General features: G+C 75.1%; 55 protein-coding genes and 1 riboswitch (2 of these 56 only partly in view). Of the genes, 31 read left to right on the top strand and 24 right to left on the bottom strand.

All coding sequences use genetic code 11. The features are described 5' to 3' along the window. On the bottom strand, window positions 1-139 hold the beginning of the coding sequence (locus tag ABZW14_RS10160) for an AMP-binding protein (RefSeq protein WP_355342862.1). It extends 1,433 nt beyond the left edge of the window; only the first 139 of its 1,572 coding nucleotides appear in the window; the start codon lies at window positions 137-139; its stop codon lies off the left edge, out of view. 296 nt (window positions 140-435) lie between these two features. Between ABZW14_RS10160 and ABZW14_RS10155 the strand changes: the two genes are divergently transcribed. From ABZW14_RS10155 to ABZW14_RS10125, 7 genes are all read left to right on the top strand, one after another. Continuing rightward, entirely contained in the window at window positions 436-1,716 is a 1,281-nt protein-coding gene (locus ABZW14_RS10155) for an SGNH/GDSL hydrolase family protein (protein ID WP_355343157.1), read from the top strand. Window positions 1,717-1,776: 60 nt separating this feature from the next. After that, window positions 1,777-3,000 (top strand): cytochrome P450, encoded by a 1,224-nt coding sequence (locus ABZW14_RS10150; protein ID WP_355342859.1) that lies wholly within the window; start codon window positions 1,777-1,779, stop codon window positions 2,998-3,000. After that, complete coding sequence (locus ABZW14_RS10145; protein ID WP_355342856.1) at window positions 2,997-3,980, top strand: alpha/beta hydrolase; 984 nt, start codon at window positions 2,997-2,999, stop codon at window positions 3,978-3,980. Before ABZW14_RS10150 ends, ABZW14_RS10145 begins: the two co-directional genes overlap by 4 nt. Beyond that, window positions 3,973-5,181 (top strand): alpha-hydroxy acid oxidase, encoded by a 1,209-nt coding sequence (locus tag ABZW14_RS10140; protein WP_355342853.1) that lies wholly within the window; start codon window positions 3,973-3,975, stop codon window positions 5,179-5,181. Before ABZW14_RS10145 ends, ABZW14_RS10140 begins: the two co-directional genes overlap by 8 nt. Window position 5,182: 1 nt before the next feature. Beyond that, complete coding sequence (locus ABZW14_RS10135; RefSeq protein ID WP_355342850.1) at window positions 5,183-6,496, top strand: PLP-dependent aminotransferase family protein; 1,314 nt, start codon at window positions 5,183-5,185, stop codon at window positions 6,494-6,496. A 69-nt stretch (window positions 6,497-6,565) separates the two neighbouring features. Continuing rightward, entirely contained in the window at window positions 6,566-6,817 is a 252-nt protein-coding gene (locus ABZW14_RS10130; protein WP_355342847.1) for a hypothetical protein, read from the top strand. A gap of 41 nt (window positions 6,818-6,858) precedes the next feature. Then, complete coding sequence (locus tag ABZW14_RS10125; protein WP_355342844.1) at window positions 6,859-8,514, top strand: ribulokinase; 1,656 nt, start codon at window positions 6,859-6,861, stop codon at window positions 8,512-8,514. A 591-nt stretch (window positions 8,515-9,105) separates the two neighbouring features. Here the strand turns inward: ABZW14_RS10125 and ABZW14_RS10120 are convergent. Further along, the gene (locus ABZW14_RS10120) at window positions 9,106-10,542 is read right to left on the bottom strand and encodes a glycine hydroxymethyltransferase (protein WP_355342841.1); all 1,437 of its coding nucleotides are present in this window, start codon (window positions 10,540-10,542) and stop codon (window positions 9,106-9,108) included. Between the two features lie 18 nt (window positions 10,543-10,560). Beyond that, window positions 10,561-10,650: riboswitch (ZMP/ZTP riboswitch) on the bottom strand. A 136-nt stretch (window positions 10,651-10,786) separates the two neighbouring features. Between ABZW14_RS10120 and ABZW14_RS10115 the strand changes: the two genes are divergently transcribed. Then, window positions 10,787-11,593: an SDR family NAD(P)-dependent oxidoreductase gene (locus tag ABZW14_RS10115; protein WP_355342838.1), complete on the top strand. Its 807-nt coding sequence runs from the start codon at window positions 10,787-10,789 to the stop codon at window positions 11,591-11,593. Window positions 11,594-11,654: 61 nt separating this feature from the next. Here the strand turns inward: ABZW14_RS10115 and ABZW14_RS10110 are convergent, their stop codons facing one another. The 4 genes from ABZW14_RS10110 to ABZW14_RS10095 form a co-directional block, all read right to left on the bottom strand. Then, window positions 11,655-12,155, bottom strand: a complete 501-nt coding sequence (locus ABZW14_RS10110) for a hemerythrin domain-containing protein (protein WP_355342835.1) — start codon at window positions 12,153-12,155, stop codon at window positions 11,655-11,657. 107 nt (window positions 12,156-12,262) lie between these two features. Beyond that, window positions 12,263-13,750 (bottom strand): S8 family serine peptidase, encoded by a 1,488-nt coding sequence (locus ABZW14_RS10105; RefSeq protein WP_355342832.1) that lies wholly within the window; start codon window positions 13,748-13,750, stop codon window positions 12,263-12,265. Window positions 13,751-13,898: 148 nt separating this feature from the next. After that, complete coding sequence (locus ABZW14_RS10100) at window positions 13,899-14,762, bottom strand: NAD(P)H-hydrate dehydratase (protein ID WP_355342829.1); 864 nt, start codon at window positions 14,760-14,762, stop codon at window positions 13,899-13,901. Further along, window positions 14,746-15,477: a histidine phosphatase family protein gene (locus tag ABZW14_RS10095; protein ID WP_355342826.1), complete on the bottom strand. Its 732-nt coding sequence runs from the start codon at window positions 15,475-15,477 to the stop codon at window positions 14,746-14,748. The genes ABZW14_RS10100 and ABZW14_RS10095 overlap by 17 nt, the downstream gene beginning before the upstream one ends. Before the next feature lie 136 nt (window positions 15,478-15,613). Between ABZW14_RS10095 and ABZW14_RS10090 the strand changes: the two genes are divergently transcribed. From ABZW14_RS10090 to ABZW14_RS10080, 3 genes are all read left to right on the top strand, one after another. Beyond that, window positions 15,614-15,844: a hypothetical protein gene (locus ABZW14_RS10090; protein WP_355343154.1), complete on the top strand. Its 231-nt coding sequence runs from the start codon at window positions 15,614-15,616 to the stop codon at window positions 15,842-15,844. A 139-nt stretch (window positions 15,845-15,983) separates the two neighbouring features. Continuing rightward, the gene (locus tag ABZW14_RS10085; RefSeq protein ID WP_355342823.1) at window positions 15,984-16,313 is read left to right on the top strand and encodes a hypothetical protein; all 330 of its coding nucleotides are present in this window, start codon (window positions 15,984-15,986) and stop codon (window positions 16,311-16,313) included. A gap of 44 nt (window positions 16,314-16,357) precedes the next feature. Further along, window positions 16,358-17,332: a DNA primase small subunit domain-containing protein gene (locus ABZW14_RS10080; protein ID WP_355342820.1), complete on the top strand. Its 975-nt coding sequence runs from the start codon at window positions 16,358-16,360 to the stop codon at window positions 17,330-17,332. A gap of 4 nt (window positions 17,333-17,336) precedes the next feature. Here ABZW14_RS10080 and ABZW14_RS10075 read toward each other — a convergent pair whose 3' ends face one another. Further along, the gene (locus ABZW14_RS10075; protein ID WP_355328111.1) at window positions 17,337-17,843 is read right to left on the bottom strand and encodes an Lrp/AsnC family transcriptional regulator; all 507 of its coding nucleotides are present in this window, start codon (window positions 17,841-17,843) and stop codon (window positions 17,337-17,339) included. A 72-nt stretch (window positions 17,844-17,915) separates the two neighbouring features. Between ABZW14_RS10075 and pdhA the strand changes: the two genes are divergently transcribed. The 5 genes from pdhA to ABZW14_RS10050 all read left to right on the top strand — a co-directional run bounded on the left by pdhA (window position 17,916) and on the right by ABZW14_RS10050 (window position 24,759). Next, window positions 17,916-19,121: a pyruvate dehydrogenase (acetyl-transferring) E1 component subunit alpha gene (gene pdhA / locus ABZW14_RS10070; protein ID WP_355343151.1), complete on the top strand. Its 1,206-nt coding sequence runs from the start codon at window positions 17,916-17,918 to the stop codon at window positions 19,119-19,121. Continuing rightward, on the top strand, window positions 19,121-20,125 hold the full coding sequence (locus ABZW14_RS10065) for an alpha-ketoacid dehydrogenase subunit beta (RefSeq protein ID WP_355342817.1): 1,005 nt from the start codon (window positions 19,121-19,123) through the stop codon (window positions 20,123-20,125). Before pdhA ends, ABZW14_RS10065 begins: the two co-directional genes overlap by 1 nt. After that, window positions 20,110-21,507 carry a dihydrolipoamide acetyltransferase family protein gene (locus tag ABZW14_RS10060; RefSeq protein ID WP_355342814.1) on the top strand — a complete coding sequence of 466 codons (1,398 nt, stop codon included), beginning with the start codon at window positions 20,110-20,112 and terminating at the stop codon, window positions 21,505-21,507. Before ABZW14_RS10065 ends, ABZW14_RS10060 begins: the two co-directional genes overlap by 16 nt. Before the next feature lie 97 nt (window positions 21,508-21,604). Further along, the gene (locus ABZW14_RS10055) at window positions 21,605-23,284 is read left to right on the top strand and encodes a right-handed parallel beta-helix repeat-containing protein (protein ID WP_355342811.1); all 1,680 of its coding nucleotides are present in this window, start codon (window positions 21,605-21,607) and stop codon (window positions 23,282-23,284) included. A gap of 197 nt (window positions 23,285-23,481) precedes the next feature. Continuing rightward, window positions 23,482-24,759, top strand: coding sequence for an Ig-like domain-containing protein (locus tag ABZW14_RS10050; protein WP_355342808.1), 1,278 nt, complete (start codon window positions 23,482-23,484; stop codon window positions 24,757-24,759). 185 nt (window positions 24,760-24,944) lie between these two features. Here the strand turns inward: ABZW14_RS10050 and ABZW14_RS10045 are convergent, their stop codons facing one another. After that, window positions 24,945-25,964, bottom strand: a complete 1,020-nt coding sequence (locus ABZW14_RS10045; protein ID WP_355342805.1) for an SMP-30/gluconolactonase/LRE family protein — start codon at window positions 25,962-25,964, stop codon at window positions 24,945-24,947. 176 nt (window positions 25,965-26,140) lie between these two features. Between ABZW14_RS10045 and ABZW14_RS10040 the strand changes: the two genes are divergently transcribed. After that, window positions 26,141-26,506 carry an STAS domain-containing protein gene (locus ABZW14_RS10040; RefSeq protein ID WP_355342802.1) on the top strand — a complete coding sequence of 122 codons (366 nt, stop codon included), beginning with the start codon at window positions 26,141-26,143 and terminating at the stop codon, window positions 26,504-26,506. A gap of 69 nt (window positions 26,507-26,575) precedes the next feature. Here the strand turns inward: ABZW14_RS10040 and ABZW14_RS10035 are convergent, their stop codons facing one another. Both ABZW14_RS10035 and ABZW14_RS10030 read right to left on the bottom strand, forming a co-directional pair. Continuing rightward, on the bottom strand, window positions 26,576-26,944 hold the full coding sequence (locus ABZW14_RS10035) for an FKBP-type peptidyl-prolyl cis-trans isomerase (protein WP_355342799.1): 369 nt from the start codon (window positions 26,942-26,944) through the stop codon (window positions 26,576-26,578). Between the two features lie 175 nt (window positions 26,945-27,119). Next, window positions 27,120-27,695 carry a hypothetical protein gene (locus ABZW14_RS10030; RefSeq protein WP_355342796.1) on the bottom strand — a complete coding sequence of 192 codons (576 nt, stop codon included), beginning with the start codon at window positions 27,693-27,695 and terminating at the stop codon, window positions 27,120-27,122. 218 nt (window positions 27,696-27,913) lie between these two features. On the opposite strand from ABZW14_RS10030, the gene ABZW14_RS10025 reads away from it, so the two are divergent. After that, entirely contained in the window at window positions 27,914-28,612 is a 699-nt protein-coding gene (locus ABZW14_RS10025) for a CBS domain-containing protein (protein ID WP_355342793.1), read from the top strand. 12 nt (window positions 28,613-28,624) lie between these two features. Here ABZW14_RS10025 and ABZW14_RS10020 read toward each other — a convergent pair whose 3' ends face one another. The 7 genes from ABZW14_RS10020 to ABZW14_RS09990 all read right to left on the bottom strand — a co-directional run bounded on the left by ABZW14_RS10020 (window position 28,625) and on the right by ABZW14_RS09990 (window position 32,847). Beyond that, window positions 28,625-29,341 (bottom strand): helical backbone metal receptor, encoded by a 717-nt coding sequence (locus ABZW14_RS10020; protein ID WP_355342790.1) that lies wholly within the window; start codon window positions 29,339-29,341, stop codon window positions 28,625-28,627. A 61-nt stretch (window positions 29,342-29,402) separates the two neighbouring features. Next, the gene (locus tag ABZW14_RS10015) at window positions 29,403-29,957 is read right to left on the bottom strand and encodes a hypothetical protein (protein ID WP_355342787.1); all 555 of its coding nucleotides are present in this window, start codon (window positions 29,955-29,957) and stop codon (window positions 29,403-29,405) included. Continuing rightward, complete coding sequence (locus ABZW14_RS10010; RefSeq protein ID WP_355342784.1) at window positions 29,954-30,472, bottom strand: hypothetical protein; 519 nt, start codon at window positions 30,470-30,472, stop codon at window positions 29,954-29,956. The genes ABZW14_RS10015 and ABZW14_RS10010 overlap by 4 nt, the downstream gene beginning before the upstream one ends. A 28-nt stretch (window positions 30,473-30,500) precedes the next feature. Beyond that, the gene (locus tag ABZW14_RS10005) at window positions 30,501-30,869 is read right to left on the bottom strand and encodes an Asp23/Gls24 family envelope stress response protein (RefSeq protein ID WP_355342781.1); all 369 of its coding nucleotides are present in this window, start codon (window positions 30,867-30,869) and stop codon (window positions 30,501-30,503) included. A gap of 10 nt (window positions 30,870-30,879) precedes the next feature. Then, a complete protein-coding gene (locus ABZW14_RS10000) occupies window positions 30,880-31,068 on the bottom strand; it encodes a hypothetical protein (protein WP_355342778.1) in 189 nt (62 codons plus the stop codon). 71 nt (window positions 31,069-31,139) lie between these two features. After that, on the bottom strand, window positions 31,140-32,225 hold the full coding sequence (locus tag ABZW14_RS09995) for a DICT sensory domain-containing protein (RefSeq protein WP_355342775.1): 1,086 nt from the start codon (window positions 32,223-32,225) through the stop codon (window positions 31,140-31,142). A gap of 10 nt (window positions 32,226-32,235) precedes the next feature. After that, the gene (locus ABZW14_RS09990) at window positions 32,236-32,847 is read right to left on the bottom strand and encodes a GNAT family N-acetyltransferase (protein ID WP_355342772.1); all 612 of its coding nucleotides are present in this window, start codon (window positions 32,845-32,847) and stop codon (window positions 32,236-32,238) included. 122 nt (window positions 32,848-32,969) lie between these two features. Here ABZW14_RS09990 and ABZW14_RS09985 point away from each other — a divergent pair, with 122 nt between their 5' ends. Together ABZW14_RS09985 and ABZW14_RS09980 are read left to right on the top strand one after the other, a co-directional pair. Further along, a complete protein-coding gene (locus tag ABZW14_RS09985) occupies window positions 32,970-33,836 on the top strand; it encodes a hypothetical protein (RefSeq protein ID WP_355342769.1) in 867 nt (288 codons plus the stop codon). 267 nt (window positions 33,837-34,103) lie between these two features. Continuing rightward, window positions 34,104-35,432, top strand: a complete 1,329-nt coding sequence (locus ABZW14_RS09980; protein ID WP_355342766.1) for a hypothetical protein — start codon at window positions 34,104-34,106, stop codon at window positions 35,430-35,432. A 114-nt stretch (window positions 35,433-35,546) separates the two neighbouring features. On the opposite strand, the gene ABZW14_RS09975 is transcribed toward ABZW14_RS09980, so the two are convergent. Beyond that, window positions 35,547-36,389 (bottom strand): hypothetical protein, encoded by an 843-nt coding sequence (locus ABZW14_RS09975; RefSeq protein ID WP_355342763.1) that lies wholly within the window; start codon window positions 36,387-36,389, stop codon window positions 35,547-35,549. A 182-nt stretch (window positions 36,390-36,571) separates the two neighbouring features. Next, window positions 36,572-36,919: an Lsr2 family protein gene (locus ABZW14_RS09970; protein ID WP_355342760.1), complete on the bottom strand. Its 348-nt coding sequence runs from the start codon at window positions 36,917-36,919 to the stop codon at window positions 36,572-36,574. A 245-nt stretch (window positions 36,920-37,164) separates the two neighbouring features. Here ABZW14_RS09970 and lon point away from each other — a divergent pair, with 245 nt between their 5' ends. Then, the gene (gene lon, locus ABZW14_RS09965; protein WP_355342758.1) at window positions 37,165-39,501 is read left to right on the top strand and encodes an endopeptidase La; all 2,337 of its coding nucleotides are present in this window, start codon (window positions 37,165-37,167) and stop codon (window positions 39,499-39,501) included. A 54-nt stretch (window positions 39,502-39,555) separates the two neighbouring features. Here the strand turns inward: lon and ABZW14_RS09960 are convergent, their stop codons facing one another. Both ABZW14_RS09960 and ABZW14_RS09955 read right to left on the bottom strand, forming a co-directional pair. Further along, window positions 39,556-41,355, bottom strand: a complete 1,800-nt coding sequence (locus tag ABZW14_RS09960; protein WP_355342755.1) for a DEAD/DEAH box helicase — start codon at window positions 41,353-41,355, stop codon at window positions 39,556-39,558. Between the two features lie 92 nt (window positions 41,356-41,447). Then, window positions 41,448-42,275, bottom strand: coding sequence for a hypothetical protein (locus tag ABZW14_RS09955; RefSeq protein WP_355342752.1), 828 nt, complete (start codon window positions 42,273-42,275; stop codon window positions 41,448-41,450). Window positions 42,276-42,408: 133 nt separating this feature from the next. On the opposite strand from ABZW14_RS09955, the gene ABZW14_RS09950 reads away from it, so the two are divergent. Both ABZW14_RS09950 and ABZW14_RS09945 read left to right on the top strand, forming a co-directional pair. Next, window positions 42,409-43,551: a histidine kinase gene (locus tag ABZW14_RS09950; protein ID WP_355342749.1), complete on the top strand. Its 1,143-nt coding sequence runs from the start codon at window positions 42,409-42,411 to the stop codon at window positions 43,549-43,551. Beyond that, window positions 43,548-44,153, top strand: coding sequence for a response regulator transcription factor (locus tag ABZW14_RS09945; RefSeq protein ID WP_355342746.1), 606 nt, complete (start codon window positions 43,548-43,550; stop codon window positions 44,151-44,153). Before ABZW14_RS09950 ends, ABZW14_RS09945 begins: the two co-directional genes overlap by 4 nt. 85 nt (window positions 44,154-44,238) lie before the next feature. Here ABZW14_RS09945 and ABZW14_RS09940 read toward each other — a convergent pair whose 3' ends face one another. Then, window positions 44,239-44,979 (bottom strand): helix-turn-helix domain-containing protein, encoded by a 741-nt coding sequence (locus tag ABZW14_RS09940; protein ID WP_355342743.1) that lies wholly within the window; start codon window positions 44,977-44,979, stop codon window positions 44,239-44,241. 129 nt (window positions 44,980-45,108) lie between these two features. Here ABZW14_RS09940 and ABZW14_RS09935 point away from each other — a divergent pair, with 129 nt between their 5' ends. Next, the gene (locus ABZW14_RS09935) at window positions 45,109-47,328 is read left to right on the top strand and encodes a family 43 glycosylhydrolase (RefSeq protein WP_355342740.1); all 2,220 of its coding nucleotides are present in this window, start codon (window positions 45,109-45,111) and stop codon (window positions 47,326-47,328) included. Window positions 47,329-47,403: 75 nt separating this feature from the next. Here the strand turns inward: ABZW14_RS09935 and ABZW14_RS09930 are convergent, their stop codons facing one another. Next, the gene (locus ABZW14_RS09930; protein ID WP_355342737.1) at window positions 47,404-47,937 is read right to left on the bottom strand and encodes a 2'-5' RNA ligase family protein; all 534 of its coding nucleotides are present in this window, start codon (window positions 47,935-47,937) and stop codon (window positions 47,404-47,406) included. A gap of 136 nt (window positions 47,938-48,073) precedes the next feature. Here ABZW14_RS09930 and ABZW14_RS09925 point away from each other — a divergent pair, with 136 nt between their 5' ends. The 7 genes from ABZW14_RS09925 (at window position 48,074) to ABZW14_RS09895 (ending at window position 55,312) form a co-directional block, all read left to right on the top strand. After that, the gene (locus tag ABZW14_RS09925; RefSeq protein WP_355342734.1) at window positions 48,074-49,231 is read left to right on the top strand and encodes a cytochrome P450; all 1,158 of its coding nucleotides are present in this window, start codon (window positions 48,074-48,076) and stop codon (window positions 49,229-49,231) included. Continuing rightward, window positions 49,228-50,013, top strand: coding sequence for an isocitrate lyase/phosphoenolpyruvate mutase family protein (locus tag ABZW14_RS09920; RefSeq protein ID WP_355342731.1), 786 nt, complete (start codon window positions 49,228-49,230; stop codon window positions 50,011-50,013). The genes ABZW14_RS09925 and ABZW14_RS09920 overlap by 4 nt, the downstream gene beginning before the upstream one ends. A gap of 106 nt (window positions 50,014-50,119) precedes the next feature. Continuing rightward, entirely contained in the window at window positions 50,120-51,085 is a 966-nt protein-coding gene (locus ABZW14_RS09915) for a hypothetical protein (protein WP_355342728.1), read from the top strand. Window positions 51,086-51,089: 4 nt separating this feature from the next. Continuing rightward, window positions 51,090-52,694 (top strand): asparagine synthase-related protein, encoded by a 1,605-nt coding sequence (locus tag ABZW14_RS09910; protein WP_355342725.1) that lies wholly within the window; start codon window positions 51,090-51,092, stop codon window positions 52,692-52,694. Window positions 52,695-52,824: 130 nt separating this feature from the next. Next, entirely contained in the window at window positions 52,825-53,298 is a 474-nt protein-coding gene (locus ABZW14_RS09905) for a DUF1203 domain-containing protein (protein WP_355342722.1), read from the top strand. A 39-nt stretch (window positions 53,299-53,337) separates the two neighbouring features. Next, window positions 53,338-54,273, top strand: coding sequence for a PfkB family carbohydrate kinase (locus ABZW14_RS09900; RefSeq protein ID WP_355342719.1), 936 nt, complete (start codon window positions 53,338-53,340; stop codon window positions 54,271-54,273). A gap of 46 nt (window positions 54,274-54,319) precedes the next feature. After that, complete coding sequence (locus tag ABZW14_RS09895) at window positions 54,320-55,312, top strand: linear amide C-N hydrolase (RefSeq protein ID WP_355342717.1); 993 nt, start codon at window positions 54,320-54,322, stop codon at window positions 55,310-55,312. A 42-nt stretch (window positions 55,313-55,354) separates the two neighbouring features. Here the strand turns inward: ABZW14_RS09895 and ABZW14_RS09890 are convergent, their stop codons facing one another. After that, window positions 55,355-55,683: the 3' end of a hypothetical protein gene (locus tag ABZW14_RS09890; protein WP_355342714.1), read on the bottom strand. Its footprint extends 1,123 nt past the window's final position; 329 of the gene's 1,452 nt are visible here — the last part of the coding sequence; the start codon falls outside the window, past its right edge; the stop codon is at window positions 55,355-55,357.

Here is a 55,683-nt window from a genome sequence, read left to right as displayed (position 1 = left end):
GCGCGCCGGCCAGGCCGCGCACCTCGGCGGCGACCTCGGGGTAGGTGAGCCGGCGGCCCCCGCCGACGAGCGCCTCCCGGTCGCCGAACCCGGCGAACAGGTCCAGCGCCTCGTGCACGTAGTTCGGCCGGTCGGTCATCGGGCAGCCCCCATCGTCTGGGCAGGTCGGAGCCGGGACGCGACGGCAGGTGCCAGGGTCGGCGACCGCACCGCCGCCACTGCCGAGCCTAGGCGGGCCGGGTCCACGGAGGACAGCGCCCGAACGGCGTTCCCCGGCACCCCGAAGACATTTGATCATGTCGATCAGGTTGATTGACGCTCGTCACCGCCGACGGTTAGTTTCCGGTCCATCGCCCGGCGGCGGCGCCGATCGCGCCGCGTTCCGAGGCTGCCAACGATGGAGGATCAATGCCGACCCCGAAGAGATGGCACGTCATAGCTTCCGCCGCAACCCTGCTGATCGCCGGCACTCCCGCGGTCACCGCGAGCGCCGGTCCTGCCGACACCGACAGCGCCGCACACGGGCGCGCGGAGTGGGCCGGGACCTGGGCCGCCGCGGTGACCCGCGGGAACACCGTCGGCCTGACCAACACCGGCCTGAACAACCAGAGCATCCGGATGACCGTGCAGACCACTGTCGGCGGCGACCGGCTGCGGGTGCGGCTCACCAACCTCTACGGCGAGCAGGCCGTCAAGGTCGGCCACGCCACCGTCGCCCGGCCGAACACCGCCACCGAGGACCGGTCCGACATCGACCCGGCCACCGTCCGGGACCTGACCTTCCAGGGCGCCTCCTCGGCCACCATGAACAAGGGTGCCGAACTGCTCAGCGACCCGCTCTCCTACCCGGTGGAGGAGCAGGAGGACCTGGTGGTCACCCTGTACTTCCCGGTCCTGACCGGCCCGGTCACCTTCCACGGGCAGTCCCGCGTCACCAACTTCATCGGCGCGACCGACCTCACCACCGCGGAGACCAGTCCCGAGTTCACCCGCAAGATCGACTGCTGCTGGATGTTCCTCTCCGGCATCGACGTGGAACGCCGGCTCAGTCCCGGCTCCGTGGTGGTCCTCGGCGACTCCATCGGCGACGGCAACGGCAGCACGGTCAACGCCGACCGGCGCTGGCCGGACCTGCTGGCCGAGCGGCTCATCGACGCCCGCCCCGAGGTGCGCACGCCGGGCGTGCTCAACCTGAGTCTCTCCGGCAACCGGCTCAACCACGAGGGCACCGAGCCGGGCGCGGGCGGCTTCCCCGGCTACTACGAGCTGGGCCCGAACGCCCTGGCCCGGCTCAACGAGGACGTCTTCCCGCAGACCGGGGTGCGGACGGTCATCACCCACCTGGGCATCAACGACATCTGGATGAACGGCGACAGCGCGGACGCCATCATCGCCTCGCTGCGCCAGGTCAACCAGCAGGTCCAGGGGCGCGGGCTGACCAGCCTGGTCGGCACCATCACCCCGTACGAGGGCAACGGCGGGCCGGGGGTGTGGACCGAGGAGAAGGAGGCCACCCGGCAGGCGGTCAACACCTGGCTGCGCGGCGCCGGCGGCGCCGAGTTCGACGGGGTGCTCGACTTCGACGCCGTGCTGCGCGACCCGACGCACCCGAGCCGGCTGCTGCCGGCGTACGACGCCGGGGACCACATCCACCCGAACGACGCCGGCGCGCAGGCGATGGCCGACGCCGTGCCCTTGCGACTGCTCGGTTTGTGACACCGGTCGGGGGCGGCGTCGGCACACGCCGCCCCCCACCGTCTTTCCTGGGGAGGAACTGTGGACGTCGACGAGATCCTGACCGGCCTGTACAGCGAGCAGGGCCGGCAGAACCCGTACCCGTGGTACGCCGCCCTGCACGAGCACGGGCCGATCAACACGGTCCCGAAGCGGGCCGAGCACAGCACCATCACCGCCGTGGCCGGCGGCTACGACCTGGTCGACCAGGTGCTGCGTGACCCGGGCTGGTACAAGGGCGCCCCGCCCGGCTGGCAGGACCAGGAGATCCTGCGCACCTTCCTGACCTCGATGATGTTCATCAACCCGCCGGACCACACCCGGATGCGGGCGGTCTTCGCCAAGACGTTCACCCCGCGCCGGCTGGGCGCGCTGGAACCGGTGATCGTGCGTATCGTCGAGGACCGCCTGGACCGGATGGCCGAGGCCGGCGCGGACGGCGCCGAGGTCGACTTCGTGGCCGACTTCGCGTACCCGGTCCCGGCGCTGGTGATGGCCGAGTTCATCGGCCTGCCCGAGGCGGACCTGGCCTGGTACCGCCAGCGGGTCGACTGGATCGACGAGTACATGGACGTGGCCGGCAAGACGCCGGAGCGGCTGGCCCGGGCCAACCAGGCCGCCGACGAGCTGCGCGGCTACTACCGCGAGCTGCTGGCCCACCGGCGGAAGCAGCCGGGCGACGACCTGATCAGCGGGCTGGTCGAGGTGCTGGACGCGGGCGGCGTCGAGCTCACCGAAGAGGAGCTGATCAGCAACCTCATCGTGCTGTTCAACGCCAGCTTCGTCACCACCGTCTACATGTTCAGCAACGGCCTGCCGCTCCTGCTGGCCCACCCGGACGTGGTCGCCGGGCTGCCCGGCGACGACGCGCTGGCCTGTGGCTGCGTGGACGAGGTGCTGCGGATGGAGAGCCCGGTGCACTTCCTGGCCCGCGCCGCGCCGCACGACACCGAGGTGGGTGGCGTGCCGGTCGGGCGGGACGAGAACGTGCTGCTGCTGATCGCCGCGGCCAACCGCGATCCGGCCCGCTTCCCCGACCCGGACCGCTTCGACCCGCACCGCGCGGGCCCGCCGTCGCTCGCCTTCGGGGTCGGCCTGCACTTCTGCCTCGGCTCGGCGGTGTCCAAGCTGGAGGGGCGGCTCGCCCTGCCTCGGCTCTTCGCCCGCTTCCCCGGGCTGGCGGTCACCCAGCCCTACTCCTACAGCGGCAGCCTCTTCCTGCGCGGCATCGACAAGCTCTTCGTGACCACGGGGGAGGCCCGATGACGCTCGACCCGCAGGTGGTCGCGTGGCGGGCCGCGCGCGCGGCCGCCGGCACCGCGCCCCTCTACACCCAGACCCTGGCCCAGGCCCGCGCCGCCGACCTCGCCGCGATCCGCGCCGGCGCCGGCGCGGTCGAGCCCGTGCACGAGGTACGCGACACGCAGGTCCCCGGCCCGGGCGGGCCGCTGCCGGTGCGGATCCACCGGCCGGCCGGCGACGGCCCGCTGCCCACGCTCGTCTACTTCTTCGGCGGCGGCTGGACCCTGGGCAGCGTGGACACGGCCGACGGCATCTGCCGCCGGCTGGTCAACCTCGCCGGCTGCCAGACGATCACCGTCGGGTACCGGCTGGCCCCCGAGCACCGCTTCCCGGCCGCCGTGGACGACTGCTACGCGGCGGTGCGGCGGCTGGCCGGGCACGCCGGGGAGTTCCGGATCGACCCGGACCGGCTGGCGGTGGGCGGGGACAGCGCGGGCGGCAACCTGACCGCCGCGGTCACCCTGCTGGCCCGCGCCGACGGCGACCCCAGGCTCGCCGCCCAGGTGCTGGTCTACCCGAACACCGACCAGCGGCCCGGCCGCGCGCCGGCCGGCGAGCAGGACCCGCTGCTGTTCAACCGGCACTCCGTCGAGTGGTACCGGCAGCACTACCTGGCCGACCCCGGCGACGCGGCCCACCCGCTCGCCTCGCCGCTGCTCGCCGAGGATCTCGCCGGCCTGCCCCCGGCGCTGGTCATCACGGCCGAGCACGACCCGCTGCGCGACGAGGGCGAGCGCTACGCCGAACGGCTGGCCGAGGCCGGCGTGCCCACCGAGGCGACCCGGTACGACGGCATGGTCCACGGCTTCTTCGCGATGCCCGGGGTGTTCGACGCCGGGAAGCGGGCGCAGGAACAGGTGGCCGTCTTCCTGCGGGCACGGTTCGGGCTCACCCCGGCCGGCGCGGCAACCGGCCCGGCGGCGGTGGGGCCGGACCATGGCTGACCTCCGGACGACCGCCACGGCGGCGCCGGTGTCCCACCCGGCGGACGTCGCGACGTCGGCCCCGACCTCGGACGGGTCCGCCGTCGAACCGGCGGCGCCGCGGCCCGGCGATCCCGCGTTCGTGCCGCCGGCCAGCCTGGCCGACTTCGCCGGGCTGGCCCGGGCCGCGCTCGCCCCCGAGGTGTGGGACTTCGTGGCGGGCGGCAGCGGCACCGAGACCACGCTCGTCGCGAACCGGACCGCCCTGGACCGGGTGGCCGTGCTACCCCGGATGCTGGCCGGGGTGGAGGTCCCGGCCACCGGGGCGCCGCTGCCCGGCGGCCGGTTCGCCCTGCCGGTGGCGGTCGCGCCGATGGCTTACCAGAAACTGCTGCACCCCGACGGCGAGGTGGGCCTCGCCGCGGCGGCCCGGGCGGCCGGCGTGCCCTACGTGGCCAGCACGCTGGCCAGCACGCCCATCGAGGAGGTCGCCGCGGTCGGCGGCACCGTCTGGTTCCAGCTCTACTGGCTCCGCGACCGCGGCATGGTGGCCGACCTGGTGGACCGGGCGCTGGCGGCCGGCTGCGCCGGGCTCATGGTGACCGTCGACGTGCCGGTGCTCGGCCGGCGGCTGCGCGACGTGCGCAACGGCTTCGCGCTGCCGCCGCACGTCACCGCCGCGAACCTGCCCGGCGGCCGGGACGACCTGGCCCACCAGGGCACGCCGGGGGTGTCCGCGGTGGCCGTGCACACCGGCGCCGTCTTCGCCCCCGCGCTGAGCTGGGCGGACCTGGCCTGGCTGCGGGAGCGTACCCCGGTGCCGTTGCTCGTGAAGGGCATCCTGGACCCGCGCGACGCGGTCCGTGCGGCGGAGCTCGGCGTGGACGCGGTGGTGGTCTCCAACCACGGCGGCCGGCAGCTCGACGGCGCGCCGGCCAGCGCAGCCGTGCTGCCCGAGGTGGTCGCCGCGGTGGGGGAGCGCTGCGCGGTGCTGCTCGACAGCGGCGTGCGCGGCGGCACCGACGTGCTGCGCGCGCTCGCCCTCGGCGCGGCCGGCGTGCTGGTCGGCCGGCCGCTGCTCTGGGCCCTGGCGGCCGGCGGGCGGGCCGGCGCGGAGGCGGCCCTGGCGCTGCTCGCCGCCGAGCTGCGCGACGCGTTGATCCTCAGCGGTTGCGCCGACCCGGCCGCCGCCCGCCAGCTGCGCACCCTGATCGGAGGCTGACGTGGAGCCGGTCGACCTGGCCGTGACGGCCCTGCACCCGAGCGTGGACGACCCCGCGCTGAACTCGATGAACTTCCTCAACGAGGTCGCGCAGCACTACCCCGACGCGGTGTCGCTCGCGGCCGGCCGGCCGTACGAGGAGTTCTTCGACTCGGCCGTGCTGCACCGGCACCTGGACACCTTCCGCCGGCACCTCGCCGACGACCTGGGCCTGAGCCGCGAGCAGGTCGACCGGACGCTGCTCCAGTACGGCCGGACCAAGGGCATCGTGCACGACCTGATCGCCCGCCACCTCGCCGTCGACGAGCAGCTCACCGTCGACCCGGAGGCGATCGTGGTGACCGTCGGTTGCCAGGAGGCCATGTTCCTGGTGCTGCGCGCGCTGCGGGCCGGGCCGCGGGACGTGCTGCTCGCGGTCGCCCCCACGTACGTCGGGTTGACCGGCGCGGCCCGCCTCGTGGACCTGCCGGTGCACCCGGTCACCGGCGGTCCCGACGGCATCGACCTGGCCGACCTGCGCGACCAGGTGCACCGTGCCCGGGCCGAAGGGCTGCGCCCGCGCGCCTGCTACGTGATGCCCGACTTCGCGAACCCCTCGGGCGTCAGCATGGACCTGGCGCACCGGCGGCGGCTGCTCGACCTGGCCGCCGAGGAGGACCTGCTGCTCCTCGAGGACAACCCGTACGGCCTGTTCCCGGCCGCCGGCGCCGAGCGGCTACCCACCCTCAAGGCCCTCGACACCCGCCGCCGGGTGGTCTACCTGGGCTCGTTCGCCAAGACCGTCCTGCCCGGCGCCCGGGTCGGCTACGTGGTCGCCGACCAGCGGGTGGCCGGCTCCGACGGCACGGTCGGCCCGCTCGCCGACCAGCTCGCCAAGATCAAGAGCATGGTCACCGTGAACACCTCGCCGATCAGCCAGGCGGTGATCGGCGGCGCGCTGCTGGCCCACGACTGCTCGCTGGTGGCGGCCAACACCCGGGAGCGGGCCGCGTACGCCCGCAACCAGCGGCACCTGGCCGACGGTCTGGCCCGGCTGTTCCCGGCCGGCGGGCCGGTGCGCTGGAACGTCCCGGCCGGCGGCTTCTTCGTGGTGGTCACCGTGCCGTTCCGCGTGGACGACGCGCTGCTGCACCGGTCGGCCCGCGAATACGGCGTGCTCTGGACCCCGATGGCGCACTTCTACGACGCCGGCACCCCGGTCAACGCGCTGCGGCTGTCGGTCAGCGCGGTCACCCCGCACCAGATCGACCTGGGCCTGGACCGGCTCGCCGCGCTGATCACCGACGAGCTGGCCACGGTGGGCGCCCCGGCCTGACACCGCACTGTCGTCGTTCCGCCACCACCCGTGTTCCCGGCCTGAGCGGCCACCGTTGATAATGGACGGATGGTTGCCTGGGAGTACGCGTTGCTGGTCCGCCGCTATCAGGGACAGGGCCGCAATTTCCACGTCACGTTCGTCTGGTACGGCCCGGACGGGTCGCGCAACGACGTGACCCCCTACGGCGACACCGCGATCGCGCACCTCAACCGGGTGGGCCGGGAGGGCTGGGAGCTGGTCTCCGCCGCCGAGGACGTGAACAACGTGCAGGGCAGCACTGAGGTCCACCGCTACCACCTCAAGCGCCCCCTGCGCTGACCGGTTAGCGTGATCCTCCCAGTTCGGGGGAGGAGCAGCGGGTGGGCCGGTACGTCGTCGGGGTGGACTTCGGCACGCTATCCGGCCGCGCCGTGGTGGTCGACGTGGCCGACGGCGCCGAGCGGGGCAGCGCCGTGCACGCGTACCGGCACGGGGTGATCACCGAGCGGCTGCCCGGCGGGCCGGCGCTGCCGCCCGGCTGGGCGCTCCAGGACCCGGCCGACCATGTGCAGGTGCTGCGCACCGCCGTGCCCGCCGCCGTCCGCGCCGCCGGGATCGACCCGGCCGAGGTGGTCGGCGTCGGCCTCGACGCCACCTCCTGCACGGTTCTGCCCACCCGCGCCGACGGCACCCCGCTCGCCGATCTGCCGGAGTTCCGGGACCGTCCGCACGCCTGGCCGAAGCTCTGGAAGCACCACTCGGCGCAGCGGCAGGCCGAGCGGATCAACACCCTCGCCGCCGCCCGCGGCGAGCCCTGGCTGGCCCGCTACGGCGGCCGGGTCTCCGCCGAGTGGCAGCTCGCCAAGGCTCTCGAACTGCTGGAGGAGGACCCGGAGGTCTTCCACCACGCCGAGCGCTGGGTCGAGACCGCCGACTGGCTGGTCCGGCGGCTCTGCGGGCGGGAGACCCGCAACGCCTCCGCCGCAGGCTTCAAGGGGCTGCGCCAGGACGGCCACTATCCGGCCCCCGACTTCCTCGCCGCGCTGCACCCGGAGCTGCCGGACCTGCTCGCGAAGACCGGCGACGGGCCCCTGCTGCCACCGGCCGCGCGGGCCGGCGCGCTGACCGCCGAGGCCGCCGGCTGGACCGGCCTGACCGCCGGCATCGCGGTGGCCGCCGGGGCGATCGACGCCCACGTCACCACGGCGGCGGCCCGCTCCGTCGCGCCCGGCCGGATGCTCGCCGTCCTCGGCACCTCCACCTGCCTGGTCATGAACGCCGAAGACTGCCACGAGGTGCCCGGCGTCTGCGGCGTCGTCGAGGACGGCGTCACGGCCGGCCGTTGGGGCTACGAGGCCGGGCAGAGCGGGGTCGGCGACATCTTCGCCTGGTACGTCGACCGTGCCCTGCCCGCCTCCTATGCACAGGAGGCCGCCCGGCGCGGAGTGTCCGTGCACGAACTGCTGGACGCGCTCGCCGCCGACCAGCCCGTCGGTGGCCACGGGCTGCTCGCGCTCGACTGGCACAGCGGCAACCGGTCGGTGCTCATGGACCACGAGCTGAGCGGCGTGCTGGTCGGGCTCACCCTGGCCACCCGGCCCGAGGAGATCTGGCGGGCCCTGCTGGAGGCGACCGCGTTCGGCGCCCGCATCGTGGTCGAGGCGTTCGAGGCCGCCGGCGTACCCGTCGACGAACTCACCGCCGCCGGTGGGCTCACCGCCAACCGGCTGCTGCTGCGCATCTACGCCGACGTGCTGCGCCGCCCGCTGCACGTGCTGGACGCCCGGCACCCGGCGGCGCTGGGCGCGGCGATCCACGCGGCGGTGGCCGCCGGGGCGTACCCGGATGTGGAGAGCGCGTCGGCGGCGATGGGCGCGCCGCGCCGCGAGACCTGGCACCCGGACCCGGCCCGCGCCGACGCCTACGACGAGCTGTACGCCGAGTACCGCGCCCTGCACGACCACTTCGGCCGCGGCGGCACCGACGTCCTCCACCGCCTGAACGCCCTCCGCCACCGCACCCACCGAACGCCCTGACCCCCCTCCTGGGAGGATCAAGGCGGGTCGTGACGCGATCCGTTGTGGAAGGTGAGCAGGCCAGGGTTCGTTGACGTGCGTGCGTGGGCTTGGAGTTGGTGACCGTGCTGCGGCGCCTCGACGCGTACGTCGACTTCACCCGTGCGGTCAAGGAGATTCACGCGGTGGCGACCCAGATGCTCCGCGACCACCGTCCCGGGTCCCGCCGGCCGCCACTGCCCCGGGCCGGCGAGGGGCGTGACCAGTTCTATCGCGCCGCCCGCGGCAGTGGGCGTCCGTGGGGGCTCGGTGGACCAGGCCCGGCAGCCGCTACCGAGACCGGGCCGAGCGGAGCCGTCGAAACTGGCGAACCGGCGCCGGCTCATCGAAAGCCGCAGGCCGACACCACCCGCCTGACCGCCGCCCGGCACGTACCCGCCCCCACCGCGTTGATCAAGAAGTTTGCGTCTGGAACGCGCTTACCCAAGACGCAAACCTCTTGATCAACACGTCCGGGCCGAGGCGGCCGCGCCGCGAGGGTGCGTAGGGGCGGGGACGGTGACGCCCCGCTCGGCCGGGGCCGGGCGGGGCGTCGGGGAGTGGGCGGGCCGGTCAGCCCAGGTCCACCGCCGGGTAGAGCGGGAAGCCGGTCAGCAGGTCGCTGGCCTGCTTGCTGATCGTCTCGGCCAGGGCCGGGTCGAGGACGTACTTGGCCTTGGACGGCGTGCCGTCCGCGTTCGCGCCCGCGGTGGTCTGGCTGAGCACGGTGTGGATCAGCTCGGCGGTGGTGTCCATCTCGGTGGCGCCGAGCCCGCGGGTGGTCAGCGCCGGGGTGCCGATCCGGATGCCCGAGGTGTACCAGGCGCCGTTCGGGTCCTGCGGGACGGCGTTGCGGTTGGTCACGATGCCCGAGTCGAGCAGCGCCTGCTCGGCCTGCCGGCCGGTGAGGCCGTAGCCGGAGACGTCGATGAGCACCAGGTGGTTGTCGGTGCCGCCGGTGACCAGCGTCGCGCCCCGGCGCAGCAGCCCCTCGGCGAGCGCCTGGGCGTTGTCGACGATGCGCTGGGCGTAGTCGGCGAAGTCGGGGCGGCGCGCCTCGGCCAGGGCGACGGCCTTGGCGGCCATCACGTGCGGCAGCGGGCCGCCGAGCACCATGGGGCAGCCCCGGTCGACCTGGTCGGCCAGCTCCGGGCCGCAGAGCACCATGCCGCCGCGCGGACCGCGCAGCGACTTGTGGGTGGTGGTGGTGACGATGTGCGCGTGCGGCACCGGATCGAAGTCGCCGGTGAAGACCTTGCCGGCGACCAGGCCCGCGAAGTGCGCCATGTCGACCATGAAGGTCGCGCCGACGGAGTCGGCGATCTCCCGCATGATCCGGAAGTTGACCTTCCGGGGGTACGCCGAGTAGCCGGCGACCAGGATCAGCGGCTTGAACTCGCGGGCCGCCTCGGCGACCCGGTCGTAGTCGATCAGGCCGGTGGCCGGGTCGGTGCCGTAGCTGCGCTGGTCGAACATCTTGCCGGAGATGTTCGGCCGGAAGCCGTGGGTGAGGTGGCCGCCGGCGTCCAGCGACATGCCGAGCATCCGCTGGTTGCCCAGCTCGCGGCGCAGCGCGAACCAGTCCGCCTCGGTCAGGTCGTTGACCTGGCGCACCTGGGCCTTCTTCAGCGCCGGGGACTCGACCCGGTCGGCCAGGATCGCCCAGAAGGCGACCAGGTTGGCGTCGATGCCGGAGTGCGGCTGCACGTACGCGTGGGCGGCCCCGAACAGCTCCTTCGCGTGCTCCGCGGCGAGCGCCTCGACGGTGTCGACGTTCTGGCAGCCGGCGTAGAAGCGGCGGCCGATGGTGCCTTCCGCGTACTTGTCGCTGAACCAGTTGCCCATGGCCAGCAGGGTGGCCGGGGAGGCGTAGTTCTCGCTGGCGATGAGCTTGAGCGACTCGCGCTGGTCGGCCAGTTCGGCTCCGATGGCGTCCGCCACCCGCGGCTCGACGGCGCGGATCACCTCCAGCGCGCTGCGGAAGGCGGTGGACTCGGCGTTCAGCGACATGCGACCTCCTGGTGACGTGCGGAAGGCCCAGGCGCTCGGCATGCGTCCTCATGACGGGACCGCTTCCCGATGGTTCTCCATCCCCACGCGCCAGTCACGGCCCGCGCCGATCCTACCGGGTGCGCCGGGGCCGGGCGGGCGCACCTCCGCCGCGTGCCGGTGCGGTTGGGCGGCCCGGGGCTGGGCAAACCCCAGGGCGAGGGGCCGGGCCGGGCGGTCCGCGTCCGGGAGAGGAGACACGAGGATGAGCACACCGACCACCGACCGTCCGCTCGCCGTGGTGACCGGCGCGTCCAGCGGCATCGGCTACGAGTTGGCCGCCCAGTTCACCGAGCACGGGTACGACGTCGTGGTGGCCGCCGAGGACCCGGGGATCGCCACGGCGGCACGGAACCTGCGCCGCGACAACGGCCCGGAGGCGTACCCCGTGCGGGTGGACCTCGCCACGCCCGACGGGGTGGAGCAGCTGGCGCGGGCCGTGACGGAGCTGGGCCGCCCGGTCGACGCCCTGGCGCTGAACGCCGGCCGGGGCGCCGGCGGGTACTTCGTGGGCGGGACCGACCTGGACGACGAGCTGAACATCGTCGACCTGAACGTGCGGTCGACCGTGCACCTGGCCAAACGCCTGGTGCCGGGCATGGTCGAGCGGGGCCGGGGGCGGGTGCTGCTCACCTCGTCGATCGCCTCGACCATGCCGGGGCCGTTCCAGGCGGTCTACAACGCCTCGAAGTCGTTCGTGCAGTCGTTCGCCGAGGGGCTGCGCAACGAGCTGAAGGACAGCGGGGTCACCGTGACGTCCCTGATGCCCGGGCCGACCGACACCGGGTTCTTCGAGCGGGCCCACATGGAGGACACCCGGGTCGGCCAGGGGAAGAAGGACGACCCGCGTGCGGTGGCCGAGGACGCCTTCGAGGCTCTCATGAAGGGGGAGCAGAAGGTCGCCGCCGGCTCGCTGCTCAACAAGGTGCAGACCGCCGCCGGCAAGATCGTCCCGGACCGGCTGAAGGCGGAGCAGCACCGGAAGATGGCCGAGCCGGGGTCGGGAAGCTGATCCGCGCGGACGAACGGCGGGACCCGGCCGAGGCCGGGTCCCGCCGTCACGTGGTGCCGGGTCAGGCGACGACGGCGTCCAGGGACTTCTTCAGCGCCTTGGGGGCGGTCGGGGTCTTCGGCGCCTTCGGGCGCAGGTCGATCATGCGCTGGCCGATCTCCTGGAGCTGGTTACGCCCGAGCGCCTCGCGGACCTTGGGGAACCACTCCTGCTCCTCCTCCTCGACGTGGTGCAGCACGTTCTCGATGAGCACCGTCGTCTTGGCGTTGAAGCGCTCGTCCTCGGCGTCCATGCCGAACAGTTCGAAGCAGAGCACGTCGGCGACGTGGTGCTCCTCGTACGACTCCAGGATGTCGTCCTCGACGTCCGGCACGAGCTTGCGGACCTCGGGGTACATCACCTCGTTCTCGAGGTAGGTGTGCACCGTCAACGCCTCGAGGATCTGCTTCACCAGCTTCTGCCGCTCGCTCGCCGGGCCTTCCTCGGCGTCCTGGAAGGCCTTGAACAGGCGGCGCATCTCCTTGTGGTCCTCCTTGAGCAAAACGATCGCGTCGGTGGACACCGGTACCTCCTAGAGTCGGTTGATGTGGCCCCCCTACCCCCGTCGCGACCAGGACAAACGAGTGGGGCCCGGCGACACGTCGCCGGGCCCCACCGTCGGTGCTACCCCTACTTGACCACGTTGTACGCGTCGACCATGCCGGCGCCGTAGAACGAGTTACGCGCCCCGCCGGAGCAGGTGGCGTCGTACAGGTTCGGGTTGGTCGCCGAGATCAGCGGCACCGGGTTGTAGACGCCCTCCGGGCAGGACTTCGCGACCGACGTGCGCTCCAGGAACGACGCCAGCTGGCCCGGGGTCATCCCCGGGTGCGCCGACAGCGCCAGCGCCGCGACGCCGGTGACGTGCGGGCCGGACATCGACGTGCCCTGCTTGTACCCCCACCCGTTGGTCCGGGTGGCGGTGTTGAAGGTGGTCGACAGGATGCCGTCGGTCGAGGTCGACCGCGCACCCTGGGTCCGGTACCGGGTGTCGCCACCCGGCGCCGTCACGTCCACCACGCCCTGGCCGTACGACGAGTAGTAGCTCTTCTCGCCGGTCGGACCGACCGCGGAGACGGTCACCACGCCCGGCGCCTCGGCCGGCAGGTCGAGGCAGGCGTTGGTGAGGTTCTCACGGTTCTCCGGCGTCCCGTTGTTCGGGCTGCCGGTGTCCGTGATCTTGTGGGCCAGGTCGTAGTTGGAGTTGCCCGCGGACGCCACGTTGAGCACGCCCTTGGACTGCGAGTAGCGGATCGCTCGCTGCACGGCCTGCCACACCGGACGCTGGCGGGCGTCGTTCTTGCAGTTCAGCTCCCACGGGTCGATGTAGTAGCTGTTGTTGGTCAGCTGCATCCCGTGCTCGGCGGCCCACACGAACCCGCAGACCGCAGCCTCCGGGAAGATGTAGCCGTCGTCGTTGACCACCTTGACCGCGGCGACCTTGACGCCCGGCGCGATGCCGGTCACGCCGACGCCGTTGACGGCGGCGGCGATGGTGCCGGCCACGTGGGTGCCGTGGTCGCTGTTGGTCGGGTTCCACGCCGACTCGGTGGTGTTGGTGACACCGCCGATGCAGGACGTGCTCTTGTCCTTGGCGATCTGGGTCGCCAGGTCCGGGTGGGTGCTGGAGATACCGCTGTCCAGCACGCCGACGACGACGTTCGCGTTGCCGCTGTTCACCGCGTGGGCCTGCGGCACGTGGATCATGTTCATGTCCCACTGCTGGCCGTAGAGCGGTTCCTTGGTCGGGTCGCCGGTGGCGGCGGCGACGTCGGCCGCGGAGACCTCCACGGTCTCGCCCTCGTCGAGGGCGGTGCCCAGGCCGGCGGTGGACGCGACCGACTCGACGCCCGCCCCCGCCACCTGGGTGGCGAAGTCCGGGTTGGTCGAGCGGACGACGAGCACGCCGATCTGGTCGTAGGAGGCCACGACGGTGCCCTTGGCGGCCGCCACGCGGGCGGCGGCCTTGCTGGTGTTGGCGCCCTGCGGGGCGAGGACCAGGTACGAGGTGTCCGGTCCGGCGGCCGCCGCCGGTGCCAGCCCGCCGGTGAGGGCGAGGCCGACGCCGAGCGTCGCCGCGGACGCGGCGGCCAGTGTCTTGCGACGGAGGTTCTTCACACAGACTCCCAGGGGGCCGATCCCGGCCGGAACCCACTCCCTGGCGGGGAGGGGACCGGCGGAAAACGAGCAGGGTGCTCGCCTTCGAGGGATCAGCGTAGGCAGCCGGTGTGGTGTTACACACACCTGAACGGTCAGACAACAACCGTCAGACGGTGGCCACCGTGTAGGGAATCTCGTCCAGCAGCTCGCGGGCCAGGAAGCCGATCCGGCCGTACCGCGGGACCAGGCGTTGCCCGCTCACCGCGTGGGCGAACGCGGCCCAGCAGGCGGCCTGGGCGGGCTCGGCGCCCCGGGAGAGCAGCCCCGCGAGCAACCCGGCCCGGACGTCCCCGCTGCCCGAGGTGCCCAGGCCGGCGTCGCCGCTCTCCTCCCGCCAGGCCCGCCCGTCGGGGGTGGCGATGTGGCCGTAGAGGGACACCACCGCGTCGTACCGGCGGGCCAGCTCGACCGCCTCGGCGTCGAGGTCGTCGCCGGGCTTTCGGTCGAGCAGGTGCCGCGCCTCGGTGAGATTGGGCGTGAGCACCACCTTGCGGCCCGAGCCGACCAGCAGGTCCGGCTCGTGGCTGAGCGCGCCGAGGGCGTACGCGTCGAGCACCAGCGCGGTCTCCCGGCCCGCCGCGTCGAGCACCGCGTGCAGCAGCGCCCGGGTGCTGTCGATGTCCTTGAGGCCGGGGCCGACCGCCACCACGTCCGCCTCGGCGACCAGGCCGTCGAGCAGGTCGCCCGGGTCGCCCCGGACCGCGCCGTCGTCGGTCTCCGGCAGGCCGATCACCAGCGCCTCGGGCACCTGGATGCTGAGCGCGGCGGCGGTGGACTCGGCGGCGGCCAGTTGCAGCACCCCGGCGCCGGCCCGCAGCGCGGCCACTCCGGCGAGCAGCACCGCGCCGGGGGTGAACCGGGACCCGCCGACCACCAGCACTGTGCCGCGGGCCTCCTTGCCGCCGGTCGGCACCGGCAGGGCCCAGTCCCGCAGCAGCGCGGGGGTGATGACCTCAGACCGGCTCGGCATGGACCTCGTCCTCCCTGGTCGGCCGCGCTCCCTGCCGGTGCAGGTGGGCGACGTCGTTGAACACGTCCGGGATCAGCCGGCCGGCGGGGTCGGCCGACCAGCCGGTGACCGAGCAGTTGGCGATGACGTGCTCGTGGGTGAGCGCCATCAGCTCCGCCTCGGTGAGCCCCTCCACGAGGTAGCGCAGCAGGAACACCAGCGCGTCGTGGCCGAACAGCAGCACCCGGCCGCCGGCGTGGTCCCGGCGGAGGTCGCCGAGGAGGGCGCGCAGCCGCAGCGCCACGTCGGTCCAGGACTCCCCACCCGGCGGGCGGTAGTAGAACTTGCCGAGCCGGGCCCGGCGTGCCGCCTCGCCGGGGTACCGCCGCGCGACGCCGTGGCCGGTCAGCCCGTCGAGGATCCCCAGCTCGCGGTCGCGCAACCGCTCGTCCCGGCTCGCCGGGACCCCGGTGCCGGCGAGGGCCAGCTCGGCGGTGCGCACCGCCCGCAGGTACGGCGACACCACCGCCACGTCCGGCCGTCGCGCCTCGGGCAGCCCGGCGAGCCACCGGCCGGTCGCCCGGGCCTGCTCCTCGCCGGTGGGCGACAGCGGCACGTCCGCGTCCCGGTGGGTCAGGTCGATCAGCTCGGCGCCGGACGCCTCGGCCGCCGTGGCCGCGACGTTCGCCGTGCTCTCGCCGTGCCGGACGATCCAGAGCGTTGCCAGTTCCGCCATGCGACCTCCGGTACCCGGGCGGTCCGGTGGGTAACCGTGTGGGCGGCGGGCCCGCCGGAGCGTGAACGGCGGCCGGGCGGGTAAGCGCGGTCGGCTACCGGAAGGCCGACACAGGGGGAGGTGTGCCGTGGCGACGATGGTCAAGGAGCCGATGAGCCCGGTCAAGGACAAGAACTACGACCTGATCCACGCGGTGCAGATGTCACTCCAGCACATCTGGCAGATGGAGACCTACATCGCCGACGCGGAGGACCGGGGCGACACCGAGCTCGCCACCTGGTTCCGCAAGATCCAGGAGAACAGTCGCAAGGCCGGCGACCAGGGCAAGAAGATGCTCGCCGACCGGCTCCAGAAGGAGAACGGCTGACCGTACGCCGGTGGCCGGGTGGGTGTGCGCCCGCCCGGCCACCGGCGTGTCCGGGCCCGCCGGGGCGGCGCGGGGTGGCATCGACCGGGCAGAATGTCGTCCGACGTGCCGGGGTGGGCCCGGTCCGGGGAGGCGACGCATGGCGACGGTCATCAGGGGTCTGCGGGAAGCGCTGGTGCTCTTCCTGATCGCGGTCGTGACGATCGGGATCGCGGTGGGCATCTGGGTGGGTGTCAGCGGCGGCGACTTCGTCCACCGGCTTGGCGTGGCGTTCATGCTGGTCGGCGCGGTGATCGGGATGACCGGCGACCTCACGCTGAGCCGCATCGGCATGCTCCCGGCCCGGTCCGCCTTCGGCCTGGCGCCGGAGCGCGAGAGCGCCGGCGGGGGACGGGTGCTCACCGGCGTCGGCATCTTCCTGTTCGTCTCGGTGCCGCTGATCATCGTCGGGGTTCTGCTGATCACGTGACGAGATCCCCGCGCCGGCACCGTGCGCGTCGTACGGTGTGAGGCGTGGCGACCACGGCGGCCGAGGAGATCCGGGTGGGGGAGCGGCTGGTCCGCGTCTCCAGCCCGGACAAGCCCTACTTCCCGGAGCGCGGACTGACCAAGCTGGACGTGGTCCGCTACTTCCTCGCCGTCGGCGACGGCATCCTGCGCGCGCTGCGTGACCGACCGACCATGTTAGAGCGCTGGCCGCGCGGCGTGTTCGAGGGCGCGAAGATCGCCACCCGGCAAACCAACAAGGGCGACGCGTTCTACCAGAAGCGGCTGCCGGCGGGGGCGCCCGACTGGGTGCGCACCGCGCACATCACGTTTCCCAGCGGCCGGACCGCCGACGAGGTGGCCCCGAGCGAACTGGCCGTGGTGATCTGGGCCGCCAACCTGGGCACCCTCCGGTTCCACCCCTGGCCGGTCTCGGCGGGCGACGTGGAGCGGCCCGACCAGCTCCGCATCGACCTGGACCCGATGCCCGGGGTGGACTTCGCCCAGGTGGTGCCGGTCGCCCACGAGGTGCGCGCGTTCCTCGACGAGCTGGGCCTGGTGGGCTACCCGAAGACCACCGGCGGCCGGGGCATCCACGTCTACCTGTCGATCGAGCCGCGGTGGAGCTTCGGTGACTGCCGGCGCGCGGTGCTGGCTCTGGGCCGGGAGATGCAGCGCCGGCTGCCGGACCTGGTGACCACCACCTGGTGGCGGGAGCAGCGGGACCGGCCGGTCTTCGTCGACTACAACCAGATGGCCCGCGACCACACCGTGACCTCGGCGTACTCGATCCGGCCCACCCCGCGGGCCCTGGTCTCCGCGCCGCTGGACTGGGCGGAGCTGGACGACGCCCGGCCCGAGGACTTCGACGTGGTGAGCCTGCCGGCCCGGTTCGCCGAGCGCGGCGACCCGCACGCGGGCCTCGACGAGCGCCGGTTCTCGCTGGAGCCGCTGCTGGAGCTGGCCGACCGGGAGGGCCTGGAGGCCCCACCGGAGCGGTAGGCGCTCACTGCCACGGGCTCAGCGTCCCGTCGAACTCCTCGAAGACCAGCCACGTCCGGGTCGACAGCACGCCGGCGATGCTCTGCACCCGGTCCAGCACCACGTCCCGCAGGGTGGCGTTGTCCGGCGCCCGCACCAGGGCCAGCACGTCGTGCTCGCCGCTGAGCAGCGCCGCGTGCTCTATGTAGCGCACCCGGGCCAGCTCGGCGGAGACCTCGCGCCAGGTGTTCTGCTCGATGGTCAGCGCGATGTACGCCGAGGTGCCCAGCCCGGCCGGCTCGGGCGCCACCTGGGCGCGGAACCCGGTGATCACCCCGTCGCGCAGCAGCCGCTCCACCCGCGCGTACGCGTTCGTGCGGGAGACGTGCACCCGTTCGGCCAGCGTACGGATGGAGAGCCGGGCGTCCTCGGTCAGCTCGCGCAGGATCCGCCGGTCGACCTCGTCGAGCGGCCCGGCCGAACGTCCCGTTCCGCCCGCCGTGCCCGGTGCGGTTCCGGTCTCCTGGCTCATGCCGCCCGCCTTCCCGTGCCATTCGTCCCGCGTTCATCCCGGATGTTGAGTCAATCATCCGACAGCAGGAGCATAGGGCCACCACACGTCCAGGAGGTCCCCGCCGTGACGACCACACCCGAGGCGGTCCGCAGGGCATCCCCGCGCACCCGCCGGCCGGCCACCCCGGCCGCCCCCGACCCGTCGGCCGGCCTGCTGCCGCGCTCCGAGCCGGTCCGGCTGCTGAACCCGGACGGCACCCCGCTGCCGGCCCGGGACGACTACCCGGAGCCGCCGGTCGAGGCGCTGCGCGAGATGTACCGCCGGATGGTCGTCGGCCGTCGCTTCGACGTGCAGGCCACCGCCCTGACGAAGCAGGGCCGGCTCGCCGTCTACCCGTCCTCCCGCGGTCAGGAGGCCTGCCAGGTCGGCGGGGTGCTGGCGCTGCGCGACACCGACTGGGTCTTCCCCACCTACCGGGAGTCCATGGCGCTCACCGCGCGTGGCATCGACCCGGTCGAGGTGCTCACCCTGCTCCGCGGCGACTGGCACTGCGGGTACGACCCGGCCGCCGTGCACACGGCGCCGCAGTGCACCCCGCTCGCCACCCAGTGCGTGCACGCCGCCGGGCTCGCCTACGGCGAGTCCTACCAGGGGCGGGACACCGTGGCGCTGGCCTTCATCGGCGACGGCGCCACCAGCGAGGGCGACTTCCACGAGGGGGTCAACTTCGCCGCCGTGTTCAAGGCCCCGGTCGTCTACTTCGTGCAGAACAACAAGTACGCGATCAGCGTGCCGCTGTCCCGGCAGACCGCCGCGCCGAGCCTGGCCTACAAGGGCGTCGGCTACGGCGTACCCAGCGAGCAGGTCGACGGCAACGACCCGGTGGCCGTGCTCGCCGTGCTGAACCGCGCCGTGGCGCACGCCCGCGCCGGTAAGGGTCCGTACCTCGTCGAGGCCCACACCTACCGGATGGAGCCGCACACCAACGCCGACGACCAGACCCGCTACCGGGACGCCGAGGAGGTCGAGGCGTGGCGGGACCGCGACCCGATCGCCCGGCTGGAGGCGTACCTGCGCAACCGGGGCGTGCTGGACGACGCCGCCGTCGCCGCGATCGCCGAGGAGGCCGAGGCGTACGCCGCCGCGCTGCGCGACCGGATGAACGCCCAGCCCGAGGTCGACCCGCTGAGTCTCTTCGACCACGTCTACGCGGAGCCGACCCCGCAACTGGTCGAGCAGCGCGAGCAGGTCCGGGCCGAGCTGGCCGCGGCCCGCGACGAGGAGGGGGACGCCTGATGGCCACCATGACCATGGCGAAGGCGCTCAACGCCGCGCTCGCCGACGCGATGCTGGACGACGAGCGGGTGGTCGTCTTCGGTGAGGACGTCGGGCAGCTCGGCGGCGTGTTCCGGATCACCGACGGGCTCCAGGCCCGGTTCGGCGACAAGCGGTGCTTCGACACCCCGCTCGCCGAGGCCGGCATCGTCGGCTTCGCCGTCGGCCTGGCCATGTCCGGGCTGCGCCCGGTGGTCGAGATGCAGTTCGACGCGTTCGCGTACCCGGCGTTCGAGCAGATCGCCTCGCACGTGGCGAAGCTGCGCAACCGCACCCGGGGCGCGCTCAGCGTGCCGATCGTCATCCGCGTGCCGTACGCCGGCGGCATCGGCGGCGTGGAGCACCACTGCGACTCGTCCGAGGCGTACTACGCGCACACCCCGGGCCTGAAGGTGGTGACCCCGGCGACCGTGGAGGACGCGTACTCGCTGCTGCGCGAGGCGATCGACGACCCGGACCCGGTCGTGTTCATGGAGCCGAAGAAGCTCTACTTCGGAAGCGCCGAGGCGGACCTGCCGGCCCGCACCGCGCCGTTCGGCACGGCCGTCGTGCGCCGCGCCGGCACCGACGCCACCCTCGTCGCGTACGGGCCGGCGGTGCCGGTCGCGCTGGAGGCCGCCGAGGCCGCCCGCGAGGAGGGCTGGGACCTGGAGGTGGTCGACGTGCGCACCATCGTGCCGTTCGACGACGCCACCGTCACCGCCTCGGTGCGGAAGACCGGCCGCTGCGTGGTGATCCAGGAGGCGCAGGGCTTCGCCGGGGTCGGCGCGGAGATCGCCGCCCGGGTCCAGGAGCGCTGCTTCCACGCCCTGCACGCCCCGGTGCTGCGGGTGTCCGGGCTGGACATCCCCTACCCGGCGCCCATGCTCGAGCACACCCACCTGCCCTCGGTGGACCGGGTGCTGGACGCCGTGGCCCGGCTCCAGTGGGACGACCAGCCGGACGAGCGGTGGGTGGCGGCATGAGCACCGCGACCGGGACCCGCGACTTCCTCCTGCCCGACCTGGGCGAGGGGCTGAGCGAGGCGGAGATCGTCGAGTGGCGGGTCGCCGTCGGCGACGTGGTCACCGTGGACCAGACGGTGGTCGAGGTGGAGACCGCGAAGGCGGTGGTCGACGTTCCCTGCCCATACGCCGGCCGGGTCGTGGCGCTGCACGGCGCGGCCGGTGAGGTCCGCCCGGTGGGCCAGCCGCTCCTCACGATCGCCCCGCTCGACGGCGCCGGTGGCGACGACCCGCACGCCACCTACCGCGAGGAGGAGCGGGCCGGCTCCGGCAACGTCCTGATCGGCTACGGCACCGGACACGGCGGCTCCGGCCGGCGGCGACGCCGCCCCCGGCTGGCCCTGGTCCAGGAGCCGGCGCCGGCGACCGCGTCCGCGACACCGCACCCGGTGGCCGCGTCCGCCCGGCCCGATCCGGTGGGTGCGGACCGTGCGGAGGCCGCGCCGGGCGCCACCGCCGGCACGGCGCCGCTGGTCATATCGCCGATCGTGCGCCGGCTGGCGAAAGAAAGCGGCGTGGAGCTGGCGACGCTGCACGGCACCGGGCCGGGCGGGGTCATCCGCCGGGCCGACGTGGAGGCCGCGCTGGCCGCCCGGCCCGCCGCCGTGCCGGACGCCCCCGCGCACGTCGGGCTGGCCCCCTCCGGCGACGGCGACGTGGTCATCCCGCTCACCGGCATCCGCAAGACCATCGCCGACAAGCTCTCCCGCAGCCGGCGGGAGATCCCCGAGGTGACCATCTGGGTGGATGTGGACGCCACCGGGCTGCTGGCGACCCGGGCCGCGATCAACGCCGCCACCCCGGACGCCCCGGTCAGCGTCCTGGCCCTGCTGGCCCGGATCTGCCTGAGCGGCCTGCGGAAGTACCCGCAGCTCAACGCCCACGTCGACACCGAGGGGCAGCGGATCGTCCAGTCGGCCGGGGTGCATCTGGGCATCGCCGCGCAGACCGACCGGGGCCTGCTGGTCCCGGTGCTGCGCGACGCCCAGCGGCTGACCACCCGGGAACTCGCCGCCGCCCTCGCCGAGACCACGGCGGCGGCCCGGGCCGGCACCCTGCCCCCGGCGCGGCTGACCGGCGGCACCTTCACACTGAACAACTACGGGGTGTTCGGGGTGGACGGCTCCACCCCGATCATCAACCACCCGGAGGCGGCGCTGCTCGGCGTCGGCCGGATCGTGGACAAGCCGTGGGTGGTCGACGGTCAGCTCGCCGTGCGCAAGGTGACCCAGCTCAGCCTCACCTTCGACCACCGCGTCTGCGACGGCGGGGTGGCCGGCGGCTTCCTGCGGCACGTGGCGGACTGCGTCGAGCAGCCCGCGCTGCTGGTGGCGAACGTCTGAGGCTCCGGCCCCGGCCACCCTGGTGGCCGGGGCCGCACCCCTGTTTCCCCGCCGCCGGACCGGGAAGACGAGCCCGGTCGCCGACGGGGAGGCCCGGATGACGTATCCGCTCATGCCCTCGGCCGGTGGGGTGCGCCCGCATCCGGTCGCCGGCGCGCCGCTGATGTGCGACGCGCGGGAGCACGGGCTGACCGGGGACGGGACGACCAACGACCAGCCCGCCCTCGCCGCGCTGGTGGACCGGCTGGGCGACGCGTACGCCGCCGACGGACGGGCCCGCGTGATCTACTGCCCGCCCGGGGTGTACTCGATCCGGGACGCCGGCACGGTCTGGCGGACCGGGGTCTCGCTGATCGGTGCGGGCCCCGGCGCCACCCGGTTCGTGCTCAGCAACCCGGGTAACCGGGCCGACCCGACCCCGCTGGCGTTCCACACCGCCGAACTGCACGGCGCGAGCCAGGAGCGGCACCTGGCGTACTGCACCTTCGCCGACTTCGAGATCGACGGGTCCGGGGTGGCGATGGCCGAGTACAACCCGCTCGCCAAGGGGCTGGGCCTCCAGTACGTGGTCCGCGGCATGTTCCGCAACCTCTACATCCACCACACCGCGGCGACCGGCCTGGGCTGCGACTTCCTCCAGGACTGCCTCATCGACGGGGTGCTGGTGGTCGGGTGCGGGCGGATGGACAACGGCACCGAGATGGGCGGCGCGGGCATCGGGATCGGGATCGGCGGCTGGGGCAGCGTCGAGCGGGTCAACGTGGTGAACTGCTCGGCGGTCGGCAACGCCACCTGCGGGATCTTCTTCGAGCTGCAGTTCGAGGGCGGGCTGCGCCCGCGCGGCATCCGGGTGGTCGGCTGCCACGCCGAGGGCAACCGCTTCGGCATCGCCGACTGGGGTGCCAACGGCCTCGTCGTCTCGGCGTGCACGCTGGTCGGCAACCTCGACGCGGGCTTCCAGGTCTCGGCCAAGGGCACCACCGGCACGGCGGGTCGTGGCGGCCTCCTCACCGACTGCGTGATCGACGCGAACCTGCGCGACGGGATCAGCATCGGCAACACCCCGGGGCCGTACACCGTGCGGGGCAACCGGATCAGCGGCAATGGCCGGTACGGCTACCACCAGCGCAGCCTGGGCGACGCGGGGCAGGAGTGCGCCCGGGAGATCGTCGTCGAGAGCAACGACTTCTACGGCAACAGCCGGGACGCCGTCCGCTTCGACCGGCCCGTCCGGGACGCGTTCGTCGTCGACAACCGGATCCGGGCGAACGGTCGCCAGTGCGGGCCCGGCGACCGCAGCGACGGCGACACGGTCCGGTACACCGAGCGGTCGGTGATCGACCGCCGGGCGAGCTGGCGGGGCGACGCGCACCGGGGCAAGACCATCCGGGTGGGCGAGCGCGTCGCGGTGGTCGCCGCGAACGACGAGAACGAGCTGCACCTGGCCCCGGTCCGGCCGGGTGCCTTCACGGGCTGGAGCGGGGACACCCCGGATCCCGGCAGCAGCTACGAGATACCCGGGCCGGAGGCGGTCCGGGCCGGCATCACCGTCAACGCGGCGATGGACTCGGCCACCATCCGGGGGAACCGGGTCTGGGACAGCCATGAGCCGACCACCCAGACGCACGGGCTCTGGGTCACCGCGGCGGGCAGCTGCGTCGGCTGCCGGGTCGAGGACAACGACCTGGCCGGGAACGCGGAGGCGCCGACCCGGTTGGACACGCCGCCGATCGGCGGTCGCTGGGAGCGCAATCACGGGGACGACGACTGGGGCTGAACCGGTCGTCCCGGCTCCTCGGGCGCAATCCGCCCCCGCGGGACGCGGCCGCCCGTCGACGTCGCCGATTCCCATTTCCGTACGCAGGCGCCGAAATCGAAGTCGGCCCGTCAAAGCAATTCCGCCGAATGCGCCACGGCGTCCGGAGGGCCGTACAAAATGTGGGTCATGGGGGGAGTGGAAATGGGGTGCGGAATATGGACGTGAGGCGGCGAATGACGCTGCTGGCGGTGACCCTCGCAGCCACGCCGTTGGTGGTCACCGGGTGCACCGCCGGCCAACGGGAGGCGGTGAAGCCCGGCCACGGCAAGGCGGCCGCAGCGCCGTCGGTGAACCTGACTCCGGCCGACCGGGCGAAGAACGTGCCGGTCAGCGCCGAGGTCGGGACCACGGTCAGCGGCGGCAAGGTCACCGCGGTGAAACTCACCGACGACAAGGGCCGGCCGGTGCCGGCGCAGCCGCGCGAGGACGGGTCGGGCTGGGTGCCGGACCGGCCGCTGGAGAACTCGCGGACGTACACCGCGGAGGTGACCGCGACCGGCGATTCCGGGCGGAGCACCACGCAGAAGACGACGTTCACCACAATGGCGAAATCCACCAAACCGACCGTCACCAGCGAGCTCTATTTCACGGCCAATCAGACGTACGGGACGGCCATGCCGGTGGTGGTCGCATTCGATCCGCCAATTCCGAAAGAGGCCAGAGCGGACGTGCAGCGCCGGTTGTTCGTGAAGACCGACCCGCCTCAGCCGGGCACCTGGTCCTGGATGTCGGACGGGAAGCAGGTCGAATACCGGGCGCCCGACTTCTGGAAGACCGGCACGAAGATCAGCGTCCGGAGCGCCCTGGAGGGCCTGCCGATCGGCAAGGACGCCATCGGCGACGCCGACCACAGCGCGACCTCCAAGATCGGCCGGGAGGTCACGCTCGACATCGACAACGCCACCAAGCAGATGTCCGTCTACCGGGAGGGCAAGCTGCTCCGCAAGGTGCCGGTGAGCCTCGGCAAGTCGAGCACGCCCACCTCCAGCGGCAAGATGGTGATCATGGAGAAGTTCGACCGGACCACCTTCGACACCCGGGGTTCGGCCGATCCGTACGTGGTCGACGTGGACGACGCCCAGCGGCTCACCTGGGGTGGCGAGTTCATCCACTCCGCCCCGTGGTCGGAGGGCGAGCAGGGCTTCACCAACACCTCGCACGGCTGCACCAACGTCTCCGCCGCGGCGGCGGACTGGCTGATGGGCATCACCCAGGTCGGCGACCTGGTGACGGTCAAGGGCACCGAGGTGAAGCTCGATCAGGGCAACGGCTTCACGGCCTGGAACGTCGGCTGGGACGAGTTCGCCAAGGGCAGCGCGCTGCCCGTGCCCGCGGGGCTGAAGCCCACGCACAGCGCCACGCCGCACCCGGGCGCGGTGGCCGGCGGGTCGTCGCCCGCTCCCGCCCCGTCCAAGAGCAACAGCGGCGGCTGACCACGGGGGGAGGAACGGCCGGGCCGGCCCGCAAACCACGCGGGCCGGCCCCGCGCCGTTCAACCAGCCCGAACCGACCACGCGGGCCGGCCCCGCGCCGTTCAACCAGCCCGAACCGACTACGCGGGCCGGCCCCGCGCCGTTCAACCAGCCCGAACCGACTACGCGGGCCGGCCCCGCGCCGTTCAGTCCAGGTCGACCCGGGCCACGCCCGTCGCGGTCAGGCTGCCCAGCCAGAGGCGCCGCCCGTGCTGCCGCACGCCGGTGACCATCGGGTACGCCCCGCTCGGGCCGTGCAGCGTGCGCAGCACCCGCCCGGCCCCGTCCACCAGCGCGACCAGCCCGTAGCGGCGCGGCTGCGGCTGCACGGCCCCGGGCAGCAGGGCGACGAGCTGGCGCACCCGGGGATGGGGCAGCAGCTTCTCCATGATCGGCAGCCGGGGGCTGGGCAGCGCGATCCAGTAGGTCCCGTCGCCCACGGCCGAGACGTTGTCCGGGTAGGCGGGCAGGTCGGCCAGCACGGTGGCCCGGCCGTCCGGCAGGTCCACCCGGAGCAGCCGGTGGGTGGCCGTCTCGACCAGCATGAGCGCGGACTCGTCCGGGGTGAGCGCCACCCCGTTGGGGAAGTAGAGGCCGCCCGCCACGACCTCGGTGCGCCCGGTCCGCCGGTCGTACGCGAGCACCCGGCCGTTGGGCCGGTGCTCCAGCAGGTCCCGCTTCCAGTGCGAGAGCGGGAACCGGTCCGACGAGTCGGTGAAGTAGATGGTGCCGTCCCGCGCCACCGCCGCGTTGTCGGCCAGGTGCACCGGGGGCCCCGTGCCGGTCAGCTCGTGCACCGCGCCGTCCGGCGTGACCCGCAGCAGCCCCCGGTAGGCGTCGCAGACCACCAGCCCGCCGTCGACCGGGTCCAGCTCGATGCCGAGCGGCCGGCCGCCGGTCTCGGCGAGCAGCGTCGGACGGGTGCCCGCTGGTGCGTCCGCCGGCCACCACCAGAGCCGGCCGTCCTCGTCGCCGCTGACGGCCCGGCCGTCCGGGTCGACGAGCACGTCCTCCGGGCCGTGCGCGCCGCCGGGCAGCGGCAGCAGCTCGGCCCGGTCGAGCCGGACGTCGGTGGGGGCCCACGGCCCGTCCAGGGGCGGCGGCACGGTGGCCGGCTCACGGACCGGCCGGATCAGCAGGGGCGCGCGCGGGCGGGGGACGGCCATCCGGCCATTCTTCCCCGCCGATGCCCGGACCGGGAGCCCTCGCGGCGTGTCCCGCCGAGCTTCGGGCCCGGCGCCTGCGGGATGACCCGGAGGCCGCTCAGGGTCCACCCGGTACCTACCCGGAACCCCGTCGTGGGCGGCCGGAACTGTCGGTGGTGGGGGATAGGTTCGGAGACATGCGAGAGGGCGGGGACCGGTTCCACGTGGCGACGAACGTCAGCGACCACGTGGTGGACGTGCGGGCGGTCGGTGAGATCGACATCGCCACCGTGGGGGCGTTCCGGGCCGCGCTCTGGGCGGCGCCGGCACGGCCGGTGCTGCGGCTGGACCTGTCCGGCGTGCGGCTGCTCTCCGCCGCCGGGGTGCGCGCGCTGGTCGCTGCGCACCTGCGGGTCCGGGCCCGCGGTGGCGAGCTGGTGCTGGTCGATCCCGATCCGGTGGTCGCCCGGGTGCTCCGCGCCACCGGCCTGCACCGGGTCCTGCCGGTCCGCGAGTCGGCCCACGAGGCGGCCCGGGAGCTGGTCACCTGCGCGGCGGCCTGACCGGCCTGACCGGCCGGACGCCGCAGGGCCGCCGGCGTGCCGCCGACGGCCCTGCGCAGGGTGTGCGGGTCAGCGCACGCCGACCAGGTCCACCACGAAGACCAGGGTCTCGTTCGGCTTGATCACGCCGCCGGCGCCCCGGGCGCCGTAGCCCAGGTGCGGCGGGATGGTCAGCCGGCGGCGTCCGCCGACCTTCATGCCCACCACGCCCTGGTCCCAGCCGGCGATGACCTGGCCGCCGCCGAGCGGGAACTCGAACGTGTCACCCCGGTTCCACGACGAGTCGAACTCGCGGCCGTTCGAGTGGGCCACGCCCACGTAGTGCACGCTGGCCAGCTGGCCGGGGCGGGCCTCCGGGCCGTCGCCGACCGTGATGTCCTCGATGACGAGATCGGCGGGCGGCGCGCCCTCGATCGGGCCAACCTCGGGCTTCTCCATGAGCGGGTCTCCTCGGTGCTGACAAGTGCGGTCCCCGTCGATCCTGCCGGATCGCGGCCGGCCGATACGCGTCGGTCCCCGCCGCGGCGTGGCGGCAGGGACCGGTGGATGGCACGAGAGTGGCGGGCGCCGCCTCTCGGTGACGCCCGCCCGGTGGGTACGGCCCGCGGTGACCTCACTTCAGCCAGGACAGCCGCGCGACGACGGGGAGCTTCGCCCACACCCGGCCGAGGCCGAGGGTGTCACCGGCGTTGACCAGGGCCAGGCCGGCCAGCAGACCCGCGTAGATGAGGTGGTCGTCCATGAAGGGGTTGTTCTCGGGAGGCAGCACGGCCGTCCACATCATCACCAGCAGGAGCCCACCGGCGACCGCGGCGACCCGGGTGCCGATGCCGAGCAGCAGGGCCACGCCGATGCCGAGCAGGCCGAGCATGAACAGCCAGTCCGCCCACGCCGCGCCGGCGATGTCCCCGTAGAACCCCTTGAACGGGCCGGCCGCGCCGAAGGTCAGGAACCCCTTGGTCGGGCTGCCGCCGTTGATCCAGGCGGCCTTCGCCGCGGTCTCGTGACCGAGGCCGAACATCTTGTCGAGGAAGGCCCAGAGGAACGTCCAGCCCAGGGCGATCCTGAGTCCGGCGAAGACGTACCGGGTGGCCTTCCGGCGGGTGGTCTCGGCGTCCCGGGTGGTCTCGGCCGCCGGAGCGATGGTGTTGGCGGTGATCCGCTCGATCGTCGCGGTCATGGTCTCCACGTCCCTTCCTGTGCCTCGCACCGCGCTTTCCGGTGGCACCTTCATTCCACCTCCGCCCCGTGCTGCGGAGCAGGGCCGACCGGTGCCCTCCGGACCGGGACCTTGGTCCTCTCCCGACCCGGTCCGGTCGGCCCGCCACGGCCTGCCGGGCGCCTCTGACCGGGACGGCCGGCGCCGCCCTACCGTCGCCTCAGGAGGGCCGAGCAGAGGAGGCCGTGATGCGTACTTGGCAGGTGGGCGACGTGATGACCAGGGACGTCGCGACGGTGGGGGAGGAGACTCCGTACCGCCGGATCGTCGACGTGCTCATCCGGCGCGGTGTCAGCGGCGTGCCGGTGGTGGACTCGTTCCACCGGGTGCTCGGGGTGGTCTCCGAGGCGGACCTGCTGCACAAGGTGGAGTGGGCCGGGCACCCGGACGAGCGGCGGGTGTTCGAGGGCCGGCGCCGGCGTACCGCCCGGGAGAAGGCGGGCGCGCTGGTCGCCCGGGACCTGATGACCGCTCCGGCGGTCACCACCCACGCGCGGGCCACGCTGCCCGCGGCGGCGCGGCTCATGGACCACGAGGCGGTCAAGCGGCTGCCGGTGCTGGACGACCTGGGCCGGCTGGTCGGCATCGTGACCCGCAGCGACCTGCTCCGGGTGCACCTGCGCACCGATGCGGAGATCCGCGAGGAGGTGGTGCGGGAGGTGCTGCGCCGGGTCCTCACCATCCGGGACGGCCTGGTCACCGTGCAGGTCCGCGCCGGTGAGGTCACCCTGGACGGCCGGCTCGACCGGCGCAGCGCCGCCGAGCTCGCCGGCCGGCTCGCCGGGCAGGTCAGCGGCGTGGTCGCGGTGCACAACGCCATCGGGTACGACGTGGACGACACCACGCTCATGGAGCTGGATCCGGTGCACGCCACCCCGGTCGCGTGACCGGCGGCGGCCTCAGGCGGCCGCGGCGAGCTGGGCGGCGAGCAGCGCGGGAGCCTCGGCGAGCGAGGGCCCGTACCAGGTGAGGTGCCGGCCGGAGACGAGCGCGGCCGGCACGCCGGGAAACGCCTCCGGCCCGTCACCGGCGGTGAACCGGTACGGCTCGTCCGGCAGCACCACCAGCTCCGGCGCCCGGGCGCGCAGCTCGTCGAGGCCGGGCCGGGGGTAGCGCTCCGGGTGGCCGGCGTACCGGTTGGTGACGCCGAGCCGGCGCAGCACGTCACCGGCGAAGGTGTCGCGGCCGAGCACCACCCAGGGGCGCCGCCACACCGGCACCACGGCCGCGCGCGGCGTCGCCGGCGTGGGCGGCGCGGCCCAGGCCCGGCGGGCGGCCCGCAGCCACTCCGGCTCGCCGGGCACGCCGAGCGCGGCCACCAGCTCGCCGAGCTGGGTCAGCGCCTCCGGCACGGTACGGGGAAAGGTGACCCGCACCGGCACGCCGGCCGCCCGCAGGGCCTCCGCGTCGGCGAGGCGGTTCTCCTCCTCGTTGAGCAGCACCAGGTCGGGCCGGAGCGCGCGCACCCGGTCCAGATCCGGATACTTGCTGCCGCCCACCCGGGCGACGTCCAGCCCGGCCGGGTGGGTGCACCAGTCGGTGGCCCCCACCAGCACCTCGGGGCGGGTCAGCGCGACCGCCTCGGTCAGCGACGGCACCAGCGACACCACGCGCACGACGGCTCCCTCCCTCTCCCCGGCGCCCATCGTCGCCCATCGACGGGCGTCGGTCGCGGGGTCAGGGACCGGCCGGCTCGTCCACCAGCACCGTCACGTCGAGATGGGCGGGGCGGCACCCGACCGTGGCGGCGAACCGGCGTACCGCCGCGTCGACGTGCGCCCGGGCCGCGCCGACCCCGGCGGACGGGGCCAGCCGCACCTCCACCCACAGGTCCGGGCCGGTGACCGGCCCGGTCAGCACCACCCGGGCCCGGCCGACCCCGGGGGCCCGCAGCAGGTCGCGTTCCAGCGCCCCGGTCAGCACGTCGCTCGCCACCCGGGTCCGCCCGGCGCCGTCGCCGCGCTGCGCCAGCGTGCCGTCCAGCCGGTGTGGCACCCGCAGCCCGGCGGCGAGCAGCCGCTGGCCGAGCAGGGCGAGCAGCAGCCCGCCGACCACCACCGCGAGGGCGCTCCACGGCGCGCCGGCCCGCCACCAGCTCACCGGCCCGGCCCCGAGCAGGGGCACGTCACCGCCGGGCAGCCGGCCCGCCCCGACCGCCGAGGCCGTGCCGCCCGCCGCCACGAGCGCCAGGGCGAGCACCGTCCACAGCAGCCGGTGGGCGGCGTTGCTCACGGCGTCCGCCGGGCGGGGCCGAGCCGTACCTCGATGGGACCGCGACGCGGCGCGGTCAACCGGTCCAGCTCCCGGCGCAGCGCGAACTCGACGTCGGCCCGGGCCGCCGGGTCGCCGGTGGCGGTCACCCGGGGCCGCCAGGCGTCGCCGCGCCGGCGGACCCGGACCCGGGCCCGGCGGACGCTCGGCACCGACCGGACCGCCCGGGCCAGCCGCCGCTCCACCGACCGGCGGTGCAGGTGCCAGCCGTCGTCGTCGGTGAGCCGCAGCCGGGCCGGCCGCCAGCGGCGCAGTTCGGCGCCGAGCACCAGCAGGCCGAGCAGGGTGACGGCGGCGGCGACCCCGCGTACCGGGGCGTCGTGCCAGCGGACCGTGGTCAGCGTGGCCGACCAGCCGGCCGGCAGCGGACCGGGGCGGTCCAGCGCGGCGAGCAGCCCCGCGACGGCCGCCAGCACCCCGCCGGCCAGCAGGGCCACGGCGAGCAGCAGGGTGGCGACGCGGTTCACCGTGCGCACGACCGGCTCCGCGCACCGACGACGGCGTTCACGTCGACTCCCGGACGTCCGCCTCCGGCCGGTCCCACCCGGCACCGGGGCTCGCCGCCTCGCCCGGCAGGCGCAGGTCCACCACCGTCACGGTGACCGCCTCGACGGTCCGCCCGGTGTGCGCCTCGATCCCGGCGGCGACCCGGCGGCGGACCGCCTCGGCCACCCCGGTCAGCGGCACGCCGTGCGCGACCACCAGGTCCAGGTCGACCCGGACGGCGGCGCCGTCGATGCGAACCGTGGCCACCGGGTCGCTGACGGCCGGGGTACGCCGCGCCGCCTCCTCGGCGAGCCCGGCCGTCCGCTCCTCCGACCAGGCGACCGGGGCGGATGGGGCGGTGGCGCGCCGGGGCAGGGTGCCGGTCATCGCGGGCGCCTCAGCGGCGCCGGCCGGCGGTGGCCCGGTCGGCGAGCCCCGGCGCGCTGACGTCCCCGTCGCGCACCCGGACCAGCAGCCATCCGGCCAGGCCGGCCACGGTGGCGGCGGCGGCCGCCCCGGCGCCGCCCAGCGCCCAGACCGCGACCACCAGGAAGCCGGCCAGGAAGCCGAACTGCCCGCGCGTCATGCCCCACCTCCGCTCCGCCGCGACCGACCGGCGGGGCGTACCCGTTTCCGGGCCGGGCAGTCCTCCGGCGCTCAGCCCGCCCCGGCGGCCGCGGCCACGCGCTCCGAGGGCAGCGACGCAACGGGTACCCCCTCGCGCACCGCCCACTCCAGCGCGTGCCGCAGGTCGGCGACCGGCAGCGGCCGCCGGGCGGTCACGGTGACCGCCGCGTGCACCGCGTACGAGACGAACGGGTACGAGTGGGCCAACCCGCCCACGGCCTCCCGCAGCCGGCCCACCACGGCGAGCGCCGCCGCCTCGTCCCGCCCGGGCAGGATCAGCTGGAACTCGTTCTCGGCGAGGCGGACCGCCCGGTCGGCCGGGCCCAGCACGCCGGTCACCGCCGCGAGCACGGCCTGGCCCTCCCGGGCCGCCCCGCGCCGGCCGAAGCGTTCCGGCGTGCCGGCCGGCTCGTCGACCCGGAGACCGATCAGTGCCACCGGCAGGGTGCCCGACGCGGTCACCCCGTCCACGCCGGTCCACCGGCGCAGCCCCGGCTCGTCGAGCAGGGCGTCCCCCGGCTCGAACCGGTGCGCCCGCTCGCCCCGCCGGGCCAGCAGCCGCAGCGCCGCCTCGGCACGGGACTCGCCCGGGGTGGCCGGGATGTCCCGGACCCGGGCCACCGCCTCGTCCAGACCGGCCCGCGCCGGCCCGGGCAGCCGCTCGCCGAGCCGCCCGCACAGCCGGATCACGTCGTGCAGCGCCTCGTCCCGGCGGAAGCCCCAGCGCCCGTCGAAGAGGCGGCCGGCCTCCAGGGTCTCCGCGGATGCCACCTCCGCCCGGTCGTACGCCACCAGGCTCGCCCCGAAACGCGGCGTCAGCGCCACCACGCTCCACTCCCGGGCCAGGTCCTCGGTCTCCTCCAGCACCACGGGGTACACCCCGGCGGGAAGGTCCGGCGGGGGCGCGCCGACCATCCCGACCACGGTGACCGTTGCCCGGGCGGCGATCCGCCGGTAGACCGTGCGTTCCCGGGCGAAGTACGGCAGCCGCTGGAAGAGGGCGAACACGACCAGCGGCCCGTCCTCGGCCTCGGCCAGCGCGGCCCGTTCGATGGCGTGGGAGACGGCGACGAGACCGCGTTTGGTCAGCCGCTCCGGGGTCCGTCCGCTGTGCACCCGGCCGAGCCTAGAGGCCCGGAACCCGGTGCGCACCGGTCGAGGGGCCGGGTTCGCCGGCCGCCCGGCGCGCGGCCCACTCCGCGCGGGTCAGCGCGTACTCCACCTCGCCCTGTTCCGAGCCGGGGATCATCTCCGGCCAGTCCTGGTGGAACGTCCGCCGGTACGCCAGCCCGGCCTTCGCCATCACGCGCCGCGATCCGGTGTTGACGGCCATGGTGGTCGCCACGACCCGTTTCACACCGAGCGCCGTGAACCCGTGGTCGACCAGCGCCCGCGCGCCCTCGGTGGCGTACCCGGCGCCCCAGGCGTCGCGGCGCAGCCGGTAGCCCAGCTCCACCTCGCGCGGGTCGCCGTCGCGCAGCGGGCGGAACTCGAACCAGCCGAGGAAGGCGCCGTCGGCCCGCCGCTCCGCCGCCCACCAGCCCAGCCCGGGCGGCCGGCGGTACGCGGCCAGCATGGCGGGCAGCACCCGGTCGCGGATCTCGTCGGCCGGGGTGGGCCGCCCGCCGGTGAGGTAGCGCATCACCGCCGGGTCGCCGTCGAGCTCGGTCAGGAGCGGGACGTCGTCCGGGGTGAACTCGCGCAGCACCAGCCGTCCACTGGTCAGGAAGATCGCCACCCGGCCGATTCCAGCGGTCCCGGCCCGTGCGGGCAACCGGATTCCGCCGCACCACGGAGGCGGCTGGCATGATCGACGCCCTAGACTCGGGCGTCGACGGACCGACGGATGGAACTGGCGAGATGACGAGCACCGGCAGCGTGGCCACCTCCTGGCTGCGTCCGATCCCGTCCGGGGTCGCGCCGCAGCTCCACCGCGCCGGCCACGTCGGGTATCCGGCGCGGCGGCTCGGCGAGCTGGTGCAGGGCCGGCCGCCGGGCGTCACCGGCCACCAGTGGAGCACCGCCGGCCGGGAGGGCCTCGACCAGGTGGTCTGCGCCGCCGACACCGGCCTGCCCCGGTTCGCCGTGCAGTTCGCCCCGCCCGCGCCGGCCGGGTCCCCGGCCCGTCGCGCCGAGCGGATGACCAGCACGGTCTGCGCCGCCGTCGGGTTGCCGCTGCTGCGGGTCGAGTCGGCGACGCTGGGCGGCGCCGAGCACTCCCGCCGCCTCGTCGAGTACGTCATCGACGCGCGCGCCTACGCCGCCGGCACCGACGCGGACAGCGCTGACGCCGTCGGTTTCCGGGACATCGTCGGCCGCCTCCCCGACGGCCGGCGGGGGCCGGTCAACGACCTCGGGACGCTGGCCCGGGCCGCCGCCGTCGAGGCGTACGTGGAGCGCCGGCTCGCCGACCCGATCGTCCGCGGGCTGCACGTGCGCTGGACGGACGGCTCGGCCGAGGGGTGGAGCTGGGTCGAGGTGCGGCCCGGCCGGTGCCTCGTCGAGCGGGTGCACCTGGTCGCCCAGCGCTTCTCCTGCGGCGTGGACCCGGGCCGGCTCGCCGAGGACCTGGCCACCGTGGCGATCGGGGAGCGTTTGCGCGACCTCGACGCCGCGGCACCGTCCCTGGTGGACCGGGACGAGGTGCGCGGGCAGATCCGGCGGCTGGCCGCCCGGCGCGACGAGTTCGACGGCGGCTTCGCCTTCGACCACCTCTGCGCCGACTGATTCGGCGCCCCGCCGCCACCGTCCGGCCGCCCCGGCCGTCCCCGCGAATTCTCCCGATCCCGGTTGAACCTTCGCCGCGGTCGCTCCGTACCTAAGCGGGAATGGACGCAGATCTTCCCCGCCGCGCCGGACGGCGCGGGGACGGTGCGGAAAGGGCATCGTCGGTCATCGACGTGCGGCCGGAACGTCGCAGTGATCCTCACCCCGAAATCCATCGGTCCGCCGGGGTCACCAGTCAGCTACCGGATCGAGAAGGAGAGCAATTCGATGCGCAGGTCCACACGGGCGCGCCGGTCATCCGGTAACGCGCGGAGCAAGCGTCTGCTGGCCGTGGTCGGCACGCTCGCGGTCTTCGGCGGAATCGTCGCCGTCACCCAGATCTCGTCCGCCCAGGACCGGCGGACCACCGTCCGTACCGCCTCGGCGTCCTGTGTGGCCGCGAGCCCGGGGGCGACCGCTCCGGACGGCCGCGGCAGCACCACCCGGACCTGGCAGAACGGCCGCTGGGTGCGCAACCACTGGGGTGACGGGCAGATGTCCTCCGCCGAGTGCCAGCAGACCAGGGGTGGCGGCGCGGGCGCCGCGACCCCGACCGTGGCCTGCCCGGAGGTGCGGAGCAAGCTGCCGGAGGTGCCCGACCGGGCGCGCGCCGAGGTGGATCGCAACCTCGCCCTGCTGGACAGCCAGATCGCCGAGGCCAACCGGCGGCTGGCGGCGGAGGGCGCCCGCAACGGCGACTTCGTGAACAACGCCGTCCTGCGGCCGCTCGCCGACAAGCGGACCGCGACGTTGAACCGGATCGCCACGGCCATCGGCCGGGTCGCCGACCGGCCTCAGGGCCTGGATCAGCTGGCCCAGTGCGTCCTCGCCGACAACGCCCAGAACGGCGGCCAGAACGGCGGTCAGAATGGGGGCCAGAACGGCGGTCAGAACGGGGGCCAGACCGGCGGGAACAACAACGGCGGTCAGACCGGGGGGAACAACAACGGCGGCCAGAACGGTGGCAACAACGGCGGCCAGACCGGCGGCAACAACGGCGGCAACAACGGCCTCGAGGTGCTCGCCAAGGACTGTTCCAACAGCCGGCTCCAGGCCCACGACGGTTTCCAGAACGGGAACCGCTGCGTGAGCACCGCGTTCGGTGAGGTCGGCGCCGCCGCCAACAATCCGTCGCTGCTCATCACGCAGTTCCCGAACCGGGTCCAGCGCAACCAGCCGTTCACCCTCCGGGTCAGCACCCGGAACCTGGTGCGCGACCGCTTCCTCGCCGCCGGTCAGGGCGGCTACTACCTGGAGAGCTCGCTGCTCAACGACCAGGGCCTGGTGCGCGGACACTTCCACACCGCCTGCCGGATGCTCCAGACCACCCAGGCGGCGCCGTCGAATCCGCAGGACGTTCCGGCGTTCTTCGTGGCGACCGAGGACGGCGGTGGCGGCAACCAGGCCGACCAGGTGAGCATCCAGGTCCCCGGTCTGCCTCAGTCGGGCCTCGCGCAGTGCGCGGTCTGGGCCGGTGACGGCTCGCACCGCATCCCCATGATGGAGCGGGCGAACCAGACGCCCGCCTTCGACGTGGTCCGGATCCGGGTCAACTGAGCACCGACGGCCGGAGCGCCCGGGGGTACGCCCGGGCCGCTCCGGCCGTCCCACGACCCGGAGCGCCGATCATGAGGTTGGCCGCGATGAACAGGGCGAACCGCACCGCCACCCTCATGATCGACGTGGGTCGGCGCCTCGGCGGCCGGCGGCCGGCGAGCGCGGCAGGTCGGTGCAGTGCACGACCGTGGCGTCGTCCGGTGGGGCGGCGCCTGCGGAGGCGCCGGCTTCGGCCCGCCGGACGCGGCGGATCACCTCGGCCGGCCCGTCGGCGGTGAGCAGGTCCAGCACGCCGGGCCAGTCGGTCAGCCCGTACGGGCTGACGATCCGGCTCGCGCCGTTGCTGAGCAGCGCGACGCCGGACAGATCGCGCAGGGGCCGGCTGCCGGTCACCGCCTCCTCCGCCGCGTGCGGGTCGTCCTTGGCGATCCAGTAGCCGCCCGGCCGGTTCCGGCGGGCGCGCAGCGCCCGGGTGCAGGCGGCCCGGACGCGGTCGTACTCCGGCGTGCCCTCGGCGACGCCGGCCAGGGGCACGGAGCAGGCGCGCCGGGCGGCGACCTCCCGCTCGTCGGTGACGACCAGCGGGCCGCCGCCGGCCTGGTCGAGGACGAGGAAGGTGTCCGCGAGCAGGAGATGGTCCAGGCGGCCCCGGTGCGCGCGGACGATCACCACGGTCGCCTGCGGGCTGCCGGGGTCCGCGAGGTCGCAGGTGGCGCCGTGCTCGGCGGCGATCTCGTCGATCGCGGTGGCCAGGACCGTCACGAGGTCCCGCCCGTCACCGGGCGAGAGCCGGCCGAGCAGCGCGCCGCCGAGCCGGTGCGTGTACCAGGCGACACCGTGCGAACAGATCGACTCGGTTCCCGGGATGCCGGCGCCGTCGAGCAGCACCGCGGCGCCGGGGACGGCACCGGCGAAGTCCTCGTTCGGCCGGCCGGCCGTGCCGGCGCTGGTCGCCATGCTCACGCGCACCGAAGACCCCCAGGTCCGGGATCGCCGGCCGCCGGAGGGCCGGCGCGGGATGAAGTTCGCTGCCGGGATTCCCCGCCCGGTTGAAAATTGTTAACGCCGGGAAAAGCCGATCGGGGCCACACCGATTTCTCAGCGTGACCCCGGGATGCCCGACGGTGAACCGGGAGGGCTCAGCGGTTCTTGTACGCCTCCACCACCGACACGGGGATGCGGCCCCGCTCGGAAATCTCGTAGCCGTTCTTGGCGGCCCATTCCCGGATGGCGCGGTTCTGCTCGCGGTCCATTCCCGAGGTGCCCGGGCGGGACGCGCCACGCGGAGCGCGACCGGCCTCCACCGGCCCGCGCCCGATCCGCCGGCCAGCGCTGATGTACGGGTCCAGCGCCTTGCGCAGGACGCCCGCGTTCTCGTCGGAGACGTCGATCGTGTACGCCACGCCGTCCAGGCTGAACTCGACGGTCCGATCGGCCTTTCCGCCGTCGAGGTCGTCGGTCAGAACGGTGATTACTTTCCTTGCCATCGCCATTACTCCCTGTGTCGGGCGGGGTGTGGCTATGAGTTTGACGTATCTCGCGGCAATTTCGCAACAATACCCGCCCTTCGCCATTCGGCGGGTCGGTTTTTCTCCGGGGCGGCAAATGGGTGTTGGCCCGCGGCGCAGAGTTCGGCGGCACGAACGAGTGGCGTGGGTCACATCGCGGAACAAGGGAGACGGTTTGTTACTTGAGTCAGACACGCTCAACCCAACGCGATGGCAGGTGTTCGATGGCAACTCTTCCGGTACTTCCTCTGACCGACGCCGTCCTGCTGCCGGGCATGGTCATCCCGGTGACCCTGGACCCGACCACCCAGGCCGCGGTCGACGCGGCCCGCGCCAGCGGCGACAAGAAGCTGCTCGCCGTGCCCCGCCTCGACGGCGAGTACGGCTCGGTGGGCGTGATCGCCACCATCGAGAAGGTGGGACGGCTGCCCAGCGGCGAGCCGGCCGCCGTGGTCCGCGGCCTCGCCCGGGCCCGGATCGGTTCCGGCGTGCCCGGACCGGGGGCCGCCCTCTGGGTCGAGGCGACCACCCTCGACGAACCCGCCCCGGCCGGCCGGGCCCGGGAACTCGCCCGTGAATACCGGGCGCTGATGACCTCGGTCCTCCAGGAGCGCGGGGCGTGGCAGGTCATCGACGCCATGGAGCGGATGACCGATCTCTCCGAGCTGGCCGACGCGGCCGGCTACGCGCCCTGGCTGACCCTGGCGCAGAAGACCGAGCTGCTCGCCGCCCCGGACGTCACCGCCCGGCTGGAGCTGCTGGTCGGCTGGGTGAAGGACCACCTGGCCGAGCAGGAGGTCACCGAGCGCATCAACAGCGACGTGCGCGAGGGGCTGGAGAAGTCGCAGCGCGAGTTCCTGCTCCGCCAGCAGCTCGCCGCGATCCGCAAGGAACTCGGCGAGGACGAGCCGGACGGCTCCGCCGACTACCGCTCCCGGGTGGAGTCGGCCGACCTGCCCGAGAAGGTCCGCGAGGCGGCCATGCGCGAGGTCGGCAAGCTGGAGCGGGCCAGTGACGCCTCGCCGGAGGCGGGCTGGATCCGTACGTGGCTCGACACCGTCCTCGAGATGCCGTGGAACACGCGTACCGAGGACAACACCGACCTGGCTGCGGCGCGTGCGGTGCTCGACGCCGACCACGCCGGCCTGGCCGATGTGAAGGACCGCATCCTGGAGTACCTGGCGGTGCGCAACCGGCGCGCCCAGCGCAACCTCGGCGTGGTCGGTGGCCGCGGCTCCGGCGCGGTGCTCGCTCTGGCCGGCCCGCCCGGCGTCGGCAAGACCAGCCTCGGCGAGTCCGTCGCCCGGGCGCTCGGCCGCAACTTCGTCCGGGTGTCCCTCGGCGGCGTCCGCGACGAGGCCGAGATCCGCGGCCACCGGCGCACCTACGTCGGCGCGCTGCCCGGCCGGATCGTGCGCGCGCTGCGCGAGGCCGGCTCGATGAACCCGGTGGTGCTCCTCGACGAGGTCGACAAGCTGGCCGTCGGCTACTCCGGCGACCCGGCCGCGGCCCTGCTGGAGGTGCTCGACCCGGCGCAGAACCACACCTTCCGGGATCACTACCTGGAGGTCGACCTCGACCTGTCCGACGTGCTGTTCCTGGCCACCGCCAACGTGGTGGAGAGCATCCCCGGCCCGCTGCTGGACCGGATGGAGCTGGTCACCCTGGACGGCTACACCGAGGACGAGAAGGTGGCCATCGCCCGGGACCACCTGCTGCCGCGGCAGCGGGAGCGGGCCGGGCTGACCGCCGAGGAGGTCACGGTCGCCGACTCGGCGCTGGCCCGGATCGCGGGGGAGTACACCCGGGAGGCCGGCGTCCGGCAGCTGGAGCGGGCCCTGGCCAAGATCCTGCGCAAGGTCACCGTGGCGCTGTCCTCCGACCCGGCGCCGGTGCGCGTCGACACCGACAACCTCGCCCGCTACCTGGGCCGGCCCAGGTTCACCCCGGAGTCGGCCGAGCGGACGGCGGTGCCCGGCGTGGCCACCGGCCTGGCGGTCACCGGAGCCGGCGGCGACGTGCTCTTCATCGAGGCCACCAGCATGGAGGGCGAGCCGGGACTGACCCTGACCGGTCAGCTCGGCGACGTGATGAAGGAGTCGGCGCACATCGCGCTGTCCTACCTGCGCTCGAACGGGCGACGCCTCGGCATCGACCCGAACGCCCTCGCCGGGCGGCGGATCCACGTGCACTTCCCGGCGGGCGCGGTGCCCAAGGACGGCCCGAGCGCCGGCATCACCATGGTGACGGCGCTGGCCTCGCTGGTGACCGGCCGGCCGGTGCGTCCCGAGTTCGGGATGACCGGCGAGGTGACCCTCTCCGGCCGGGTGCTGCCCATCGGCGGCGTGAAGCAGAAGCTGCTCGCCGCCCACCGGGCCGGCCTCACGGAGGTGATCATCCCGAAGCGCAACGAGCCGGACCTGGACGACCTGCCCACCGAGGTCCGCGAGGCGCTGACCGTCCACACTCTCGCCGACGTCGCCGACGTGCTCGCCCTGGCGCTGCGCCCGGCCGACGTCGACGCCGAGACCCTGGGCGGCCAGCCGCTCGCCGCGGCCTGACCACCCGGCACACCGAGGCCCCCGGTCCACCCGGACCGGGGGCCTCGGCCGTGCTCACCAGCGGTCCCGGCGCTCCCGCCGCTCGCCACCGTCGCCGTCGCGGCCGCGCCGCTCCCGGCGGTCGCCGTCGAAGCGGCGCTCGCCGCCGCCGTCACCGTCCCGGTCGCGGCGCACCGTGGCCTTGCGGCCCTTGATGGTGCTGCCGCGCAGCCCCTGGATCACCTCGTCGGCGACGCCGTACGGGACCTCGACCAGGGAGAAGCGGTCGGCGATCTCGATCGAGCCGATGTCCCGGCCGCTGACCCCGGTCTCCCCGGTGATCGCCCCGACCAGGTCCTGGGGGCGCACCCCGGCGCGCCGGCCCAGGCCGATGAACACCTGAGTCGTCCCGCCCGAGCGGGGACGCGCCCCGCCGCGCCGGTCCCGGCTGTCGTACCCCGCCCGGGGTTCCCGGGGCGGGCGGACCGCGGCCTGCGGGATCTCCTCCTCCTCGTCGGCCGTGCCGGGCAGGGTGGCCTCGTGGGCGAGCCGCACGGCGGCCAGCGCGACCTCCATGAGGTCGAACTCGTCGGTCAGCGACTCGACGATCGCCCGGAACGGATCGAGGTCGTCCTCCAGCAGCGACTCCCGCAGCGCGGCCTGGGTCAGCTCCAGCCGCCGGGTACGCAGGTCCGCCACCGTGGGGATCTTGTCGACGGCGATCCGCTGGCCGGTGACCCGCTCGATGGTCTTGAGCATCCGGTGCTCGCGCGGCTCGGCCAGGGTGATGGCCACGCCCTCCCGCCCGGCCCGGCCCACCCGGCCGATCCGGTGCACGTACGACTCGGGGGCCGACGGGACGTCGTAGTTGACCACGTGGGTCAGCTGCTCGACGTCCAGCCCGCGGGCCGCCACGTCGGTGGCCACCAGCAGGTCGGCGGTGCCCGCCCGCAGCCGGCCCATCACGCGGTCGCGCTGCTCCTGGCTCATCCCGCCGTGCAGCGCCTCGGCCCGGTAGCCGCGGCCGTTCATCGTCTCGGTGAGCCGGTCGACCTCCTCCCGGCTGCGGCAGAACACGATGGCCGCGGTGGGCGACTCCACGTCCAGCACCCGGCCCAGCGCCGCCGGCTTGTGCGCCCGCGCCACGATGTACGCGCTCTGCCGCACCCGCGGCGCCTCGCCCGCGACCGGCCGTTCGCGCTCGATCTGGATGCGCTCCGGGTCGGTCAGGTGCTTGCGGGCCAGCCCGTCGATCCGGGCCGGCATGGTGGCCGAGAACAGCACGGTCTGCCGTCCGGCCGGGGCGTGCTCCAGGATCGCCTCGATGTCCTCGGCGAAGCCCATGTCGAGCATCTCGTCCGCCTCGTCCAGCACCACCGTGGCGAGCCCGCCGAGCCGCAGGGTGCCCCGGGCGATGTGGTCCAGCGCCCGGCCCGGCGTCGCCACCACCACGTCGACGCCGGCGTCGAGGGCGCGCAGCTGCCGCCCGATCGGCTGGCCGCCGTAGATCGGCAGCACGCGCGCGCCCAGGTCCCGGCCGTACCGGTGGAACGCCTCGGAGACCTGCACCGCCAGCTCCCGGGTCGGCACCAGCACCAGCGACACCGGGTCCCCGGCGGAACGCTCGTCGGGCATCCGCTGGAGCAGCGGCAGGGCGAACGCAGCGGTCTTGCCGGTGCCGGTCGCCGCCTGGCCCAGCAGATCCCGGCCCGCGAGCAGCGGTGGGATCGCCTCCCGCTGGATCGGGGTCGGCTCCTCGTAGCCGAGGACGGCGAGCGCCTTCAGCAGCTCGGTGCGCAGTCCGAGGTCCGCGAAGGCGGCGGCGTCGTCGTCGGTGGCGGGGGCGGGATCGGTCGGGGTTGGTGCGGAACTCATGGCACAAGCCTTTCATCACCGCCACCCGGCCGTCGCGGCGACCGTCCCAAACCGTCGCCCCCGCCACGCCGGGGTGAATCCGGCGGGGTCTCTCACCCGGCCAGGACCGCCAGCAGGGTGGTCGTGCCCACGGCCACGTCCAGCACGGCGCACCACTCCGCGTACCCCCGGGGCACCACCCGGCCGGTGCGGTGGTGCGCCACGTCCCAGGCCGCGTGCCCGAGCCAGCCGAGGCCGACCAGCACGCCGGCGAGGCCGTCCGGCCCGAGCAGGGCCGCTGCCGCCAGGCCGCCCCAGCCGGCCAGCCCGGCGAGCTGCCACGCCAGGTCCCGGCGGTCGCCCCACTGCCGCCGCCAGGTGCCGATGAGCAGGTAGCCGGCCGGCAGCACCAGCAGCGTCCACGGGGAGAACACCGTCGGCGCGACCCAGAGATCCACCGTCATGAGCAGGGCAAGCCCGGTCGGCCACCGGCGCGTCACCGCCGCGGCGACCGGATGGCGGCGGGCCGGCGCCGGATGCGCGTGCCGGTGCCGCACCGCCACCAGCACCATGGCCGGCAGCATCAGCAGGTGGCCGCCGAGCATCAGCACGTCGTCCCCGGCCAGCCCGGCCCACCAGGGCGGGAGCAGCAGCAGGAACGGGACGTACATGACGGCCACCATCTCGGCGGTGGCGGCCCAGCCGTGGCCCCGGTGCCACATCCAGGCGGCCATGCCCAGTCCCATGTCCGTCGCCATCACCAGCGCGCCGACATCCGCCCGGGCCAGCGCGTCCGCGCCGCCCAGCAGCGCCGTGCCGGCCCGCCACAGCGGGCCGAGCAGCAGCATGCCGACCACCATCGCCACGATCATCCCGGCCAGGTGGCCGGCCAGCCGTCGTGCGTCCGCCCGCAGCGGTACGCGTACCGTCGTCTCGGTCATGCCCCGAGCCTTCCGGTGACCCGCGTACGGAACCAGGCGCGTCCCTCACCGGAAACCCGTGCGCCGCGCACGGGTTCCGCGTGACATTCCGCAGGGGTGAACCGGGCGGCCGGCGGCCCTAGGATCGGCGGACATGACGGTCGACGCGGCGGACCGCCGGCTCCGGCGGGCCCGGCAGCTCACCCTGCTGTCGCTGGCGACGAACGTCTGGACCACCCTGCTGCTGCCCGGCGTCGGGCTGGCGCGGGAGCCGGAGCCGCGGCGCCTGGTGCTCGGCGTGCTCGGGCTCGCCGCCTTCACCACCGCCCAGGCGGCGGTGCTGCACGCGGCGGTCACCCCCTGGCTCCCCGGGCGGGCCCGGCGCCGCCGGCACGCCGCGCTGGCGGTGGCCGCCCTGCTCAGCCTGCCGCTGGTCGGCCCGGTCGCCGCCGGCGCCTGGCCCACCTGGGCGTGGCTGGGCGCGTCGCTGGTCGGCATGTCGCCGCTGCTGTTCCGGCCGCTGCCGGCCCTGCTCGCGGCGGCGGTGGTGCTCGGCGCCTCGACCGCGGTGACGGGGGCGACCGGCGGGCCGCTGCCCACCGCCCTGCTGGTCACCGGGGGTGTCGGCGCCGGTGTCGCCGGGGTGACCTGGCTCCAGGTCTGGTTCTGGGACCTGCTCGTCGAGGCCCGGCAGGGACAGGCCGCCCGGGCCCGGCTCGCCGCCGCCGAGGAGCGGTTGCGCTTCGCCCGCGACGTGCACGACCTGCTGGGCCACGACCTCACCGTGATCGCGCTCAAGGCCGAGCTGGCCGAGCGGCTCGCACCGGTCGACGCCGACCGGGCCGGTCGGGAGGCGGCCGAGGTGCGCCGGCTCGCCGGGTCCGCCCTGGCCCGGGTACGCGATGCGGTGCACGGCTACCGCGCCGTCGATCTGGCCGAGCAGCTGGCCGCGGTGGGGGAGGTGCTGCGGTCCAGCGGGGTGCGCTGCACGGTGGTGCCGCCGGACGGCGAGCTGCCCGCCCCGGCCGCCGCCGACCTGGCCGCCGTGCTGCGCGAGGCCGGGACGAACGTGCTGCGGCACAGCCGGGCCGACTGGTGCCGGATCGAGCTGACCCGGGAGGACGGCCTGGTGACGATGACCGTACGCAACGACGGCGCCGGAGGCGCCGGCCCGGACCCGCTCAGCGGCGGCCTGCGCGGGCTGGCCGACCGGCTCGCCCCGGCCGGCGGCGGCGTCCGGGCGTACGCCGAGGACGGCGTGTTCCACCTCGTGGCGACCGTGCCGGTGCCCTCGTGATCCGGGTTCTGCTGGCCGACGACGAGGAGCTGATTCGGCTCGCCCTCGCGGCCCTGCTCGACCTGGAGCCGGACATCGAGGTGGTCGCGCACGCCGCGGACGGCCGCGCCGCGCTCGACGCGGCGCTGGCCCACCGGCCCGACGTGGCCGTGCTGGACCTGGAGATGCCGCCGCCGGGCGGGATCCAGGTCGTCGCCGAGCTGGCCCGCGTCCTGCCCGGCTGCGCCACGGTGATCCTCACCGGGCACGGCCGGCCCGCCCACCTCCGGCCGGCGCTGACCGCGGGCGCGCGCGGGTTCCTCGCCAAGGGCGCCCCCGGGGGCGCCCTGGCCGACGTGATCCGCCGGGTGCACACCGGCGCCCGCTACGTCGATCCCGCGCTCGCCGCCGACGCGCTGACCCTGCCCGAGTGCCCGCTCACCCCGCGGGAGCTGGAGACGCTGCGGCTGGCTGAACTGGGCACCCCGGTGGCGGTGATCGCCCGGCGAACCCATCTGGCGGCGGGAACGGTCCGCAACCACCTGGCCGCGTGCGTGCAGAAGCTCGGCGCCGCCGACCGGGCCGAGGCGGTGCGGCGGGCCCGCGAGGCCGGCTGGCTCTGAGCGCGGACGGCATCGGCGGTCCCGTCGACAACCCGGAGGGGTGGCGACACGCCGGCCCGAGCGGCCCTCGCCGGGCGGCGAGGGGTCAGGCGCGGGCGGGGCCGGCGTCCCGGGTGGGTGGGGCGAGGGCGGCCGGGTCGAGCGCGAGGGCGGCGGCCAGGGCGGGCCGGCCGGCCGGGGTGAGGCGGACCGCCCGGCCGGTGCCCCGGACGGTCCAGCCGAGGTCGAGGAAGCGCCGACAGAGCGCGGCGCCCAGCGCGCCGGCCAGGTGGGGACGGCGCTCGGTCCAGTCCAGGCAGTCCCGGACCAGGGGCCGCCGGGCGGCGCGCAGCGGTTCGACGGGCACACCGAGGTCCGCCAGCCAGGTGATCCCGGCCGGCGTGACCGCCAGGCCGCCGGCGCGGTCGAGCACGCCCCGGGCCAGCAGGGTGTCGTGCAGCAGCACGCCCAGCCGGCCGGCCAGGTGGTCGTAGCAGGTGCGGGCGTACGCGAGGGACGCCTGGGCGGAGGCGGCGCGCAACGTGCGGGGCGGGGCCGCCGGGGCGGGCGCCCGCCCGGCCAGGTCCTCGACGAGCTGGGCCACCGACGGGTCGGCGAGGCGCACGTACCGGTGCCGGCCCTGCCGCTCCTCGGCCAGCAGCCCGCCCCGGACCAGGCGGGTGAGGTGGTCGCTCGCGGTGGACGGCGCGACCCCGGCGGCCCGGGCCAGCTCGCCGGCCGTCCAGGCCCGCCCGTCGAGCAGGGCGAGGCAGAAGCCGGCCCGGGTCGGGTCGGCGAGCAGCGCGGCGAGCCCGGCGAGTGCGTGTCCGTCGGTGCGGGTGGTCATGCGGCAATGCTGGCACGGGAATTGTTCGGTCCCCACCGACGCGTGCGCGCCGCCCTTTACATCGTTGTCTCCAACGTTGTAGAAACGGGGTCACCGCAGTGACCTCCGTCTACCTCCAAGGCAGGTCTGATGGGACACCTCCACCGCGGCGGCGTGCTCGCCGCCGCACTCGCTCTGCTCCTGACGACGACAACGGCCGCGGCTGCCGCACCGGCCGCCGGCGCCGACCGCTACCGGAACCCGGTCTCGGCCGGCTTCGCCGACACCTTCGCCGACCCCGCCGTCGTCCGCGGCGACGACGGCCTCTGGTACGCCTTCGGCACCTCCGACCCGCTGCGCGAGGGCGAACGCCAGGCGCACCGGGTGCCCATCGCCCGCTCGGCCGACCTGGTCGACTGGACGTACGTGGGCGACGCCTTCGCACCCGGCCAGCGGCCGTCCTTCGCCGCACCCGGCGCCGCGTTCTGGGCGCCCGACGTGCGCCGGGTCGCCGACCGCTGGGTGATGTACGTGACCGTCACCGACACCACCGTCTCCGGCGACACCTTCGACACCGCGATCGGGGCGGCCACCGCGCCCACCCCGGCCGGACCGTGGACGTTCGCCGACACACCCGTGGTCGCCCCGCGACCCGGCGGGGGCGGCGGCTACCTGTGGACCATCGACCCGAGCCAGTTCACCGATTCCGACGGCCGGTCCTACCTCTACTTCGGCAGCTACTACGGCGGCATCTCGGTCACCGAGCTCTCCGCCGACGGGCTGCGCGCGGTCGGCACCCCGAGCCTGGTGGCCATCGACAACAAGTTCGAGGGCGGCTACGTGCTGCGCCACGACGGCTGGTACTGGCTGTTCGCCTCCACGGCGAACTGCTGCGCCGGCCCGGCCACCGGCTACTCGGTGCAGGTCGGCCGGGCGCGTGACCCGCGCGGGCCGTTCGTCGACCGGGACGGCCAGCCGCTCGACGTCTCGCGGGCCGGCGGCACGCCGGTGCTCACCCAGAACGGCAACCGGTGGATCGGGACCGGGCACAACGCGGTGGTCACCGACCTGTCGGGGCAGGACTGGATCGCCTACCACGCCATCGACCGCGCCGACCCGTACCTGGACGAGCCGTTCGGGATCAACGAGCGGCCGATGCTGCTGGACCGCCTCGACTGGGTGGACGGGTGGCCGACCGTCAACGCCGGCGCCGGTCCCTCCGAGGACGCCCGGCCCGCGCCGGTCACCACCGGCCGCGTCGACGCCCGCTTCGACACCGCCGACCTCGACGGCTGGCGGGGCGGCACCGGCCACTGGCAGGTGACCGGCGGCGTGCTGGCCGGCACCGGCACGCTGACCGCCCGGGCCGGAATCGGCGGCGACGTACGGGCCGAGGCCGACCTGCGGCTGACCGGCGCGGACACGGCCGGGCTGCGGCTCGGCACGGTGCAGGTCACAGTCGGCGGCGGCCGGCTGACCGCCCGGGCAGGTGGCGGCGCGACGGCTTCCGTGCCGCTGCCCGCAGGGCTCGACCTCGCCGGCCGGCACAACCTGGCCGTGGAGGTCCGCGACCGCCGGCTCGTCGCCGAGCTGAGCCCGGCCCGCCTCGGCGACCAGCTCGCCGTGGTGGCCCTGAGGCTCACGCGGCCGGCGGCCGGGCCGCTCGCGCTGCGCGCCGACGGCGGTCCCGCGGAGTTCGACAACGTCAGCGCGACCGCGCTGTACCGCCCGGTCCGGCACACCGTCGCCCCGCCCCGCGTCGGCCCGCTGCTCTCCGGGTACTCCGACGAGTTCACCGACGGGCTCGACCCGGCCTGGCAGTGGATCCGGCCCAACGCGGCCGCCACGGTGACCGGCGGGGCGCTGCGCTGGCCGGTCGAGTCGAGTGACCTGGTGGGCACCGGCAACACCGCCGGGGTCCTGCTGCGCGACGCGCCCACGGGCGACTACGTCGCGGAGACGAAGGTGACCCTCGATCTGGGTGAGGACGTCGTCCGCAACTACCAGCAGGCGGGCCTGGTGGCGTACGTGGACGACGACCGGTTCGCCCGGCTCGCCCAGGTGGCCATCTGGAACACCCGCCAGGTCGAGTACGGCTACGAGCTGCCCTTCGCCGGCCAGCCCGTCTACGGCGGCAGCATCGTCGGCACCCCGGCCACCACGACCTGGCTGCGGCTGGCGCACCACGTCGACCGGGTCACCGGCGAGCACGAGTTCCGGGCCGCCTCCAGCCGGGACGGCACGCACTGGACATGGGGCGCGGTGTGGACCTTCCCGGCGGACACGACGCCCCGGATCGGTCTCGTCGCGCACGGCGGCGCCACCCCGGCGGTGACTGCGGAGTTCGACTACCTGCGGTTCCACCGCTGACCTGGGTGACCGGGACCGTCCGAACCAGCGGGCGGTCCCGGTCGGCCGGCGTCGCCCGGTGCCGGGCGGTCCCGGTCAGGCGCCGGGGTGCGGGCAGGCCGGGGCCAGCTCGCTGACCGTCCGGGTGTCGCTGTCGTAGCTGCGCGCTGCCATGAACTCCCCGCCCGGCCGGTCCGGGCCGGCGACCGCCCGGGCCCGGCGGCGGTCGGCGTCGCGGAAGCGCAGCGCCAGGCTCAGGTGCGGCACCCAGCGCCCGGGCAGGTGCCAGGGTTGCGGCCCGGGCGCCCCGGCGAGGACGTCCCAGACCGCGCCGTGCAGGGCGACGAGCTGCGGCGTGGGGCGGACCAGCCAGACCAGGGGCGCGCTGCCGTCGAGGACCGCCACCCGGTCCAGCCGGGCCGGCAGCGGCAGCGCCGCGTCGCAGAGGTCGGCGAGGCGCTGCTCGGCGCCGGGCGGGAACTCGTCGACCGAGGCGAGGGTCAGGTGCGGCCGGTTCGTCGGGTGCGGGTGACGGGCCAGGCTGGGCAGGCCGGCGGCGGCGAGCCGGTCCCAGGCCGCTCGTACCGCCTCCTCCAGCTCCGGCGAGCAGAGCAGTTCGACCGTACGCACGCCGTCAGGCTATCCGCCGGCGGTGTGCGGCGGCGTCCCATAGGAGATGCCGGCAGGCCGATCGCGCGGGGGCCCGAGCCCGCGACGGCCCGACCGTTCGGCCGGGGCCGAAGCAAGGCGGCCCTACCGTCGGGCGATGAGCTGGCCGATGATCCCGCCCGCCCCCGGCACGCCGGCCTGCGGGCCGCCGCATCCCGTCGCCGACGGCTGGGTGGTCACCCGGCACGCCGACGTCGTCGCCGTGCTGACTGATCCCGGGTACGTGGTCCCGGTCGCGCCCGCCGGGCCGCCCGGCTCCCTGGCCTGGCTGCGCGGGACGGTCAGCCGGTTCAGTGCCCCGGACCGGCATCCCGGCCGGCGCGCGCTCGGCGTGGCCGCGCTCCGCGACCTGGACCCGGACGAGCTGCGCGCCGCGGCCACCCGGCTGACCGACGAGACGCTGGACCGGCTCACCGCCGAACGGACCGACGGGGATCGCGGCGCCCCCGCGGGGGAGCGCGGTCGAGGCGTCGACCCGGTCGGGCCGGCGCCGGGACGGGTGGAGGTGATGGGCCGGCTGGCACGGCGCGTACCCCTGGAGGTGCTGGCGGCTCGGCTCGGCCTGGCCGACCCGGCGGCGGCCGTGCCGGCGGTGACCGCGGTGGCGGCCGCCTACCACCCGGGCGCCGACCCGGCGGCGGTGTCCCGCGCCGACCGGGCGGTGGGCGCGCTGCTGGCCATGTCGCCGCCGGCCCCGCCCGAGGCCGCGGCGAACCGGATCGGGCTGCTGGTGCAGGCCGCCGACGCCACCGCCGGGCTGATCGGCGCCGCCGTCCGGCACGGCCTGGCCGCGCCGGCCGCGCTCGGCACCGCCGACCTGCTGGCCGAGGTGCTGCGCCTGGACCCCCCGGTGCGCGCCACCCGCCGGGTCGCGACCGGCGCGCGCCGCCTGGGCGGCCGGGAGATCGGCCCGGACGCCGTGCTGCTGCTCCGCTTCGACGCGGCCAACCGGGACCCGGCCGTCCATCCGGAGCCGGACCGGCTCCGCCCCGGCCGGCCCGGCGGTTCGCTGACCTTCGGCGCCGGGCCCCGCGGCTGCCCGGGCGAGCGGCACGCCCTCGCCCTCGCCGCCGGTGTGGTCGACGTACTGCGCGACCGGTGCCGGCCCCCAGTGCCGGACACCTCGACCGCACCCGCCGTCCCGGACGCGGCGGCTGTGCCGAACGGACCCGCCGCTCCCGGCGCCGAGCCCGTGAGCTACGAGCCACATCCCACCCTGCGTGTCCCGACCAGCCTCGAGGTGATGCTCCGATGACCGACCGCGCCGCCGCCTTCCGTGCCCTGCACGTCCCCGGCCGGCCCCTGCTGCTGCCCAACGCCTGGGACCACGCCTCCGCCGCGGCGCTCGCCGCCCGGGGACACCCGGCCGTCGGCACCACGAGCCTCGGGGTGGCCGCGGCCGCCGGCCGGCCGGACGGGACGGGCGCCACCCGGGACGAGACGCTCGACCTGGCCCGCCGCCTGCGGGACCTGCCGGTGCTGCTCACCGTCGACATCGAGGACGGCTTCGGCGCCGACCCGGCGGCGGTGGCCGGGTACGTCGGCGAGCTGGCCGCGCTCGGCGTGGTGGGGGTGAACCTGGAGGACGGCCGGCCGGACGGCAGCCTCGCGCCGGTGGACCTCGCCGCCGCCAGGATCGACGCGGTGCGGACGGCCGTGCCGGGGCTGTTCGTCAACGCGCGCACCGACGCCTGGTGGCTGGGCGTGCCCGACCCGCTGCCGGTGGCGCTGGAGCGGGCGGCGGCGTACCGGGCGGCGGGCGCGGACGGGCTGTTCGCACCGGGCGCGCCGGACGACACCGTCGGGTTGCTCGCGGCCGAGGCCGGGCTGCCGCTGAACGTGCTGCACCGGCCGGGCGGCCCTGACCTGGCCGAGCTGGGCCGCCTCGGGGTGGCCCGGGTCAGCACCGGCTCGCTGCTGTTCCGCACGGCCCTCGGCGCGGCGCTGCACCTGGCCGACGCGGTCCTCGACGGCCGGGATGCCGGCCTGCCGGCCGCACCCGATTACGCCTGGGTGCAGGACCTCGCGGCGGGATAGGGCACCTTAGGGGGGAGATAGGAGGATTGTTCGGGGAGCTGCCGCTCTTGGTGATTACGGTGGGTCCAGGTTCGACTACGCCGTGTCCTGCCCAGAGGGGGCGACCATGCGAGTGCCCAGCCGAAGCCCCGGCCATCAGCCCGGGCCCGCCATCGCGTCCGCCGCCCCCGCCCGCCGGCGGCCCCCGGCCGCCGGCCCCCGCACCGCGTCCGGCGAGCCGGACCTGGCCGCGTACCGGGCCGCCGTGGCGGAGCTGCTGATCGAGGTGGGCGCCCTCGCGGACGCGCCGTCGACCACGGCCCGCCAGGTGCTGCTCGACCAGCGGCTGCGCGAGCCGGCCATCGCGGCCGTCCTCGACGCCACCCCGCAGGGGTTCGTCGGCGCCCGGGAGACCCTGCTGCTGGAGATGGCCCGCCACCAGCCCAACGCCCGCAGCTCGGCGCACGACCTCACCGCCCTGGTACGGATCTACCTGCTCTCCCGGGTCGACGTGATGTGGTGGCGGGACAGCGGCACCTTCCTCACCGACGGGCAGGTCGACACCAGCACCGACCTCGTCGACCTGGAGTGGCTGCGTCGCCGCGGCCTGCTCGCCTTCCGCTACCAGGAGCAGGCCGGCACCGTCCTCGGCCGCGGGCTGCGGGCGGTCCGGCGGCGGCTGCGCCCCGACGCGACCCCACATACCGCCGGGTTGCGGTTCCGCCGGGCGCGGCGGGAGGTGATCGCGCTGCTCAACGACCTGGGCCGGGAGTTCGCCGCAACGGCCCGGCCGGGCACGCCGCCGCTCTGGGTGACCAGCCTCGCGCGCAGCGCCGAGCACCAGTACCGGCTGCGCCGGCTCGGCTACGCCGCCATGGTGCCCAGCGGGCACTGTCTCGGCTGGGCGGCCGACGTGGAGCTGGAGTGGTACGGCCGGTTCGGCGCCCGGGACGTCCTGGCCGAGCTGCTGCTGGCCCGGCAGGAGGCCGGCGAGATCAACGTGGTCGACGAGGGCCAGGTCTGGCACCTCTGCCTCGCGCCCACGGCCCGCCGCAGGTTCCGGCGGGCCTACGAGGCCGAGATGGGGATCTGAACGGATGTGCGGGATCGCGTTGAGCATCGGTCCCGAGGCCGACCCGGCCGTCTTCCGGCGGATGCTGGCCGTCCTCGCTCCGCGCGGCGAGGTCACCGAGACCCGGCAGGAGGACGGCCTGCTCGCCGGCGTACGGCGGCTGCGGGTGGTGGACCGCGAGCGGGCGGTGCAGCCCTGGGTCTCGCCCGACGAGCGGCACGTCCTCTGCTACAACGGCGAGGTCTTCAACCACCACGAGCTGCGCGCGGAGCTGACGCGGCTCGGGCACGGGTTCCGCACCACCGGCGACACCGAGGTGGTGCTCGCCGCCTTCCGGCAGTGGGGCGAGGAAGCGGTGCGCCGGCTGCGTGGCGAGTACGCCTTCGCCGTGGTGGAGCGGGCCACCGGCCGGGCCTACCTGGCCCGGGACCCGCTCGGGGTGAAGCCGCTCTACTGGTGCCGCGGCCCGGGCTGCCTGCACCTCGCCTCCGAGGTGAAGGCGCTGGTCGGGCACGGCGCGCCGATCAGCGAGGTGCCGCCCGGGCACCACGGCTGGGCCGAACCCGACGGGCCGGTCCGGTTGCGCCCGTACGTGGATCTGCTCACCCTGGGCGCCGGCCTGCCGGTGATCGACGACCCGGACGAGGCCGCCCTGCTCGTCCGGGTCGCGCTCACCGACAGCATGCGGGTACGGCTGGACACCGACCTCACCGTCGGCGTGGTGCTCTCCGGCGGCCTGGACAGCTCACTGGCCCTGCTGCACGCCACGCGGCTGCACCCGGACTGCGTGGCGGTCACCGTCGGCGTGCCGGACAGCCCCGACGTGGCGTACGCCCGGCGGCTCGCCACCGACCTGGGCGTGCCGCACGAGGTGATCGAGCTGCGCCCCCGCGACATCCGGCTGGCCGACGTGCGCGAGGCGATCCGGATCTCCGAGCTGACCGAGTACGGGGACATCATCAACGCCGTGGTCTCGGTGCCGATCTTCCGGCGGCTGCGGGAGCTGGGCGTGAAGGTGGTGCTCACCGGCGACGGCTCGGACGAGTTGTTCGGCGGCTATCCGATGTACCACCAGGTCGGCCCGGAGCGGTCCCGCCGCCTGTTCCTCCACAAGATCCGCAACCTGTGCCGCACCGAGTTGCAGCGGGTCGACCGGGCCAGCATGGGGCACGGCGTGGAGGCCCGGGTGCCCTTCCTCGATCTCAGCGTGGTGGAGCTGGCCATGCGGCTGCCGCTGGATCTCAAGCTGCGCGACGGGCAGGAGAAGTGGATCGTCCGGCGGGCCTTCGCCGACGTGCTGCCGGACTACATCCGGCGGCGGCCGAAGAACCCGATGTCGTACTCGTCGGGGCTGCACGAACGGGCCCGGCTCTACAAGCCGCTCTTCGCCCGGCTGCACCGCTCCTTCGGCTACCAGCTGCTCGAACCCGTCCGCCGGGACTTCGACAGCGTGCTCACCAGGTGCGGCAACGACCTGGACCGGGCCATCGCCGACGGGCTGGCCCGCCCGGACTACACGGTGCTGGAGCACGCCCGGGACCTGGTGGGCGCGGCGAAGTGGAACGCCGTGCCGGTGGTCCGGCGGCTGGTCGGCCCGCGCGTCGTGCGGCGCGTCGCGTCCCGCCCGTGACCCCGCCGCTCGACTCTGACACCGGGTCAGGGACGAGCGCGGTCGGCTGAACCGGGTGGTCGCCCTGACGGCCCCCGCGAGGTCCGATCGCCGCCAGCCACCGGCCGCGTCCCGGGCCAGGCTGGACGGCATGACGACGACGCGCACCAGGTACGTGATCCAACCCGTGCCCGCCGAGCTGCTGGCCGACGTGCGCCGCACCGGCCGGGACGCCTCCGGCCAGCCACCCGAGCGGCGCTGCGCCGAGGGCGGCGAGCCGCTGCGCTGCTGCCTGCGCGACGCCACGGCGGGCGAGCCGCTGCTCCTGTTCGGGTACGCCCCGCCGCTGCCGCCCGGCCCGTACCGGGAGGTGGGGCCGATCTTCGCGCACGCGGTCGACTGCCCAGGCCCGGCGGACGTGACGGCGTACCCGGCCGACTGGCGGGGGCGGCCCCAGGTGCTGCGGGCGTACGACCGGCGCGGGCGGATCGTCGGCGGCCGGCGGCACGACGGAGAGGACCCGGAGGCGGTCGTCGCCGAGCTGCTGGCCGACCCTGCGGTGGACCGCCTGCACAGCCGCAACGTGGTCTACGGCTGCTGGATGTTCGCGGTGGTCCGCGGCTGACCCGGGCGTGACCGGCGGCGGCCGGGGTATCAGCCGGGCATGACCGGACTGGACGCGATCGTGGTGGGGCAGGTGGCCCGGGACCTCGTGCTGCGGGTGGACGAGGTGCCCGGCCCGTCCGGGACGGTCCCGGTGCGGTGCCGGCGGGAACTGCTCGGCGGCAAGGGCGCCAACCAGGCCGTCGGGCTGGCCCAGCTCGGCGTCCGGGTCGGGCTGCTCGGCGTGGTGGGCGAGGACGAGGTCGGCGACCGGCTCCTGGGCCAGGCCCGCAGCGACGGCATCGACGTGGCCCCGGTGCTGCGCCGGCCGGACACGCCGAGCGCGCTGATCGTGGACGTGGTCGACGACCGGGCGCGCTGGCGCTACCTGGAGGACATCCCCGAGGCGACCCTGCTCAGCGAGGCGGACGTGACCGGCGCGGCCGGGATGCTGCGGGCCGCCCGGGCCGTGGTGGTCCAGCTCCAGCAGCCGCTGCCGGCGGCGCTCGCGGCGGCCCGGCACGCCCGCGACGCCGGCCGGCTCGTGGTACTCGACGGCGCGTCGGACGACCCGGACGGCGCGGCCGAGCTGCTGTCCCGGGCCGACGTGCTGCGGGCCGACGCGCGGGAGGCCGGCCTGCTGCTCGGCGGCGACGCGCCGAAGGACGCCGAGGCGGGGCTGGCCGCCGGACGGGAGCTGGCCGCCCGCGGGCCGGCGCTGGTCGCCGTCGAGGTGGCGGGGGAGGGCAACGCCTTCGTCTGGCCGGACGGGGAGCTGTTCGTGCCGCTGAGCGAGACACCCACGGTGGACAGCACAGGCGCCGGGGACGCCTTCGTCGCCGCCGTCACGGCCGGCCTGCTCCGCGACGACCCGTACCCCCGGCTGGCCCGCTGCGCGGTCGCGGCGGCCGGCGCGACCGTCGGGCACGCCGGGGGCCGGCCCGCCCTCACGGCGGAGGCGATCGAGGCCCAGCTCGCCCGGATCCCCGGCCGCTGAACGTCCCCCATGGACAACCGTCGTCGCCTCTTCTAGCGTCGCGGGCATGCGGAGGACCCTGCTCGCCACCGGGCTCGCCCTGCTCCTCGTGACCACCGCCTGTGCCGGGAGCCGCCGGCCCACGGCTCCGGCCGGGGCCGGCACGCCGTCCGCCTCCCGGCAGGACGCCGGCCAGATCGAGCGCACCCTGGCCAGCCTGCGCCGGGTCGACGACCTGCCGCTCTACGAGATGACCTATGACGGTGACTACGACCCGACCGCCGGCATCGCGGGCACCCCGCAGGCGACCCCGTTCGGCTGCTCCCTCTTCGCCGCCGGCGGCGACCGGATCCGGCCGCTGTTCGCCCGCAACTTCGACTGGGACGCGAACCCCGCGCTGGTGCTGCGCACCGACCCGCCGGACGCGTACGCCTCGATCTCCCTGGTGGACATCTCCTACCTGGGGGTCACGGCCGACCCGGCCGGCGACCGCCGGCTGCTGAACGCGCCGCTGCTGCCCTTCGACGGGATGAACGAGCGGGGCCTGGCCGTCGGGCTGGCCGCCGACGACGGCGCGACCGCGGAGCCGATTCCCGGCCGGCCCACCGTCGGTTCGGTACGCATCCTGCGCCTGGTGCTGGACTCCGCCGCCACGGTGGACGAGGCGATCGCCGTGTTCGGGCGCTACAACCTGGACTTCGACGGCGGCCCCCCGCTGCACTACCTGATCGCCGACGCCGCCGGGGCGTCCGCCGTGATCGAGTTCGTGGACGGCCGGATGCGGGCCGAGAAGGGCCGGGGCGCCTGGCAGGCGCTGACCAACGTGCCGGCCATCGGGGTGGCCGACCGGGACCTGCGCACCGACCACCGGTACGGGGTGCTGGCCGAGGCGCTGGACCGGGCCGGCGGCGCGGTCGACGCCCCGGCCGCGTTGCGCCTGCTCGACGCCGTGCGGCAGCCGCACACCCGCTGGTCGGTGACGTACGGGCTGCGCAGCGGCGAGGTGCGGCTGGTCACCGCGGGCGGCGGCGAGCGCGGCTACCGGCTGCCGATGAGCTGAGCCGGGCCCGACCCCCGACGGGGGCCGGACCCGGCCGCCGCGTCACCGGCCCAGGTAGCCAATCTGGGTCTGCACGTTCAGCTCGGGCACCCGGATCAGCTGCGCCACCCACGTACGCGGGTCGCGCAGCTCCAGCACGTCCAGGCCCTTCTGGATGTCGCTGGAGTAGATGTGGCCGTTGTACCAGTAGGCCGACCAGGAGCCGCCGGTGCGGAGCTGGGCGGCGTCCAGCGGACCCCGCTCCCAGAAGGCGATCTCCTTGGGCTGGCGGGAGTTGGTGAAGTCCCAGACCGAGATGCCGCCCTGGTACCAGGCCTGGACCATGATGTCGCGGCCGGGCACCGGCACGAGCGAGCCGTTGTGCGCCACGC

This window comes from Micromonospora sp. NPDC004551 (genome assembly GCF_040609975.1).
GTDB lineage: Bacteria > Actinomycetota > Actinomycetes > Mycobacteriales > Micromonosporaceae > Micromonospora.
Note: the sequence above shows the minus strand (reverse complement) of the source record. Positions and strands in the feature narration are given on the sequence as shown.

Coding starts and splice junctions, on each gene's coding strand:
- ABZW14_RS10145 (WP_355342856.1), top strand. CDS start 2,997: ATGACGCTCGACCCGCAGGTGGTCGCGTGGCGGGCCGCGCGCGCGGCC.
- ABZW14_RS10140 (WP_355342853.1), top strand. CDS start 3,973: ATGGCTGACCTCCGGACGACCGCCACGGCGGCGCCGGTGTCCCACCCG.
- ABZW14_RS10130 (WP_355342847.1), top strand. CDS start 6,566: ATGGTTGCCTGGGAGTACGCGTTGCTGGTCCGCCGCTATCAGGGACAG.
- ABZW14_RS10120 (WP_355342841.1), bottom strand. CDS start 10,542: ATGTCGCTGAACGCCGAGTCCACCGCCTTCCGCAGCGCGCTGGAGGTG.
- ABZW14_RS10115 (WP_355342838.1), top strand. CDS start 10,787: ATGAGCACACCGACCACCGACCGTCCGCTCGCCGTGGTGACCGGCGCG.
- ABZW14_RS10100 (WP_355342829.1), bottom strand. CDS start 14,762: ATGCCGAGCCGGTCTGAGGTCATCACCCCCGCGCTGCTGCGGGACTGG.
- ABZW14_RS10095 (WP_355342826.1), bottom strand. CDS start 15,477: ATGGCGGAACTGGCAACGCTCTGGATCGTCCGGCACGGCGAGAGCACG.
- ABZW14_RS10090 (WP_355343154.1), top strand. CDS start 15,614: ATGGTCAAGGAGCCGATGAGCCCGGTCAAGGACAAGAACTACGACCTG.
- ABZW14_RS10085 (WP_355342823.1), top strand. CDS start 15,984: ATGGCGACGGTCATCAGGGGTCTGCGGGAAGCGCTGGTGCTCTTCCTG.
- ABZW14_RS10075 (WP_355328111.1), bottom strand. CDS start 17,843: ATGAGCCAGGAGACCGGAACCGCACCGGGCACGGCGGGCGGAACGGGA.
- ABZW14_RS10065 (WP_355342817.1), top strand. CDS start 19,121: ATGGCCACCATGACCATGGCGAAGGCGCTCAACGCCGCGCTCGCCGAC.
- ABZW14_RS10055 (WP_355342811.1), top strand. CDS start 21,605: ATGACGTATCCGCTCATGCCCTCGGCCGGTGGGGTGCGCCCGCATCCG.
- ABZW14_RS10050 (WP_355342808.1), top strand. CDS start 23,482: ATGGACGTGAGGCGGCGAATGACGCTGCTGGCGGTGACCCTCGCAGCC.
- ABZW14_RS10045 (WP_355342805.1), bottom strand. CDS start 25,964: ATGGCCGTCCCCCGCCCGCGCGCGCCCCTGCTGATCCGGCCGGTCCGT.
- ABZW14_RS10040 (WP_355342802.1), top strand. CDS start 26,141: ATGCGAGAGGGCGGGGACCGGTTCCACGTGGCGACGAACGTCAGCGAC.
- ABZW14_RS10035 (WP_355342799.1), bottom strand. CDS start 26,944: ATGGAGAAGCCCGAGGTTGGCCCGATCGAGGGCGCGCCGCCCGCCGAT.
- ABZW14_RS10025 (WP_355342793.1), top strand. CDS start 27,914: ATGCGTACTTGGCAGGTGGGCGACGTGATGACCAGGGACGTCGCGACG.
- ABZW14_RS10005 (WP_355342781.1), bottom strand. CDS start 30,869: ATGACCGGCACCCTGCCCCGGCGCGCCACCGCCCCATCCGCCCCGGTC.
- ABZW14_RS10000 (WP_355342778.1), bottom strand. CDS start 31,068: ATGACGCGCGGGCAGTTCGGCTTCCTGGCCGGCTTCCTGGTGGTCGCG.
- ABZW14_RS09985 (WP_355342769.1), top strand. CDS start 32,970: ATGACGAGCACCGGCAGCGTGGCCACCTCCTGGCTGCGTCCGATCCCG.
- ABZW14_RS09980 (WP_355342766.1), top strand. CDS start 34,104: ATGCGCAGGTCCACACGGGCGCGCCGGTCATCCGGTAACGCGCGGAGC.
- ABZW14_RS09975 (WP_355342763.1), bottom strand. CDS start 36,389: ATGGCGACCAGCGCCGGCACGGCCGGCCGGCCGAACGAGGACTTCGCC.
- ABZW14_RS09970 (WP_355342760.1), bottom strand. CDS start 36,919: ATGGCAAGGAAAGTAATCACCGTTCTGACCGACGACCTCGACGGCGGA.
- lon (WP_355342758.1), top strand. CDS start 37,165: ATGGCAACTCTTCCGGTACTTCCTCTGACCGACGCCGTCCTGCTGCCG.
- ABZW14_RS09960 (WP_355342755.1), bottom strand. CDS start 41,355: ATGAGTTCCGCACCAACCCCGACCGATCCCGCCCCCGCCACCGACGAC.
- ABZW14_RS09955 (WP_355342752.1), bottom strand. CDS start 42,275: ATGACCGAGACGACGGTACGCGTACCGCTGCGGGCGGACGCACGACGG.
- ABZW14_RS09950 (WP_355342749.1), top strand. CDS start 42,409: ATGACGGTCGACGCGGCGGACCGCCGGCTCCGGCGGGCCCGGCAGCTC.
- ABZW14_RS09940 (WP_355342743.1), bottom strand. CDS start 44,979: ATGACCACCCGCACCGACGGACACGCACTCGCCGGGCTCGCCGCGCTG.
- ABZW14_RS09935 (WP_355342740.1), top strand. CDS start 45,109: ATGGGACACCTCCACCGCGGCGGCGTGCTCGCCGCCGCACTCGCTCTG.
- ABZW14_RS09925 (WP_355342734.1), top strand. CDS start 48,074: ATGAGCTGGCCGATGATCCCGCCCGCCCCCGGCACGCCGGCCTGCGGG.
- ABZW14_RS09920 (WP_355342731.1), top strand. CDS start 49,228: ATGACCGACCGCGCCGCCGCCTTCCGTGCCCTGCACGTCCCCGGCCGG.
- ABZW14_RS09915 (WP_355342728.1), top strand. CDS start 50,120: ATGCGAGTGCCCAGCCGAAGCCCCGGCCATCAGCCCGGGCCCGCCATC.
- ABZW14_RS09910 (WP_355342725.1), top strand. CDS start 51,090: ATGTGCGGGATCGCGTTGAGCATCGGTCCCGAGGCCGACCCGGCCGTC.
- ABZW14_RS09905 (WP_355342722.1), top strand. CDS start 52,825: ATGACGACGACGCGCACCAGGTACGTGATCCAACCCGTGCCCGCCGAG.
- ABZW14_RS09900 (WP_355342719.1), top strand. CDS start 53,338: ATGACCGGACTGGACGCGATCGTGGTGGGGCAGGTGGCCCGGGACCTC.
- ABZW14_RS09895 (WP_355342717.1), top strand. CDS start 54,320: ATGCGGAGGACCCTGCTCGCCACCGGGCTCGCCCTGCTCCTCGTGACC.